The organism is Ensifer sp. ENS11 (genome assembly GCF_014851895.1).
Classification (GTDB): Bacteria; Pseudomonadota; Alphaproteobacteria; order Rhizobiales; family Rhizobiaceae; genus Ensifer; species Ensifer canadensis.
The window spans coordinates 287783-345453 of the sequence record NZ_JACVAN010000005.1 but is presented as its reverse complement, the minus strand read 5'-3'; the positions used below and the strand labels follow the sequence as shown (position 1 = coordinate 345453).

The window sequence follows — 57671 nt, the reverse complement described above, 5'->3', positions numbered from 1 at the left end:
TTCCGTGCTGCCATGCAGCCGATCCTGAACTGGTAAGTCGATATGACCGGGCGACAACCTCCCGGTCAACCCTGAAGCCTGGCTGGAAAGAGAGCGGCATGACCATTGTGGTTGTTGGCGCAGGTATCATCGGCACCACCATCGCCTACGAATTGCAAAAGCGTGGGCGACGGGTGGTTTTGCTCGACAAGGGAGATGTCGGGGGCGGTGCGTCCTTTGGCAATATGGCTTCCATTGCCGTGACGGAGTTCATGCCGGCTTCGCGTCCGTCGATCTGGCGGCAGATTCCCGGCTGGCTGCTCGACCCGGAAGGCCCGGTTCGTATCCGTCCGGGCTATATGCCAAAGCTGGTTCCCTGGTTCGCCCGATTTGTCGCCGCTTCGAGGCCCGGCAAGCTGCGGCAGCTTGAAGCGCAGGGAGCGGCCCTGTGCAAGCGCGTCTACGACGATCTGTTGCCGCTGCTGCGTGAGACCGGCCTGGAAGGTGAGTTGACGGAGGAAGGTTGCCTCTCGCTCTACAGCAACGAGGCGGAGTTTCGCGCCGACCGAGAGCATATCGATATCCTGGAACGCTTCGACTTCCCGCATCAGCGGCTGACGGGTGCGCAGGCCCGTGAACTCGAACCGGAGCTGTCGGACGGCATCGGTGTTGCGGTCCTCTTCCCCCAGAACCGAAGCCTGCGCGACCCCTTCCGTCTGGTGAACAGTCTGGCCCGGAAATTCACCTCGCTCGGGGGTGAAATCCGGCGCGGCGAGGTCGCGGGGTTTGAATGGTCCGACCGCATTACCGCCGTCCGGCTCGTCGGCGGTGGGCATATTGCCGCCAACGAGGTCATGATCTGCGCAGGGGCACATAGCGGCCTTCTGTCAAAAATGTTGGGAGAACCGATGCCGCTGGAGACCGAGCGCGGCTACCATACGCAGATCATGTCTCCCGGCATCTCGATGCGCCACTCCATCATCTGGCCCGCCCGAGCCTTCATGGTCACGCCGACGGCAGGCGGCATTCGTGTCGGCGGCACGGTCGAAATGGCCGGTCTCGACGCCGCTCCCGACTACCGTCGCGCCAAAGTGACGGTTCGGCGAGCGCAGACGGCCTTGCCGAACCTGCGTCGCGAGAACGTTTCCGAATGGATGGGCCATCGCCCGGCCTTTCCGGATACCGTGCCGGTGATGTCAGCCTCGGCGAAGGTGCCAGGGCTCTTCTATGCGACCGGGCATGGCCATCTGGGGGTAACCTATGCGGCGACGACAGCGCGCCTGATGGGCGATCTGATCACCGGCGTGACGCCCCCCGTGGACATGCGTCCCTATCGTATCGACCGGTTCTGAAGGGAGGATTGAATGGCAAAGGATCTCTCGGCAGCAGCTACAGCCGGCCACAGTTTTCAGGCCCGTGGCCGCCCAAAGCGTTACTTGTGAGGATATCATGCAGAACAAACTTTTTATCGACGGCCAATGGGTCGCTCCTGCGGACGGGGCCATGCTTCCGGTCATCGATCCGGCGACCGAAGAGGTCTTCCACCATATTGCCGCGGCTGGCGCTATGGAGGCCGAAGCAGCCGTGAAGGCGGCCCGAGAGGCCTTCGACAATGGTCCCTGGCCCCATCTTTCGAGCAAGGAGCGTGCGACCTATCTGCGCGCCATTGCGCAGTGCATCCGCGATCGCATGCCGGAGTTGGCCCGTTTGGAAACCCGCGATAACGGCAAACCGCTTCCGGAATCGGAGTGGGATCTTGCCGACGCGGCCGGTTGCTTCGATTTCTATGCGGACCTGGCCGAGGAACTGGACGGCGAGGTGGAAGAGGTGAAGCTTGCAGATGCGCGTTTTGTCTCGAAGGCCGTGCGCGAGCCGCTTGGCGTCGCCGTCGCCATCGTTCCCTGGAACTATCCGCTTCTCATGGCCTCCTGGAAAGTCGCGCCGGCCTTGGCGGCCGGCTGCACCATGATACTCAAGCCCGCCGAAACCACGTCGCTGACTGCGCTTGAGCTTGGGGCGATTGCCGAGGCGGTCGGCCTTCCCAAAGGCGTGCTGAATATCCTGTCCGGCAAGGGCTCGGTCGTCGGACAGGCGCTGGTCGAACATCCTGAGGTCGACAAGGTCGCCTTCACCGGTTCGGGACCGGTCGGCTCGCGTATCATGGCCGTCGGTGCAAAAGACATTAAACGCATCAGCCTCGAACTGGGCGGCAAATCTCCCTTCGTCGTTTTCGCCGACAGCGATATCGAAAAGGCCGTCGAATGGATCATGTTTGGCATCTTCTGGAACCAGGGTCAGGTGTGCTCGGCCACCTCACGGGTTCTCGTTGAGGCATCGCTTTATCCGCGACTGCTTGAGCGGCTGGTGGAGGAAGCGAGGAAAATCAAGATGGGCAATGGCCTCGAAGAGGGTGTTCTGCTCGGCCCGCTCGTCAACAAGGGCCAGTACGAGGATGTTTTGCGCCATATCGACCGTGCTGTCGAACAGGGCGCGACGGTGGCCTGCGGCGGCAGATGCGATATCTTCGACAAGGGCTTCTGGGTCGCGCCCACAATCCTGACAGATACGGCGCTCGACAGCGACGCCTGGGTCGAAGAAATTTTTGGTCCGGTGGTCTGCATTCGTCCCTTTGAGACCGAGGAGGAGGCGATACGCGTTTCCAACGACTCGCGTTTTGGCCTGGCTGCTGCGGTTATGTCGGCGGACGACGAACGCTGCGAACGCGTGGCTGCCGCCTTGCGCGCCGGCATCGTCTGGATCAACTGTTCGCAGCCGACCTTCACCGAAGCGCCATGGGGCGGCTACAAGCAGTCCGGTATCGGCCGCGAACTCGGCCGCTGGGGCCTGGACAATTATCTGGAGACCAAACAGATCACTCGCCTGGTCAGCGATGAACCCTGGGGATGGTATCTGAAATGACCTTCGACAAGGAGCTCGATATCCTGTTGGTCCATTGCCAGGGCGAAAGCGGCAATGTTCTCCTCAATGGCGCGCCCGAAATTCCGGGCGCGACTATCCTCGACAAGATGAAACATCTCAACGATGTGGACCCATCACTGCGTCTGTTCCTGACGCGCGAGCCGCGGGCGCAGGTTGTTCACACGACGAACCTGCTTTTGGCTCCGACCCGGCCCGATGCCGATGCCGCATTTATCGTGCTGCAGCCGGACCGTGCCCATCCGATGTCGGGCTCCAATTGCATTTGCGTTGTCACGGCCCTTCTGGAAACCGGCCGGGTCAAAATGGTTGAGCCGCAAACTATTGTCCGCCTGGACACGGCAACCGGTCTGATCGTTGCCCGGGCGCGTTGCGAAAACGGCCGGTGTTTGTCGGTCAGCCTCGACAACGTGCCAGCATTTGTCCAGCAACTCGATGCTGCGATCGACACGCCGAAATGGGGCTCAATCAAAGGCGACATTGCCTTTGGCGGCGTCTTCTACGCTCAGATCGACGTGGATCAGGTTGGGCTGCGCATCGTGCCGGAAGCGGCCCGCGCACTTGCCGAGACGGGAACGGAGATCAAATCGCTGCTGGCCGATCAGGTTGCGGTGGACCACCCTGAGATCCCCGGCCTGAACGAGATCGCCTATGTGATGTTCCGCGAGTATCAGGCGGACGGTTCTGTCGTCACATGCACGACGCTGAAGCCGGGCCGCGTTGACCGTTCGCCCTGCGGCACGGGATCCTCGGCCAACCTCGCAATCCTGCACGCGCGGGGGAGGGCGAAAACCGGTGACAGTTGCGTTTCGCGCAGCATCATCGGTGGCACCTTCACGTCGGAGATCCTGGGAGAGACCACGGTCGGAGGACGCCCAGCCGTCATGCCGCGCATCACCGGCCAGGGATATGTCTTCGGCCGCCAGCAATTGCGATTGGATCCGAAGGATCCGTTCGCGCAGGGTTTTGCCCTGTCGGACACCTGGGGTCCGCAAGTGGGTGAACTATGAAGCTTTCAGGACAATCCATCCTTGTGACCGGCGCCACGGGTGCGATCGGTCAGGCGATCTGCCGCGCGCTGGTGGCTGACGGTGCCAAGGTTGTCATCCATTATGGCCGGAACCGCGATACCGCACAGACGCTTCTGGCGTCGCTTGACGGCAAGGGCTGGTGCTTGCCTGCCGATCTGTCAGACCCCGCCGGTCCGCAGGCGTTGTGGGACCAGTCCACGGCACTCGCCGGCAGGCTGACGGGGCTGGTCAACAACGCCGGCATCCGGTCCGAAGTCTCGATCGAGGCCGCTATGGAAGAGTGGCAACGGGTCTGGGCGCGCGAAATGCGGGTCAACTTTCTGTCGGCGGTCGATCTGTCAAAGCTTGCCATTCAGCATTTCCGTCAGAATGGCGGCGGGCGGATCGTCAACATGGCAAGCCGCGCCGGCCAGCGTGGCTATACGTCCAGCGCCATGGCCTATGGCGCCTCGAAGGCCGCATTGCTCAACCTCACCAAATCCATCGCGCAAAGCCATGGGCATGAAGGTGTAACCTCAGTCGCGCTTGCGCCGGGCTGGGTGCGCACCGAAATGGCCGAAGCCTATATCGCCGAGCACGGCGAGGCTGCAGCCTTGGCCGGCATCCCTATCGCCCGGATGGCCGACCCGCAAGAAATCGGTGAGATCACCGCCTTTGCCTTCCGCCCCTCACAGGCCTCATTGAACGGTGCTGTGCTGGACGTGAATGGCGGCAGCTACATGAGGTAATTTCCATGCGTTTCAAAGAAAAAGTTATCATCGTCACAGGCGCCGCCGGTGGGATAGGAGGGGCGATCAGCGCCCGCTTTGCCGCCGAAGGCGCGCGGGTGATCGTCACCGACATGAACCTTGAAGGCGCCGAGGCGACCGTCGCGCAGATCGCAGCCGAGGGCGGCAACGCCCGTGCGCTGGCCAGCGACATCGCCACAGCCGAGGGCTGCCGCACCATCATCCAGAACGTCATCTCAACCGAAGGGCGCATCGATGTGCTCTGCAACAATGCAGGCATCAACCGCCGCGGCAATCTACTTTCGCTCACGCCGGACGACTGGCGCCTGAGCTTCGCGGTCAATGTCGATGCGATGTTCCACCTTTGCCAGGCGGCACTTCCCCACATGATCGAAGCGGGCGGTGGTGCGATCGTCAACACCGCATCCCAATGGGGTCTGTATCCAGCGCCGAACCACATCGCCTACAACGTGACGAAGGCGGCGGTTGCCAGCTTTACGCAGAACCTCGCCCGCGACTATGCGCCCGACAATATCCGCGTCAATGCCGTCTGCCCCGGCGAAATCCACACGCCGATGCTGGAGGCTGGCGTAAAGCGTTCAGGGCGCACCATCGCCGACCTCGACAAACTGGTGCCCTTCGGTCGCATTGGTAAACCCGAAGAAGTCGCTGCGCTGATCGCCTTCCTCGCATCTGACGAAGCGGCATTCATGTGCGGATCATTGGTGGAAATCACCGGTGCGCAGGCCGTTGGGTGAGGTCCAGTTTCTCAAGCTTTCGGCAACAAATACAAATCGGACGATGATCAGGTCAACAGTCCGCATTTACGAGATCTGCTGCTCCAGCCACCCAAGGCCGCGCCCACGCTATCACTGGCGCGCCCTGAAATTTTGACAAACTCCAATTCGGTCGAATCCACACCCAGATCAGCCATGCTTGGCGAAGTAGAGAGGCAATCATGCTAGGGACGGGAGCTGGGCGTGGCCGGCCGACGACGTTGCTCGGATACCCTCAACCTATTGCAATGAAGCCGCCGGAAGAGTTGGAGTAGATGCTAATCGCGGGAGGTTAGCCAGACGCCTGCGAGTGTCACAGCCAATCCCAAGAACATCGCCAAAGTGAGAGGCTCGGAAAACAGCGCCCACGCCCACAACATAGTCACGGGCGGGCTGAGGTAGATCGCAGCGCTGACCTTTGCCACCGGAAACAGGCGAAGACTGGTGTAGTAGACAGCGTAAGCGAGGAAGGTCGCGATCAGGACCAGCCAAGCCGTACCCATTGCGAAGTTTAGCGTCATCGGGGGGACGAGATCGCCCTGCATCATAGCGCACAAGCCGAAGAGCACCGAACCCGTCAGCGTCTGGATGCAAAGTCCCTGATGAAGGGGCACCTGATGGCTCTTCCGCCGCTTATACAGAACCGAGGCGATTGCAAAGACGAACATCGAGCCGACGGTCAACCCATAGGCCCAGAGCGGAGCGGTACCGAAGCTCAGGCTTTCGAAAGACACGATCAGCACACCGACCACCGCGACCACCGTTCCAAGCCATTGCCGCCGTGTCAGACGTTCGCCGAGGACGGGTTGCGAAAGGCCCGCGATCGCAAGCGGCAGGAGGTCCGCGATCAGTGCGACTAGCCCTGTCGGCACTCGCTGTTCGATCGCCAGCGCGAAACCACCCAGATAGAGAAACACGGCCATGACACCGAAGAGTGCTTGATCCAACACCGCGCGCAGGCTGATCCTTGGGCCGATCGCCAGTGCAAAGGGAAGCAGGATCAGGCCTGACAGAAGCGTGCGCCAGAATAGCACCAGCATCACACTCGCTTCCTCGGCGGCGTAGCGAATTCCGACGAACCCGGAACTCCATCCAACAACCAGGAGCGTTGCCAGGAGTGGCCATAAAAGACGGTTGTTGTTTGAGGCTGCGGCGGAGAGGGGCTGATCTGTCATCGATAACTCAGTGTGGGAACGGACACCGTTCGATACGCAAATCGCAGCCACGACGCACATGACAAATTTCGATCAATGCATGACACTTCGCAAGAAAATGTCATGCAGTTTGTTCTCGTGTGATATGAAGCGTCACAGAAATTTGGAAACGGATCTGGGTCTTGAACGAACTCACCAATCGCCGTCTGGAGATCGACGCTTTGCGGGCATTGTGGGCAATCCGACATCACGGTGGCGTCACCCGAGCAGCTCGGGCTTTGGGCCTTTCGCAATCTGCAGTCAGCCACAAGATCAAAAGACTTGAGACGAGCCTCGATTGCGAACTGCTCGGCCGCACGTCTGGGGGGCCGACGTTTACCGCGGCTGGCGAAGATCTGCTCGATTATGCCGGCAGAATTCTAGGAATCCACGACGAGGCGCTCCTAAGCCTTTCGAAGACACCATTGGCAGGGCGTCTCGCGCTTGGGCTCACCGAGGATACTGCGTGCAGCGACCTTGCTCGCATACTCGGACGATTTCGACATCTGCATCCGAATGTTTCCGTCCGTACGAAGGTACGGATGAGCCTCGTTCTTCGCGCCATGCTTGATCGGAAAGAACTCGACGCCGCCATCGTTCAGGTCTTTGCACACGAGGTCCGGCCTACCGATGTCGTCCTTCTCCGGGAGAACCTCCATTGGGTGAGACATCCGGATTTGGTTCTGCCCGAGTGCGGGCCTATGCCTTTTCTTTCGTTCGACGATGATTGTTTTTATCGCCAGTGGGCACTCGACATTGGTCAAGACGACGAAGTGGTTTTGGAAACCGTTTTCGAATGCTCAAGTGCCGCGGGAATCGTCTCGGCGGTCAACGCGGCTATGGGTGTGGCGCTCTTGAGCGATCGGCATATTCGCGGTGAGATGGTGGTAGTCAACAGCCGTCTGCCTTCCCCGCCATCATTGGCCTATGTTATCCGACGAGCCCGCGGGACGAGAAATCCGGCGCTCGACACATTGATCGTGCAGATGGAAAAAGAGATCAACCGCCATGGAGGTCTAACGTTGGCGAGTTAATTCCCCCGCATGCACGAAGCAACGAAGATCTGATAGTGGTCTCCAAGAGGGACGGCAGGGAAACGTCGGTCCCGTCGCGAGTTTAGGTTATTTCGGGACTGTCCGATCAGGATGGACGCCCCGAATTGAGGCCTACCGTCGCTCCTCGGCTGGCATTTGGTAGCGTGCGTCCGCGGTGCTCAGCATCAAATGCAAAAGCAGCGAACCGGTCGATGTGCTCGGGCGAAGGGGCTGTTTCCATACGGATTTTGCGCGTTTAGGATCGCATATTATATCGACGGGAACTCACGACCTAGCACCCGTGATGAGGTGCAAGGCAGAGTTGCCCTTTGTGACCGCTGCTACTGTTAGCTTGCGATCGAATGTCGCCAGTTGCCCGTCGTGCGCCATGGCGAGCGCAAGCAGATAAGTATCGGTTATCTGGCCCGAAGTCAGGATTTTCGCGGGAGCGATAGCATCGGACCCGACGAGGCTCACATCGTCTGGCCAAAAACGATGGCCAGGGAGCGATCGCAACTTGCTGACGATCTCCATCACGAGTACCGGCGAGCCGGGGGAATTGGGGTATTTGGGGTTGCCAACGATCCGGATCACACCGTTTTCAGTTATGGGACAGGTCGCCCAAGCGGTCTGGCCGGTCGACGCAAACCAATCGTGCGCATCATCATGGGCTACATGGCCCGGATCGATCAACGCGATCAGGACATTAACGTCGAGCAGGAAAGTCACGGCAGTTCGTCACGCAAGGCGTTGACGATTTCGAGGGTAACTGGCGGGGTATCCGGTCGTGATGTCAGAAGAGGAATTCCATTGCGCTCGTTACCGCTGCGGGGCCGGCGCAAAGAACGCCTTGCTAGTTCGGAAATGACCTCGCCAAGGCTCCGATGCTGCTGGGTTGCCATGGCCTTGGCTGCAATCAGGACATCGTCATCAATCGCAAGTGTCGTTCTCATATCTGCCTCATCGCGCATCAGTCATCACGCATCATATAGGGCAAGAGGTTGAATTTCTCAAGACTGATACAGAAGAGCGTCGCAGCCGTTCAGCCTGCGTGCCGCCGGAGGGCGGCCAGGAATGACGTCGACTTGCGCCCCAACCTTGCGGCCTCCGGCCCGCACACCGCCGCATAGATGAACGATAGGAGTCGCCGGGCCCAATCTTCACGACGCCCCAACTGATCTTCGCTGGCACGGTCTCCGTCGGCGTATCGACATCCAATTTTTGCACGCCTGAGCACAGTAGGAGCGCGCGTGCAAGTCCGAATATCTTTTGAATTCAAGACTTAGACGAGGCGCGCAGTGCCGAGGCGGGATAGCGCAAGGTCGGATCGAACGGGTTGAGCTTGTTGCTGATCGCCTGCGCTTCCGATTTCAGCAGATCGGTGATCGTGCCGCTGCGCATTTCGGTCAGTCGAGATGCCAGGGTCCCGATGCTTAAGGAGGCGACGGCAATGCCGTTTCGATCGAGAACCGGAACGCCCAAGCCGGCCATGCCTTCAATCATCTCGAAATTCATCTGCGCCGCGCCGATACGGCGCACCTCCTCGATCTTGATGCGCAGGTCAACTTCATCGATCGCCGCACGATCCATTATGCGGGGCATGTTGAACTTGATGATGGCCTCGCGCTCCTCCTCAGGCAGATAGGAGAGAATGGCGATGCTGCCCTGGCCGATGCCCAATGGCACCTTGCCGCCAATGTCGCCGGTGAATGAGCGGATGGGGAATGGTCCCTCGACGCGGTCGAGGCAAATTGCATCGAAGTTGCTGCGCACCAGCAGAAACACTGTGTCATTGAAGGTCGCCGAAAGTCGCAGCAGTGATGGGCGGGCGATATCGAGGATGCCCTCGCGCCGCCTTGCCTGCGAGGCGATGGAAAAGAACTCCAGCGACAGACGGTAGGATTTGCTGTCCGGCATCTGCTCGACCATGTCCTCGGCGATCAGGGTCTTCAGCAGACGATGTGCCGACGGTTGGCTCAGATTCAACCTGCGCGCAAGGTCGATCAACCGCACACCTTCCACCGACTGGGCCGCCAGATCTTTCAGGATGTGGATTGCCTTCGAGAGGCTGGAGTTGCCGACGGCTTCGGATTCCGAAATCTGCGTCATGAATTTATAGATCCTCTACCAATATTCCGAATTATGGACTTTTTTCATAAAAAATTTCAACATAGAAAATTCGGTTTGTGTTTTTTGTCAAACTCCGGAAATTAACCGGCAAGCCCTTCTCAAGGTGGCGGATGGAAAACGTGGACGGACTGCCGTTCGTCCCGACCGGGAAAACTGTGCGGTCCTGTCGTGACGGCCGCAGTTGCTGACTTCGGCATCTGTCTGAGCGGGCCCGATGGATTTTGACGACGTGTCGTTGCCGCATGGATCGCTGACAAAAAAATCAGGGCAGGCGATCTCTCAAGGCAATGAATGACGGGAGAGCGAGCATGAGTTTCCTCAGCCTAAAACAGGTTTCCAGATTCTACGGATCGGTTGCCGCTGTTCACAATTTCGACCTCGGTGTGGAGAAGGGCGAGTTCATCTCGCTTCTGGGACCATCCGGCTGCGGCAAGACGACAACGCTGCAAATGATCGCGGGTCTCGTGCGTCCGTCCTCGGGCACGATCATGATGGGCGGCCGCGACATCACCTACATGCCGCCGCCGCAACGGCAGCTCGGCGTGGTCTTTCAGAGCTACGCGCTCTTCCCGCACATGACGGTTGCGCAAAATGTCAGCTTCGGCCTCGAGATGCGCAAGGTTGCGAAGGCCGAGCGCGAAACGCGCATCAAGGACATTCTTGCTCTTGTCCACCTCTCGGCGCTCGCCGATCGATATCCGCGCGAGATGTCCGGCGGCCAGCGCCAGCGTGTGGCGATCGCCCGTGCGCTGGTCATCAATCCGCCGGTTCTGCTGCTGGATGAGCCGCTGTCCAACCTCGATGCCCAGCTTCGCGAAGAGATGCAGTTCGAGCTGCGTCGCATCCAACAGGCCGTCGGCATCACCACCATCATGGTTACTCACGACCAGGCCGAGGCGCTCTCCATCAGCGACCGCGTCGTGGTCATGGAGAAGGGCAAGATCACCCAGGTCGACACGCCCTACGAACTCTATGAACACCCGCGCAACGATTTCATTTCTTCCTTTGTCGGAAAGTCGAACTTCATGCCGGCGACTGCGGTCGCAAACGGTGCGGGCGCGACTGTCTGCATCGGCAACACCGACATCGTGTTCGAGACGGGCAGCAAGCCGGCGAGCAAGGATGTTTCCGTATTCATCCGCCCGGAAAAGCTGCGTCTGACGACACCATCCGACGGGCAGCTTCAGGGAACCGTGACCACCCGCTACTTCATGGGCAGCCAGTGGCTGGTCAGCGCTGCGACCCCGGCCGGCGTTCTGGCCGTCGCCGTTCCCAATCTTGGCGCACCGCCGCCGCTGGAAGGCGAAAATGTGGGCCTGTCCTGGCAGCATGGCGACTGTCGCGTTCTCGCTGCGGGAGCTGCCGAGTGATGGGCGCGGCGACCCCTGCGGCGGCGCCGCGCGCCTTCGCCCCGTTGTTCCTTTCGGCTCCGGCAACGCTGTTTTTCATTGGGCTTGTTCTGCTGCCGCTGGCGCTAACGATCATCCTGTCGTTCAACAGCTACGACTATACCGCCGGCATTCAGAATGACTTCTCGCTCGCAAACTATCTGACCGTTCTGCAGGACGAGTATTACCTCGCGACCTTCTGGCGTACGCTGCGCCTGGCGCTGCTGACCACTGTGATCGCCGTGCTGATCGGTGTTCCGGAAGCCTACATCCTCTCCAACATGCGCAAGCCCTGGCGGTCGATCTTCCTGCTCGTGATCATCGGCCCGTTGCTGGTCTCCGTGGTTGTGCGCACCTTTGGCTGGAGCATGCTGCTGGGCAAGAACGGGCTTGTGAACGGCGCGCTTGCCGCCGTCGGCCTCGAGCCGGTGCAACTGCTCTACACCGAAGCGGCGATCGTCATCGGCCTCGTCCACATCATGCTGCCGTTCATGGTCATCCCGGTTTGGACTGTGCTGCAGAAGCTGGATCCGACCGTCGAGGCGGCGGCGCTCACGCTCGGCGCATCCCGCTTTACCGCCCTGCGCCGGATCGTCTTTCCGCAAGCCGCCCTTGGCATTCTCTCCGGCAGCCTGATCGTTTTTGCGCTGTCGGCGAGTTCCTTCGCCATTCCCGGCCTTCTCGGTGGGAGGCGGCTGAAGATGGCAGCGACCCTCGTCTACGACGAGTTCCTGATCGAACTCAATTGGCCGCTCGGCGCCACCATCGCCATCATCGTCCTCGTCGCCAACCTCGTGATCATGCTCGCCTATAACAGGCTCATCGAGCAGCAGGCCAAACGGAAGCTGGGTTGAAATCATGCAGAGAAACGGTCCTGTCGCGCTGGTCTTTCACAGCGTCATCGTCGTCTTCATGCTGGCTCCCATGGTCGTGGTGTGCCTCGTGGCCTTCACCCCTGAAAACACTTTGGCCATGCCATGGAACGGCCTGTCGCTGCGATGGTTCGAGGCAGTCTTCCGCCACAACGACTTCATGTCGTCATTCGGCAACAGCATTCGACTGGCCCTCCTTGCAGCAACGATTTCGACACTGCTTGCTGTCCCGGCCGCCCTTGCCATCACGCGCTACGAGTTCCGCGGCCGTGATGTGCTGAACGCATTGTTCCTGTCGCCGCTGATCATCCCACATCTGGTTCTTGGCGTTGCCTTTCTCCGGTTGTTTTCGCTGATGGGCATGACCGGCTCCTTCACCTGGCTGGTGGCCACGCATGCAATCATCATCACGCCCTATACGCTGAGGCTCATCCTCGCGTCGTTGACGAGCATGGATCGCAATGCCGAGAACGCGGCCCGCACCCTTGGGGCGGCCGAGTGGACGGTGTTCAAGCGCATCACCTTGCCGTTGCTGCTGCCGGGGATCAGCGGTGGCTGGCTGCTTGCCTTCATCAACAGCTTCGATGAACTGACGATGTCTATCTTCGTCACATCGCCTTCGACCGTGACTTTGCCGGTTCGCATGTACATGTATGCCAGCGAGTCCATCGACCCGATGATGGCCGCGGTTTCCACGCTGATGATCGCGCTTGCGACCGTGACCATGATCGTCCTCGACCGGATGTTTGGGCTCGATCGTCTTCTTGTCGGCAAAGGCTGATAACGGCGATGTCGAGACAAGCCCTGTTCAAGCGCCGATATCGCCGGGACGAGGAAGCAATCCCGTTCCTGCTCAACGGCTTGCCCGAAATCGGACGACGTGGCGACACGGTCATGACGGCCATCCTTTCGCTCGGATCCAGCCTTCGCCGGGCGGAATTCACCGGCGAGAACCGCGCAGGCTTCTGCCTGATCGGTGCCTGCCAGGATTGCTTGGTGATGACGGCGGACGGTAGCCGCGTGCGTGCGTGCAGCACGGCACTGAAACCCGGCATGGCTTTTTTCACGACCACGATGGAGTGCGTCGAGCATGACTGATGCTCTACCGATCGTGATCGTCGGTGCCGGTCCGGCCGGCATCTGCGCCGCCGAACAACTGGTCGAAGCCGGTATCCGGCCGATCGTTCTCGATGAGGGGTTGCGCGCCGGCGGGCAGATCTACCGGCGCCCGATGATCGACGACGGCCGTTCCTACCGCAACCGGTACGGCTCCGAGGCGAGAAAGGCCGAGCAGTTGCACGCGGCCTTCGAGCGGCTCCGTCCGGCAATCGAGTATCGGCCGGAAACACTTGCCTGGAACGTCAGCGGCCAGGAGCGCGGCGGTCACCTCGATGTGATGACTGACGGCGTGCATAACCAGATTGCCTTTTCCAAGCTGCTTTTGTGCACCGGCGCCACGGACCGCGTGCTGCCATTTCCCGGTTGGACGAGGCCGGGCGTATTCACGCTCGGTGCCGCCCAGACGGCTTTGAAGGCGCAAGGCTGCACGGTTGGCGACCGACTGGTTTTCATGGGGTCCGGCCCGCTGCTTTACCTCGTCGCCTGGCAGTACATGAAGGCGGGTTCGACAGTGGCCGCCGTGCTCGATACGGCGCCGTTGCGATCGAAAATCCATCTGGTATCGCTGTTCGCCCGAGCGCCGCGCATCGTCGCGCTCGGCCTGTTCTATGGCGTTCAGCTCCAACTGTCGGGCGTCAAGATTCGATATGGTGTTCGGCCCGAAACGGTCATCGGCGCAGACCGGGTCGAGGGCATCCGCTTTCAGGCGAGTGGCTGCACACAAGAGCTCGAATGCGACGCGATTGCCTATGGGTTTTCGCTGCGCCCGGAAACGCAGCTGGCCGACCTTGCCGGATGTCGCTTCCGCTTCGAGGATCGTGACCGGGCATGGTTGCCGGAACGCGACGCCCTGGGCCGCACGAGCCGCAAGGATGTCTACGTCTCCGGCGACGGCAGCGGTATTGCTGGTGCCGATGCCGCCGAGATCGACGGCCAGCTAGCGGCATTGGCAATCCTCAATGATGTGGGCAAGACGGTCGAGGGCGATCGTCTCCGGCAATTGATGGCTGCCCGGGCACGGATCCTGCGCCAGCGCGAAATTCTCGAAAATGCGTTTCCCTTCCCGCGCGACTGGTTCGAGACGGTGCCGGCCGAGACGACGCTTTGCCGGTGCGAGGAAATCAGCATCGGCGAGATTCGCCGCGCGGTCGAGGCCGGGAACATCGGCGAGATCAACCGGATGAAGGCTTTGAGCCGCGTCGGCATGGGGCGTTGCCAGGGGCGGATGTGTTCGGCCGCCGCAACTGAGGTGCTTCGCAGCATCCGCAATGTCGAGCCGCAGGAAACCGGCCGTCTGCGGGCGCAGGCGCCGGTGAAGCCCATTCCGCTCGGCTTCGGCGGTCCGCTCGACAGGGAGGCAGGCCGATGATCCAGCGCATTTCGGCAGATGTGACCATCATCGGCGGCGGGCTCGTCGGCAGTTCAGCAGCGCTGGCGATGCGCCAGGCCGGCCTTGCCGTCGTGCTGATCGACAAGGGCTTTTGCGGCGCCCAGGCCAGCGGTGTCAACTATGGCGGCGTGCGCCGGCAAGGACGGCCTCCCGAGCAGTTGCCGCTGTCCCAGCGAGCACATGGCATCTGGCCACGACTGAAGGCGCTGATCGGCATCGACGGGGAATACGTGCCGTCCGGCCATCTGAAGCTAGCGCGCAGCGAGGCGGATTTTGCCAAGCTTGAAGCCTATGCCGAGACAGCCAAGCCCTACGGGCTCGATCTCGAATTGGTTTCGGCTGCCGCATTGAAGACGCGTTTCCCCTGGTTGTCGGCGACAGGCGCAGGCGCATCGCTTTGCCCAGGCGATGGCCATGCCAATCCCAGGCTGGTCTCGCCTGCTTTTGCGCGTGCGGCGGAACAGGCGGGCGTGAAAGTCTTCGAACAGACCCCTGTGCGCGATGTGCGCGCGACTGGCAGCGGATTTGCCGTGCTGGCGGGAGAGAATGTCGAAATTCGCAGCCGTCAGATCGTCAACAGCGCCGGCGCTTGGTCCGATACGTTTGCCGCGCAGTTCGGCGAAAGCGTTCCGCTGACCCGCATCTATCCCTCGATGGTCGTCACCGAGCCGCTGCCGTTGCGATTGCCGGTCAGCATGGGCGAGCAGGGCGGCAGTTTTTACGGACGGCAGGTTGCGCGCGGCAACTATGTGATGGGTGGCGGGCGCGGAGCAGCACTTGCCGATCCCGATTTTTCGCGGCCGTCGGTGACGGCGGCTTCATCGGTCATGCAGCGCGCCATAGCGCTCTTTCCGCATCTGGCCAATGCCCAGGTCATCCGGTTCTGGTCCGGCACGGAAGCGGAGATGCCTGACGGCAATCCGGTCATCGGCGCAAGCCAGACGACGCCCGGCCTCTTCCACGCCTTCGGGTTCTGCGGCGCCGGGTTCCAGATCGCACCTGCCGTCGGCGAAGTGCTCTCGGAGCTCGTCGCCACCGGGCAAAGCTCCACGCCTACAGATGCCTTTTCCATCGGCCGCTTCAGTCAAGCAGCGGCTCAAACTGCAGTCTCGTTGTAAACAGAAAGGGGAATACCATGATTGACCAACGCCTTATGAGAATTTCGGCCCTCGCGCTGCTCGCGTTCGCCGTTCAGCAGACCACCGCCCAGGCGGAAACCAAGACGCTTTACGTCGGCATGAATGGCGGCAATTTCGAGCGCGCCTACACCGAGCACGTGCTGCCTCCCTTCGAAAAAGCCAACGACGTCAAGGTCGTCATCGTTCCCGGCACCTCCGCCGACATTCTCGCTAAGGCAACGGCTGCCAAGGACAATCCGCAGATGCACGTCATGCTGCTCGACGACGGCGTCATGGTGCGCGCCATCGGCGCCGGGCTTTGCCAGAAGATCACCGACGATCCTGTGCTTGCTGATATCCAGCCGGCTGCGCGCCTAAAGGATGACATGGCAATCGGCGTTGACATGGGAATGACGGGTCTTGCCTACAACAAGAAGCTCTTTGATGAAAAGGGCTGGCCAGCACCGAGCTCCTGGATGGATATGGCAGATCCGAAGTTCGAAAATGCGGTGGTGTTCCAGTCCGCTTCCGCCTCCAGCTTCGGCCTGCATGCCTTCCTGATGTTCAACCGCATCCAGGGCGGCGACGAGACCAATGTCGAGCCCGGTTTCGAGAAGTTTTCCGATATGATCGGCAAGAACGTCATCGAGTTCATTCCAAGCTCTGCCAAGATATCGGAGATGGTCCAGACCGGCGAAGCGGCAATCTTCCCGCTTACGCCGACGGCGGTCAACAACCTGAAGGACAAGGGTATACCGGTCGAATACGCCCAACCGAAGGAAGGCTCAGTCGTTCTCGCCGTAACCGAATGCGTCATCGCCAACAACAGTGAGCCGGAGCTCAGCCAGAAGCTTGCCCATTACCTGCTGTCGGCAGAGGCTCAGAGCCTGGCGCTGGACAATGGTAACATCATTCCGTCCAACAGGACCGCCAAGGCCGGCACGGCTGAGGCCAATGAGAAACTGGCGACCTTCAAGACCAACATGGAAACCGCGAAGGTTCTCGATTGGGATGCTATCAACAGGAGCCGCCAGGACTGGAACAAGCGCTGGAACCGCATGATCGAGCGCTAATGCGCGGAAAGTCATTCCTAGCCGCCTCGGCCTGACATCAAGCGCCTTCCGCCTCCCGGCGGAGGGCGCAGCCGTATCCGGGGCTGCTAGCGCACCACGCCTGATATCAAGGCGCTTCATGCCTCGGCCTGACCAATTGTGTTTGCATGAGCATGCTTTAGAACACAGGGATGATCGCTCTCACGAAGATACGCGAGTTAGATATTTCACCGGCCGACGCCGGGATCGGGCCTTTGCATGTAAGTGCTGCAAGCGGGCTCGTGTGCCTGGATTCGATCATCTACGTCATTGCAGATGATGAGCTTCACCTAGGCGTGTTTTCCTTGATCAACGGGAAGCCCGGTCATCTGATCCGACTGTTTGATGGCGTGTTGCCCGAGGCCAAGGCTGCTCGCAAGCGGCAAAAACCCGATCTCGAAGCGCTCGCACTCCTTCCCGCTTTCCGGGAATTTCGTCATGGCGCGCTATTGGCATTTGGCTCAGGCTCCAGACCCAACCGCCGCAGGGGTGTTCTGCTTGGATTAGGTCCCGATGCCGACATGCTGATGCCGCCGCGAACCGTGGATCTTTCACCCATTCTTGTTCCGCTCAACGAGGAATTCTCCGAGGTCAATATTGAAGGCGCGGTCGTGGTTGGCGATGAACTGCGCTTGTTCCAGCGCGGCAACAAGAGCCAAGCCGACAACGCGATCATCCGGTTCCCGCTTTCGATAGTACTGGATGCATTGCAGGCCGGGTCTGTCGAAGCCATTAAGCCATCCTCTATCCGTCGGCTAGACTTGGGGGTGCTCCACGGTGTCCCATTCTCCTTCACGGACGCGGCAGTCTTGAGCAGCGGCGATATGGTTTTCAGCGCCGTTGCAGAAGATACCGAAGATGCATTCCGTGATGGACCCTGCATCGGCGCTGCTATTGGGATAGCTGACAATAGTGGTAACTTGCGTTCGTTGCGCCGCCTTGAACGACCACACAAGATAGAGGGTATCCACGCTCGATCGGATGGAGGCCGTCTGGATCTCCTGCTTGTCACTGACGCGGACAACCCAGAGATACCCTCAGTGCTTTTTTCCACCATGATGGAAATCTGAGATCCCGAAAATAGGAAGCGAGCCGGGCGATTCTCTGGGCTATCCGACACGCATGATTTGGGTTCGGGGAACACCTCTTCCCCAAGAGCTTTTGTAGCCAAGGCCCTCCCGATTTCGATCAACCCATCCGATCGATTGAAGCAAACTTCGGCTACTGCGCCTATGACACGGCCAAGCTCCCTTGCCAGGCTGACTGCCGTACCGATACGGACTACGATCGGCATAGAGAACGCGTCGCAGTTACAGGCGCAGCGTGGAAGTGCGCGAATGACGCCCTCGTCTCGGTGGAAACGCCGTTCTACCTTCTTTCTATAGTCCCCACCATCCCCAGATCAGGTAGGATAAGATGGTGATGGCCGATGATTGCGCGGCGTACGGGAATGTCGAACGGTGCCTATTTACCAGGATGAATAGAGGTGGTTATGAGCTCTGCAAACGATACCCCAAGCGGCGGTCGGCTGAAGATCGGGTTCATTCTCGCCCGCTCCTTTACGCTTTCGGCTTTCGCGTTGTTCGTCGACACTTTGAGATTAGCCAGCGACGAGGCCGACAAATCCGGCAGGGTCTTGGCCGATTGGCAAGTGTTGGGAAGCACGCGTCATCTCATTACATCCAGTTGCGGCGTGCAGCTCGCGCCGACATCAGATTTCATTGACCCAAGCGAGTTCAATTACATCGTGGTCGTCGGTGGGCTACTCAACAGCGAAACGCCTGTTGATCATCACACCGTGGAGTATCTGAAGAAAGCCGCCGCGCGCAAAGTTACGTTGATCGGGGTCTGTACGGGAACATTCATCCTGGCGGACGCGGGTTTGATGAAAAACCACCAAAGTTGCGTGAGCTGGCTTCATCATGACGTGTTCCGGGATCGGTTTCCCGGGCATGAGGTTCGGGCAGACCGGATTTTCAATCTCGATCGCAACCGCGGCTCTTGTGCGGGTGGCAGCAGTGCCGCAGACATGGCCGCTTTCATCGTAAGACGCCACATCAGCAAAGCCGCGGAGCGAAACGCACTCGAAGTGTTGCAGATCGACAAAGCCCGCACCGCCTTGCATATCCAGCCGCGTCGGCCGCTGTCCATAGAATCCAATGATCCCCGGCTCAAGGCGGCACTCATCATAATGGAAAGGAACATCGAGCAAACAGTCTCGATCGACAAGCTTGCTGCGTCCGTTGGACTATCGCGACGGCAGCTCGAGCGCCTATTCGTGGAGAAAGCAAACAGCTCTCCGGCCATTATCTATAGGCGCATGCGTCTGGAGCGGGCAAAGCATCTCGTAATGGAAACGACCGCCCCCTTGATCGAAATCGCGATGGAAGTTGGTTTTGAAAATGCCTCGCACTTCGCAAAAGCCTTCCGAAAAGCGTTTGGCCAATCACCAACCAAGCTGAGGGACGTACTCGCTGTCAATCCGGGAGGATTTCCCCCGGACCCATCGCCCTTCAACAGAACCGACGTGTTGTAAAAATCTACCTTGGCGGCCGAATTGCCGGTTTTAGCCCAACTGGACGCTGGATCTGCCGGGTTTTGCGTTCAGGGTCGCATAATGTATCCTCGGGAATTGCGTCGCGCGATCCATCTCCGCATCGTGCAGGTGCTGAAATGATCGTGAGCAATGCTAGCGGAGCAACGTGTCCTCAGGATCGGGATCGATCGCCTTGCAGACCGCAACGGGCGGTTTGGCGCAGGGCAACCCCGCCCTAACATGGAGGTTCCCAGTGCCTCTGTTCATTGTGCACCATCAGCATTCGCCCCAAACCTGCCCCGCACGCGATCCGGCCAAGGGCGCGATGCTGCTGAACCATTTGAGCCGGCCTAGCGCCGCTCGCCATGGCGTGGTCATCAAGGGCGAAGCCGTCGTTCGCGGTTCCCATTCACTGTTCTTCATTGCCGAAGCGGCGGATGAGACCGCCCTCCAAGCGTTCTTGACGCCGTTCCTTCAAGCCGGTGAGGTCGAAGTGATGGCGGCGTCGACCTGCGCCGGGGTCGTGGCGAGCGGCGGCTGCGATGCACGCCCGGCCGACGTTTCCGCCGCGGTTCTCGACCCGGCGGACGCTTGCCAGGACGCCGTTGAGGCGGGGCTCCTAATTCATAGCGTCTATCCGCTGAACGGCGAGACGTCGGTGCAGGACCTCGCGGGCGGGGCAGTCGTGCCCAATGGTCGGTTCTACTTGCGCAATCACTTCGATATTCCGAACCTCGATGGCGAGAGCTATCGGCTCTCCGTCAGCGGGCTGGTCGAGAAGTCTCTGAGTCTGAGCATGAGGGACCTTCACAATCTTCATGCAGAGAGCCTCGTGGTGACCCTCGAATGCGCTGGCAACGGCCGCAGCCTGTTCGATCCGGCCGTGCCCGGCGAAGCCTGGGGCCTGGGCGCCGTCAGCACCGCCGAATGGACCGGCGTTCCCTTGAGCAAGGTGATCGAACGGGCAGGCCCGCGGTCCGGTGCGACGGAACTTACGTTCCGCGGTGCGGACGGCGGGCTCGTCGAGGGTCACGATGCGCCGATTCGTTTCGAGCGTGGCCTCAGCTTCGACCAGATTCGCGAAACGGACGCGCTTCTCGCCTACGAGATGAACGGCGAGCCGCTGTCGTCAACTCATGGCTATCCGCTGCGGCTGATCGTGCCCGGTTGGTATGCGGTGGCGTCCGTCAAGTGGCTGACCGAGATCGTCGTTACCGACAAGCCCTGCGAGACCCACTATCAAACGGAGAAGTACTGGTACCAGTGGGTGCGGAACGGGCGCGACGAGCGCGCGCCGGTGACGCTCATGAGTGTGCGGGCGCTGATCTCTTCGCCCGATCAGGGGGAGAGCCTACCGCGCGGCGAGACCGCGATCCGTGGCGTCGCGTGGTCTGGCGCCGGGAGCATATCCAGGGTCGATGTCAGCCTAAACGACGGCCCGTGGCGCGAGGCGCGGCTCGTCGGCGAACGGCGGCGCTCTGCCTGGCAATGGTGGGAGCTGATCACGCGACTCGAGCAGACGGGGCCGCTCGCCGTGCGGGCGCGCGCCACCGATATGGCCGGCCGGACTCAGCCTGAGCGCGCCGAGTGGAACCGTCTGGGCTACGGTAACAACTCGATCCACTCTGTGACCGCACAGGTGATCTGAAGCTCAGAGCGAGCACTCGACGAGACGTCTGGTCAGCTAAACGTCGCCGCGGCGGATGCGGTCGAATGGCCAAGTGCATTTGCAGCGATCCTACAGCGCCGCGCTACTTCTGCGCCTGCCCCGCCGGCATCGGCTTGACTGGCGCGCCGGGGAAGATCTTCTGCAGATTTCCGGCGATCACCTGGTCGCCTTCCGAAACACCCGTGGCCAACCCAATGAGATCGCCGCTGGTCGGGCCGAGGGTGACGAGCCGCTGCTCGACCGTATCGTCCTTGCCGACGACATAGACATATTTGCCGAGCTGGCTCGATCCGAGTGCCGTCTCCGGCACCATCATCACGTTCGGTTCATCCCTGATCTTCAGGCGCACGCGGACATACTGGCCGGGAAGCAGGGTCAGATCGGCATTGTCAATCGTGGCGCGCGCTACCACCGTTCCGGTATTGCCCTCGACCGTGTTGTTTATGAAGCTGAGGTCGCCGCGGTAACGCGGTTCCTTGTCGCCGGGCAGAAGCACCTCTGCCTCCACTTTGCCCTTTGTCCGGGCCCTCCGGATGTCGGCGAGTTCGGTTTCGCTCGGGTTGAACGAGACATAGATCGGCGAAAGCTGCACAAGGTTGTTGAGCGGGGTTCCGGTCGTGCTGCTGACCAGTGTTCCCTCCGGCGCCAGGTTGCGCCCAAGTTGCCCGGCAAAGGGGGCACGGATTTCGGTGTAGTCGAGGTTGATCTCAGCGGTGCGCACCGCCGCCCGCGACATGGCAAGTGCAGCCTCCGCCTGACGCACTGCGCTCTGACGCTGGTCGAAACTGTCCTTGTCCAGATATCCTGTCGTGGCAAGCTCGTTGCCGCGCGTGAGATTGGATCGGAGATAGGCGAGTGACGCTTCGTCCCTTTCGACCTGGGCCTTTGCCTGATCCAGTTCCGCCCGATAGTCGCGTGCGTCGATCCGGTAGAGGAGATCGCCGCCCTGAACATCCGAACCGTCCGGAACCGCCTGTGACTCGATATAGCCGGTGATCTTGGCGCGAAGCGTCACGTTGCGGATCGCCTCGGTCCGTGCGGAATAGTCGAGATAGATGGGGATCGTTTTCTTGACGACAGCCGCGACGGGAACGGGCATGGCCTGTTGCGCCGGAGCCGGGGCGGCCCCGGCATCGCCGCCTTTGATCTCAAACCCGCCATTCCTGTAGTGGTAGGCCGCAGCGAGGGCGGCGATTATGACCACTGCGGCAAGGACCAGTCTCGAACCACGCATGTTAGGCTCCAATCCTTATTCCGCCGCCTCCGGCTCGTGGCTCTGGCCGACGGGCTTCGAGGAAAGTCCCTCCCGCCATTGTTCGATGACCGCGTAGAAGACCGGGACGAAAATGAGTGTGAGAACAGTCGCCGCGAGCATGCCGCCGAACACGGTGGTGCCGATCGACTGGCGGCTGGCAGCACCGGCGCCCTTGGCGTACATCAGCGGCAGCACGCCGAGGATGAAGGCGAAGGCTGTCATCAGGATCGGGCGCAAGCGCAGGCGCGCCGCTTCCGCTGCTGCTGCCACCACATCCAGCCCTTCTTCGCGCCGGCGGCGGGCGAACTCGACGATCAGGATGGCGTTCTTGGCGGCAAGTCCAACCAGCATTACGAAACCGATCTGCGAATAGACGTCGATCTGCATTCCGCGAAGCCACAGTGCCGACAGCGCGCCCAGAAGCGCAAGCGGTACCGAGAGCAGCACCATGAACGGCATCGACCAGCTTTCGTACTGGGCGGCCAGGATCAGGAAGCAGAAAACGAGCGCGAGCGCAAAGACGAGCGCGGCGATCGAACCTGCGCGGATCTCCTGATAGGTAATGCCGGTCCATTCGAATGTGTAGTCCCGCGGCAGCGTCGTACGGGCCACCCGCTCCATTGCCGCTGCCGCCTGGCTTGAACTGAAGCCGGGTGCTGCCGCGCCGTTGATCAGCGCAGAGGGATAGTTGTTGTAGTGGGTGATGGTCTCTGGGCCGACCGTCGACTTGAACGAGCCGAGCGTGTTGAGCGGCACCATTTCACCCTGGCTGTTGCGCACATAGAACCGTGAAAGATCGGTGGCCGAGGCCCGCGCAGCCTGATCGGCCTGCAGCGTCACGCGGAAGGTGCGACCGAACAGGTTGAAGTCGTTGACATAGAGCGAGCCGAAATAGATCTGCAGCGTGCTGAAGATATCCGGCAGGTTGAGGCCGAGCAGTTTCGCCTTGTCACGGTCGAGATCGTAATCGAATTGCGGGCTCGACGTGCTGAAGGTGGTGAAGAGCTGGTAGGGATTGATCTCCGGCTGTTTGCGCGCCTCGGCAATCAGCGCCTGAGTTGTGTCGCTGAGCGCCTGTGCACTGCGCCCTGCGAGATCTTCGATCTGAAACTCGAAGCCACCGGTCGCGCCGAGCCCCTGGATCGACGGGGGATCAAAGGCGAGCACCAGGGCGTCCGGGATCTGCAGCAATTGCGGCTGCACCGCCTCGCGCAGCGCCGAAGCGCCTTGCGCCGGGGGACGTTCATCCCATGGCTTCAGAACCGCGAATTGCACGGCGGAATTCGACTGGGCGGCGAAGGACAGGAAATTGAAGCCGACGACGGAGCCGACGAAATCGACACCTGACGTGCCGCGCAGGATCTCTTCGGACCGCCGCGCGACGGCCTGGGTGCGTTCGAGCGAGGCGCCGTCGGGAAGCTGGATGACGACGAAGAAGTAACCCTGGTCCTCGACCGGCAGGAAGGTCGACGGCGTGCGCTGCCAAAGCGCGTAGGTCGAGCCGATGGCGATGAGGAAGAGCGCAAACAGCGCCCAGCGCCAGCGCACGAGCCCGGCTATGCTGCGTGCATAACCATCCGACAGTGCGTGAAAGCCGGTGTTGAACCAACGGAAGAGCGCAAAGCGCGGCTCGCCGCGATAACGCAGGAAGGCGGCGCTGAGCGCCGGGCTGAGGGTCAGCGAGTTGAAGGCGGAAAAGGCGACCGAGATCGCGACCGTCAGGGCGAACTGGTTGTAAAGGCTGCCGGCAACGCCCGGGATGAAGGCGACCGGAATGAAGACCGCAAGCAAGACTGCGGTGGTCGCGATGATCGGGCCTGTCACTTCCTGCATCGCCTTGCGCGTAGCGGCAAGTGGCGGCAGGCCGGCCTCAAGCTGACGTTCGACGTTCTCGACGACGACGATCGCGTCGTCGACCACGAGGCCGATGGCGAGCACCATGCCGAGCAGGCTCAGCATGTTCAGCGAAAAGCCGAACAGATACATGACGACCAGCGTTGCGATCAGCGACACCGGGATGGCGATCGTCGGAATGATCGTAGTGCGCAGGTTCTGCAGGAAGATGAAGACGACGAAGACGACGAGGGCGAGCGCCTCGAGCAACGTAAACACCACATCCTCCATCGCCGCCGAGACGAAGCGGGTGGTGTCGTAAAACATGTGGTAGGCGATGCCTGCGGGGAAGCGCTGCGACAGTTCATCCATTTTGGCCTGGACGCGGCTTTGCAGGTCGAGCGCATTGGAACCGGGCGCCTGGAATACGGCGAGTACGACACTTTCCTTGCCGTTGAAGGTGACCGACGACGAATAGAGCAGTGCCCCGAGTTCGATGCGCGCCACATCGCGCAGCCGCGTCGTCGCCCCGGTCGTCTGGTCGGCCCGAAGCACGATATCGCCGAACTGCGCCGGATCGCTCAACCGGCCGAGCGCATTGATCTGCATCTCGAAGGGTGTCCCGGCTGGTGCCGGCGATTGCCCGATCTTGCCGCCTGCGACCTGGATGTTCTGTTCGGCGATGACGTTCTGCACGTCGACGGCGGTGATGCCGAGATTGGCCAGACGGTCGGGATCGAGCCAGACGCGCATCGAATAGCGACGCTCGCCGAAGAGCTGGACGTCGCCGACCCCAGGCAGGCGCTTCAATGGATCGAGGATCTGCAGGTAGGCGTAGTTGCTGACGGAGGCGAAATCGACCGAATTGTCGGGCGAATCCAGGCTCACCAGCACGGTGAAGTTCGGAATCTGCTTGGCAATGGTCACGCCGGTCTGGTTGACGAGCGCGGGAAGCGAGGAGGCTGCCTGCGAAACGCGGTTCTGGACGTCGAGTGCGGCGACGTCGATCGGATAGCCCACTTCGAAGGAAATGATGATCCGCGACGAGCCGTCATTCGAACTCGTCGAGGTCATATAGAGCATGCCCGGCACGCCGTTGATTTGCTGTTCGAGCGGCGTCGTCACCGTATCGGCGACGACCTGGGCGCTGGCACCCGGATAGTTGGCGGCGACGACGATCTGTGGCGGCGTCACGTCGGGAAACTGCGAGATCGGCAGCAGGAAATAGCAGATGCCGCCGGCAAGCGTCATGATGATCGCGATCGCCGATGCGAAGATCGGCCGGTGAATGAAGAAGTCGATCATGGCGGGATCGATCCTTGCAAGGCGCCGCCGTGAACGGTCCACGGGGCGCCGTTGTGGTAAAGTGCCCCGCGATTGGAGCGTTCGAAGGGCAGAATGTTTGCGGCAGCGATGCTGGCGGCATTTCGGGAGATCTCGAAAACGTGCAGGCAGACGTCTGCCACGCGGACCATGCGGTCAGCGGCGCGGTTCTTCGCCTTCGGCCCATCCAGCATGCGCATCGTAAGGCTCCAGCACGAGATCACGATGGGCCGGAGCGACCCAAATCTTGAACGTGATCGAAACTTATAAGTCTGTGCGGTGTGCACTCTGGCTAAAAGACGCCCGACGACCGCGCCCACCGACATTACGCTAGAAATTTTTCTGCAGTTACCGCCGTGTCCCGGAAGCCCTCGCGACAAACGGCATTCCTCGATGCGCCGCTGGCGAAAATGTTACTGGTCGGTAACATCGTCGCATGTTATCTGTCGCCAACGGGTCGTCAAGGGGCAAGTTTTTCCATGCCGACGACGTCGGGCCGAATGCGATGACCACGGATTCCCGCAAGCAACCACGTCTTTCGCCGCGCGATCGCCTCGTCGAGGCGGCCCGCCAGTTGTTCCGCAGGCACGGCATTCGCGGGATCGGTGTCGACGCCATCGCCGATGCCGCCAGCAGCAACAAGATGACACTCTATCGTCACTTCAATTCGAAGGATGAACTCATCGTCGAATGTCTTCAGCGCGCGGCAATGGAGATGGACGGCTACTGGCGGGAGCTGGAGGACGCCCACCCCGGCGACGGGCTGGCGCAGCTCAGGGCCTGGGTCCGGCGGATCGCCGAGCACCTCGGCAACGACGATTGCCACTGCGAAATGATGAGCGCCGCCGTCCAGCTGACGGACGCGGACCATCCCGGCAGGTCGGTGATCCGGAAGTTCAAGGATGCGCAACGCGATAGCCTCGTGGAGCTTTGCCGCAAGGCCGGTGTCGCCAATGCGGAACTGCTCTGCGACACCTTGCTGCTGTTGATCGAGGGCGCGCGTGTCGCCCAGCAAAGCAGCGGACAGCAGGGGCCGAGTGCCCGCTTTGCGGAAATCGCCGACGCGGCGATCCTATCGCTTTCCGTGAGCGGCGCCGTCCGCAGATAGCGGCGCGTTGCCTACCGCTCCACCGGCCATTCGGGATGGTGGCTGTCGATCACGAAGACGTGCTCGTTGTCGATGCGCGCAACTCCGGCGATGAGAGGGTGGTCGCTCCGAGCCAGCCTGCACGCGGATAGGTGATTAGCCAGCAGACATGCGGCAGTGCGAACTGCCACGGCAAAGAGCGCCGGCCTGTCTTCCGCATGTGAAGAGTGACGCAGTCATAACTTCCCGAACGCCACGCCTCTCCAACCCCAGCCGGTCCGATGAGCGGCTTCAATTAGGGGCGTCTTTATTTCGGTGGTATTGAAGCGATATTCGTAAACCTTGCCGTAGGACAAATCTTCCTTGAAGGCGAAGGCCATGTCGAAGCTTTTTTCCCACTTTCGACCGCGAAACGCATTAGCGCTCAAAGTAAGTGTGGGCACGCCGGCGCGCCATTCGACAGACCATTCCTGATCGACGGCGCGAACTTCGCAATTGGCAGCATCGAATTTCATCAACACCTTGAACACCCTTTGCAGCCCAGCTTTGGCAAATAGTTCGTACCAGCGGGCATCAACGATCTTCCATTCGGCGACGAGATCGACGCCTTCCGGCTTGCCGTCACGAATGATGAACGGTGCAGTCTTTCTATTGATGGCGAGAAGATCATTGCGAAGCGCTGCCGCGGATTGGCGGTCCACGCCATTCGGCGCCGGTTTATATCCTATCAGCCAGTCGAACAATTTCACGGCAGGTTCCTCAATCTGGGCACTGTGGACAATCTCTACAGTGAGACACATTAAAAATTGAGATCATGTCCGATCAGGTTCAACTGTTTGCCAAGCTCGCTACGAGAACAGATAAGAATAAAATGCACGGCTTTTGCACGCCCCTCTAACTAGAACGGATGACGCAGAGATTCGACCAGCGCGCACCAGCAAGGTCGCAAATGGGGTGGGAGCCTGTCATGCAGCATGGCTGCGGGCACGACGTGACCACGCCCAAAAGCCGTCTTTCATCCGATCTCGCTGGCGAAAAACATCTGTGAATGTGGGAAAATGCGCGCATATTAGCCCAACGATAACGATATCGTGCGCCGCAGGAGCGTTCACCGCTGTGGATCGAAAGCTTGCAGCCATCCTTTCAGCCGATGTTGCCGGCTTCAGCCGCCTCACGGCGCTGGACGAGGAGGGTACGGTTCGCGCACTCGATCTATGCCGCGGTCGGATTGACGAATTGGTTAGCGAGCATGGTGGCCGTATCTTCGGTAGCGCAGGCGACGGCCTTGTCGCCGAGTTCCCAAGCGCTGTTCAGGCCGTCCGGTGCTCAGTAGAAATCCAGCGCCGTCTCTTCAGTCTCTCACAAGCCCTCCCACCCGATCGCCGCTTGGAATTCCGCATCGGCGTCAATCTGGGTGACGTCGTTGTGTCGGGAGACGATCTGCTCGGCGACGGCGTCAATATCGCGGCACGTGTGCAGGAGATCGCCGCTCCGTCAGGCATCTGCATTTCCGCATCGGTGCGCGAACATCTTGACGGCAAGGTGCCGTTCGCGCTGACCAGCCTCGGCGAACGGAGCTTGAAGAATATCCCCCGGCCAATCTTCGTCTTCCGGGTCGATTGGCAGCAAGAGATGCCTGTCGGAGGCAGCATCGCGTCCGCGCCATTACTTGCGGCCCGCCGTGGCAAGGACCAGCCGTCAATCGTCGTCATGCCCTTCGACAACCTCAGCGGCCAGGGCGACGAATACTTCGTAGACGGCGTTGTAGAGGAGATTACCGCCGCGCTCTCGCGCGTTCGGGATTTCTTTGTAATCGCGCGACAGTCCGCATTCACCTACAAGGGACGCTTCGTCGACGTGCGTGAAGTCGGCAGGGAACTCGGCGTCAATTATGTGGTCGAAGGCACCGTTCGCCGGGGCGGCGACCGACTGCGCATTTCCGTGCAACTGGTCGATGCGGAGACAAGGACCCAGTTCTGGTCCGATCGTTACGAGGGCGCAATCGAAGATATTTTCGAGTTCCAGGATCGGATCGCGGCGCAGGTGGCAGGCGCCATTCATCCGGTCATCCGCAATGCAGAGATCGAGCTGGCCAAGCGCAAGCCGCCGACCAGCCTGCGGGCCTATGATCTCGTTATGCGCGCCTACCCGTACCTTTGGGGCCGCCGCAAGGATACCAACAACCAGGCGATCGAACTGCTTCAGCAAGCGATCGCCGTCGATCGGAGCTATGGTCGCGCGCATGCACTTTTGGCGTGGTGCCACGCCTCAAACGCATCCTACCTATGGACAGAACAACCGAAACCTGAGCTGGAAAAGGCGCGCGCAGCGGTCGAAGCTGCAGGCTCGATCAGCGATGATCCAACCGCGCTGACTGCCGCCGGCGCGGCAATGAGCATCTGCGGCGACCAGCAGCGCGCCACCATCTTTATCGAAAAGGCCCTTGCGCTTGATCCAAACAATGCCTGGGCATGGGCGCGCCTGGGCTGGATCGCGATCTACAAGGGCGAAGCCACTCGCGCGCCGGAACGCTTCCAGCGTGGGATGACCCTGAGCCCAAGAGATCCGCTCACATTCAACATGAGATTAGGGATGGCCTTTTCTTTGGCCATGGAAGGTTCTCTTTCACAGGCCATCGCGATAGCCCAGGAGGTCATCAACAGCTATCCTGACGTGACCTGGTCCTATCGCCATCTCGCCGCCTGGTCGGCGATGAGCGGAGACCTAGAGACCGCCCGATGGGCCGCGCAGAAGCTATTGGCGGCCGAGCCAGGCTTTACAATCGAGTGGTATCGAGCGCTGCCCTGGTTTCAAAACATACCGCATTGGGAAGAGCAGATGGCCGAGGGTTTGCGGCAAGCAGGTTTGCCCGAACGCTGATTGCCGTTCGAGGACATGCGCGGTCCGCTCTCGGCCGAGGATTTGCTCTTTTGGCGGAGCCGGCCAATGTCTTGGAAGGGGCGAGAGCAGCTAAGGTCTGGTTCTGGCGCGTTTGAGGCCACGAGCGCATCAGCCGCTCAGCATAAATCCTATTCGATTTAAGGATAAAAACATGCAGCCATTCAAAGTGCTACAGCGACCTTTGTGCGTCTAATAAGACGCGCGGCGCTGTAGCTTCATTATTTCAGCATCTCGTTCCGCGCGTTGACAGGCGTGTGCAGTGAAGCCCCCGTCTTTTCGGCCGCTGCCCGCAGACGCTTGTCTCTGGTCCATAGGGCCGCACGCTGATCAAGGAGAACCGAGGCCAGCAAATGGGCATCAGTGTAGCCAATGCCCATGCTGAAAATGCCGTGGCGATCGATCATCGTCATGACTTCGTCGTGTGTTGCGACGAACGCTTCGCGCTGAGCGGCCAAGAAGGCTATCACGCTCCCGCGATCCCGAAGGCTGCCAAGCGCCAGTTCGCCAATCACAGCCGGATGGCAGAGTAGGCGATCGTCCTCAATAATCCTACGCAGCTCTGCATCGACATGGCGGAAATGATCAATCCAGATAGAAGTGTCTGCAAGTATCACTTGGCCGCTGCGCTCCGGCGGCGTGGGGCTGCCTCCGCATCGGGCATAGTTCCTCCGAGCGCGATGAGGCGTTTTCCCGACTCCACACGAACAAGCGTCTCCAAAGCTTGGCGGACTAAAGCGGCGGTTTCTTTTGTACCGGTTAGGGATCTGGCTCTTTCCATGAGAGCGTCGTCGAGATTGATAGTCGATCGCATCATCTGGTTTCCTAATTCCGGCATTATAAATAGCACCATTTGGTGCTGAAATCTACGCCTGGTTCCCCCTCGTTGCGACAGCGAGCATCAAGGAAGTTGCAGATGTCTTCCGCATGGCAGCACCTTTGTCTTACTGTGAAAGTGTCAGCGAGGCGGTGGTTGCTCTACCGCCTTTAAGGCCACCCCCGCGCCAAAGGTGATTGCGGTCGCGGTCGGCAGGATGTGGATCGATGCGTCCGTGTCCATTGCACTGCCTTCCATCTGATGCGGATGGTCGGCACTATGTCCAACTTGGGAACCAGCTCATATGTCGGAAGAGTGACGGATCCGGCCAGAAAAGGAACGTATTTTGCTGTAGCATCCGGCGTTCACGGGCGGTGCGCGGCGTCGGAAACCCTGAATTCAGCTTCGACATCTCTCGCACTTGGCACTGGCAGTCCGACCCGTCGAAGCGCTGCGATGATGCGAATGCTGTCCTTCTGCGGCAGGTTTCTCTTCCGGTTCTCGGCCACGATGTTGGGCAGATAGTCGGGGCGCATCTTCATGAACACCTCGCCCTCACGCTTTGCGTCTGCCAACAGCCCGGCCTCAGAGTAGATGACCGCCGCAACGCCATGGAAGAGCGGAAATTTCTTCAGGTCGGCCTTGCGGATCAGCCGCACCGCCTTCTCATGATCCTGGAGCATGCAGGCGATCAGAGCGCGCGTCCCGAAGTAATATCCGGCTCCGCCTGGATTGAGCTTGATCGCACGATCCAGCAGTTCCGCACCACGCTCCCATTGCCCCGAGAACGCGACGCGCGTTCCGAGCTCTCCGAGGAACTCCGTGTCGTTCGGGTTGGCGGCGAGCGCCTCCTCGCCGACCTCGAACGCCTCCTTCGGCTCGTTGTTGAAGAAGAGGGCCGTCATGAGCGCCTGCAGGGCGCGCGTGTTGTCAGGTTCGAGCGAGACCGCCCGCCGCGCCGAACCGAGCGCGCGCTCCATCGCGGGAACCTTGTCACTCTGCGGGTTGAACTGGAATCTGCCCTCGTCGAGATGGACAATCGAGAGCATCGACCAAGCTGTGGCGTAGGCCGGGAAACGCGCCACAGCTCTCTCCAGGCAGTCGCGGGCGGCCAGGTGTTCTTCCGGGGCCAGCTTCTCGCGGTAGGCGTAGAAACGCAGCATACAGTCATGGACGCCCACATCGTCCGGCGGCGGGTTAGCCGCCAATGATTTCGCGATGATGCCGTAAGGCTGGGCTATGGCCGTAGCCACTTTGCTGGCGACATCGGATTGGATGGCGAAGAGGTCGTGGGTGTCCAGATCCTCGTCGTAGTCCTGCGACCACAGGATCGATCCGTTGGAGGTTTCGACCAGGCGCACTGTCACGCGAACCTTGTCCCCCGCAACGCGGACCCCACCTGCGAGAAGGTAGTGCGCGCCCAGTCCATCGCGAACCTTCGATGTCTCGATATCGGGAGGCAGTGACTTCGATGTCTCGCGGCCGAAGACCATAATCTCCTTGAAGCGGGGAAGGGCGGTGAGAAGCTCCTCGGTCAGCCCGACGGCATAGCGTGCAGCCTGCGGGCCATCGCCCAGGTCCGCGAAGGGTGCGATCACGAGTGTCGGCTCGTCCGGAATCTGTCCGACGGAACGACTGGAGGCTGCCCCCGTCAGACCGCCTGCGTAATAGCCAAGTCCCGCGCAAACGAATGCTACAAGCACGGCCAGCACGGGCCAGCCGAGATGCCGCCATGTGAAGGCCCGGCGTCCGCCGCCGTCTTCGCTCAGTTCATCGTCGGCCGCCTCTGCCGGCGCCGGCGCGTCATTCCATGTAAAGGTTGGCACGTAGCCACCCTTGGGGATGTCAATGCGGATCGGATCGTGTTGGCCTGCAGTAAGATAGTAGCGTTCGATGACCCGGCGCAAACGTCCGGCCTCGATCCGCACGATGGGATCGTCCTGAGAGAAGTCCGCGCTGCGGTTGAACACCTCGATGGCAACCGAATACGCCTTGAGACGGTGCGCCCGGCCTGCAAGCGCTTCCTCGGTAACATACTTCAGGAAGGCAGCGCCGCGTCCACCACTAGGAAATTCGCGGCTGGAGAGAATCCGCGCAAGTTGCGCCCTGACCTCCTCATGGGTCGGACAGGGGCGCTCTGCCCGATCAACCGGCGACGACACCGAGGTCTGCATGCATTCTCCTCACCGGTCACAGAACGCGAGCAGTTTTTGCTTGTATTGGAATCCCCTTATGCAACCTACCTCCCGAAGGGCATCTCGTCCACACTTGAAAGAGGTTTCGCAGCCGTAAAGTGTGGCGCTGTCGAGACAGAACCACCGGGAGAAATATAGGGTGGTGAACAGTGTACGATATTGCACATCCTCTCGCTCCGCAGCCAACCACCGCACGGCGGGCTTCGGCCGGAGTCGGCATTGGTGCGGTCGCCATCATCGGTAGGGCCGCAGCCGTGGCGGTGTTCTGAACGCGCTTAACGAGCTTCATGAGTTCCGTCCTGATTGAGGGCGTAGGCGAAACTTCGCCTGGCCGACTCCTGACAGGGCGCATCACGCGACATCGTCGCGATTTCCTCGGTATGTTGCTGTAGGTTACGGTGTGGCAGCGGCGGCCGGGGAGGGCACTCCGACGCGGATTGCCTTCGAGAAGTCGGGCGACAATCCATCCGCCCGCGCCCGCTCGTCGATTTTGGAAATCTCTCGCAACTGGGCAAGCGGCATCGACGTGTCGATGGCTCCCCGGTCATAGGCGTAGTCGGGAAGATAACCGTTGACGATCAGCCGCCAGTCGAACGGGACCTTGTCTCCGGCGACTCGCATCAGCTTGGCGACGGTCGTCGTGCAGTTCGTCGTGATCGAATTGTAGAACTGCGGAGTCCGGGCGAGAGCGTTGGCCTCGGCGACGTATTCGAGTAGCAGATTTCGTGCCTGCTCTGGACTGGCCCTCAGCCGATAGACTTGGACGTCCTCGCCACGCACGTTGGAGCGGACGCCGACAACGTCGCGTTCTTCCGCGGCAAGGATCACCAGAGGGTCGTTCTTGAAGAGATCGGCAAGAGGAGAAAACGCGCCACCGACCTTGTGGCGTACCTCGATCGACCAGGCGAGTTGCTCTCCGTCTTCGAAGCCGAAGCTGAAGATGACATGTGCGATCTTCGGCCCTGCCCAGTATGACATGAACAGGTCGACGGTCTTCACTTTGCTCACATCGTAGGTCCGTGTCGTCCAGCGCTCCGTGAAGTCGGAATTGCTTCGCCACCCGAAGTCCCGGACATCTGTCAAGGTCAGCGAATTTCCGTCGATCCTACCCGTGACCTGCCGGGCGACATCCGGTGCCCATGCAGCGTTCGCTTCCGGCTTGATCGAGCTCCACCAGAAGAGAACAAGGGCGAAGACGACAGCGAACGAAAGGATGGCCCTCACGCGCAGCCGGCTGGCAAGCGCCGCTATAGTGAAGAGACCGAAGACGAGGAAGACGCCAGCGCCAATTGCCCGTCCGGCATCAGGCAGGGAAAGGCGAAACCAGAGGGCCAGGGAACCCCAGACTGTCAAAGCCGCCACGATCAGCGCGACCGCGAAGATGAGGATGATCGCCATCAACCGAGGCATGTTGTTCCTTTTCTGTAGCCGCCGCAGTGCCGCGACGATGCGGAGATCGCGTGTTCAACGGGGGGCAGGGAATGGCACGACCTTGTCAAGATCCAGCATGGTGTGGATTTCCTTGCCAAGGCCATCTATGAGTTCGAGCGCCTCGGCGTACCGTTCATCTCGCTCCGGAGCTGTAGACGACTCCCAGTCCCGCACGAGTTGGTCCGCGATGGAAAAGTCGTTGCACAGTTCTCGGAAGCTTTCATTGCGGGAGGCAAGCGCATCGATCTCCTGCGTCTGCCCGGGAAACCTGCGCTTGGCGAACGCCGTATCGTATTTCATTCCATCGCCCCCCGGACCGGCGACGTGAGGGGTTCCCGCACATCCGCGCAGTCATCATGAAGATGGCACAGAATCCGGACGACGCCATGTAGGTTACAGTAACATACGGCGTGTTTCTTGCGGTCGGCAGCGGATGTGTGGTCCAAATCGGACATCGGTTCGTTGGCGGGCCAGCCATGCGAGGACGATGCCGTGAAACCCATCCTGATCTCCGTCACAGCGCTGCTAATGTCGACCGGACTGGCGAGCGCAGCCGACCCGATCGTCGGAAACTGGAAGACGACGCTCGGCGACACCGCCGCGATCGAGCCGTGCGGCGGCGGCTTCTGCATCACGCTGAAGAGCGGCAAACATGCAGGCGAGAAGATCGGCGCGTTTGAAGGCGGCAGCGGCAGCTATTCTGGCAAGATCACCGATCCCGACGCGAAGAAGACCTACAACGGAACCATCAGCGTCTCCGGCGACACGGTCACCCTCAAGGGCTGCGTGATGAAGATAGTCTGCGAGTCGCAGAGATGGTCACGCCTTTAGTCCGCGGGACCAGATGATACGGTAACATACCGGCGTTTCTGTCGGGACCTGCGGTTCTCGCACCGGGATTAAATTCCGGTGATCGGCCGGGCAAGTGGATCGGGCACAGCGGCATGACAGGGCCTCGAAAGAGATATCTCGCGCTATTGCGCCGCGGGCCTTATTAGACCCGCAAAGGTCGCTGTAGCACTTTGACTTGCTGCATGCAGCTCTCGCAGCGGCAGCCCCTCGGCTGCGGCCGACATCTCGGGGCCTGGACCGACCGTCATTGACAACGTCTGGAATAGGTCACGTTTGACGTGGCCGGCGTGCACGGCGACATCGGCGTGCGCGGCCTCCGCGTCAGGCGCGGTTGAGATCTCGCCTCTGGACGTGCTTGAGGATCAGGACGGTGCGATTGCGGGATCCTTTCAAGCGGTCGGTCGAATTTAATCTGATGCTGAGCGTAGCGCCGCAAGTCCGGCGGGTCCAAGAACGTCTTCACTGCGTGTGGAGCGGCGAAAGTTGTCGAAGTAGAGCGTCCATTCCCCTTGGGCCGCCGAGCGGTACGGGCCGAACTTGAAATACTGCCGAGAGCCAAGCCCATGTTCTTCATGCCCGATATGGCCTCGGACCGTCACGATCCAGCGGTCGTTGGCGAAGAGTTCGATATGCCCTGTGCCATCCGGTCCCGGCCGGGTCATCACCGCAAAGTCAATCCATCCACTATGCGGCGTCGGCAGCTCATTACCCCGGTGGATGACGGTGATGCGATCACTGTAGGCCGTGAACAGGCGCCCGTCCTGTGGCTTCCAGCCAGGGTCGGTGGCAACCAGCGCACGCATCTGCCGCTTTTCCGGCCGCAGAAAAACCGGGGTGAGGGCCGATGCGCCGGTCGACAAAGAAGGGCGCCGCGAGATCACCGGAAAAGTGGTCTCAACGGTCGCAAACAGTCGGCCGCGAACGAGACGAAGCGCCAGGAACGGACTGAAGTCACCCCTCGCCTCCGGACCGATCTCGCGCTTCCATTGGGCGATCACATGGCGGTGGTCCCCTTGCGGGATGGGATCGGCAAACCTGACGGAAAAGCCGTACCAGACCGCCTTGTCATATGGTACGCGCAGTGTCGTGCGTTCCCACACCTCCGCCCGCTCGCTTCGATCGTCTTCGCCCTCCCAGAGGGGTCGGACGCTTAGCTTCAACGCGCCGGCACTACCAAAGGTGACGTCGCGCTGAAACTCGACTGAGCCTGCACGTTGCTCGACATTGTCGCGGTAATAGAGCCCACCCATAGGCGAGAAGCTGTCGCCTTCGAAGCCGTCAACAAGGTTGGTTTCCCAGGACAACGGCGTCGCTGCGTCGCCAATCCCGTCAGGTGCGTTGCCAGCGGTATCCAATTCGATCTCCTCCATATCATCCGTACTCGCAACGTATTTTGTGCTTAGAGCTCCGTTCCTATCTTGCGACAGTCTATTGCGAGCCTCCGGTCAGCGATGTGGTCGTTGCACCGGGTTAGGTAGCAGCCGTTGTTTGACTTCAATCGACCGGCCCCACCGCAGACGTCACACGTGTGGTAGGATCGCTCCGCAATCTCGTGGTAGATCACACCAAGCGCGGCGGCTACTTCTGCCGACGGCCGATAGCCATTCGTCGGACTGAGATAGCAGCGAAGGCCACCCCATTTTTCCTCTATTTGCCGAATGTAGAGCTTGGAAAGCAGCCCGCGTTTGGCGAGGAAGACTTCGACGCGCCGCACATACTCTTCGATTAATTCGTTCCAGCCCGTGTTCGCAGTTAGGAAAAGGGACCAAGCCTCCTCGCTCGTGTCTGGATCGAAGAGGCCAGCATAAGTTTGCCGAAGGTGCACGACGAACTCCGCATGTGTCATGCAGCGGCTCCTTTCGTATGAACCCGGGTTGGGAGGGACGGTCAGTTGCTGAGACTTCCCGACAACCTCACGTCGCGTAATATTCATGACGATCCCTCCAAAAAGATCCAATTTTGTCACGAAATGAAACTGGCTCAGTCGATGTTGCCCACGAGGTGACGGCCGCCAAAAGTTTGGTCGTAAACGCCCACAGCATCGCCACGCGATGGCGCGGCGATGCTGGTTCTGACGCAGCCGGCAGGGACAGCGAGACCCCTGACTACAAGATGAAAAACCAATCACTCATGTTACTTCACAAGACCGAGGTTCACGAGCTGAACGCGCCGATTGTCGGCAGCCTTCGGGTTCGCCGGATCTACTGGCCATTCCTCGCCGACGCCGATCGCGAACAGACGGTCCGGCGCGACAGCGAATGTCGTCGACAGGGCCTCCGTAATCGCATTCGCCCGCTTCTGGCTGAGATCCAGATTGTGCTTGGCATCGCCCGTTGAGCTCGTGTGTCCGACGACAAGGAACTTGTAGCGCCGCAGGTTCGGATGATGCAGGGCGTCGGCGATCAGGCCGACTGTACGATAGGATTTCGGTTCGATGGCGACGGAATCGTTCTCGAAGTCGATCTCGACGATGAGCTGCGACAGCTGCGAAAGTTTCTGCCAGTTAGGAAGCGCGGCGACGCCCTTGCCTGCACTCGCAGCCGCTTCTTCCACAAGCAACGCGATGTCGACGGCGGGAGCGGCTCCCTCCAGTCTGTCGAGCGTGCGCACGACCTGCGGGCCGCTCAGGTCCTGCGAGAATGGGTGGCCGGGTGCCAGCAGCAGTCCGGCGGCAAACATCGTTGCAAGTCGAAAGCTCTTCATGATCCTGTGTCCCTTCAACATTGTTCACCGCCATCCGGCATCGGTGATAGCCTGGCCGCATTGGCCTTCATTCACGCGTGTCGCCTTGTTCAGGCAGGCAAGAATGTTGCCCTCGCCTTTCACGTCGCCGCAGTACTGAGCGACGTAATGCTTGCAGATCGTCGTGAACGACGACTGGGCGGCAAGGCGCTGCTCGATCGAGGCAGTGACGCCCACCAGTGTCGCCGTGCAGGTGGGCGAAACCTTCGCGGCATGTGCCTCCAGGCAGTCCTGGATGCGGCCGTTTCCGAGGTTCAGGCCCTTGCAGAACTTCTTGATGTCGGATCCGCAGTCGCTGGCGAGCGTGCTCACCGCATCGGCGAAGCTGATGGTGTCGGCACGGGCCGCGCCCGTCAGCGCGAGGAACGCGACCAGCGCCCCTCCTAACAGTCTGGTTCTCATCGACATGCTACCCCCATAGTGAACGGTTGATCGCCGGAGAAACTCCCCGCACACATCTGTTGCGCTACCGGGGGCTCCAGGGGAAGTATGTTACGGTTACATTGGCCGTAGGATACGGCTTCAACGAGCCGCAACCGAGCTCCGGCTAGAACGTCACGGCCAGTCGCGTGAATGTCCCTAGCTTTGCCAACCGCTACGGTCGAACGCCCGGGAACAACGCTGGAATGCGCACGAAATCGGATTGCGTGGGCTGCCGAAGAATTGGTCAGCGGAACCGACCGCCGGGGCGTCACCGGAACACAAGTGGTCGTGACACTTGGCGCGGCTTTCAAAGCGGTCTCGGGTGGTCGTTGAGCCGTGCTCAGACGGAGCTGAGTTCGCCCATGACGTCATCAACGTCATTCGCCGCACTCCGGATCTGGAGCTGCTCGCTGGACAGCCCATCGACATACCCGGTCGCGACATGCCCGCGATCTTAATTTTGCTGCAATGCAACACAAACATTAGCGCTTACTGTTTGGCCGGGACTGTGGGGTCAAGAACAAGGTTTTGTCACCAAAACCTCGTCGCCATTTAAGGATATCAGATGTTCGACACACCCAAATCCAAATCGAACGACCTGGAAACCATAGCCCGCAGCGGCGGGGCGTTCCGCCGCATGGCTGCACGCGTACCAACCTATCTAACGGACGTGCGGGAGAATCCCGCCTGGCTGCCGATGTTCCTGCTGGCGCGGACAATGCCGTTCCGCAAGGCCCACTGGCTGACCGCCAAACCCGTGCGCTCCACTGACGACGCTACGCCTTCGATGTTCGGCAACCTTCAGGCGGAGGCAATCGCGACCGAACTCAGGCGAACCGGCATCTTTGCCGGTCTGACGCTGCCTGCGCCGATCCGCGAGGAAATCGCCCGGTTCGGCCGCGAAACGCCGTGTTTTGGCAACTTCGAGCGCAAGGTGGAGTTTCTCGCCGATGAGCACGCGGACGCCGAGCGGCGTTTTGGCCGCACGATACTGAGCGGCCATCATTTCGAGCGGGTTCTGCAGTGCGATGCCGCTTTGGCCGTGCAGCGGGACCCATTGCTCCTCAACGTGGCAAGGCACTATCTCGGCGGCCAAGCCAAACTCATCACGACGCGAACTTGGTGGAGCTTTCCGACGAAGTCTGCTTCAGAGGCCGATCTCAGCCGCGCCTCGTTCAAGTTCCATTTTGATCTCGACGATTGGCGGATGTTGAAGTTCTTCTTCTACCTCACCGACGTCGATGCGGACGCCGGGCCGCATGTTTATGTGCGGGGCAGCCACAACCGCCGACGTGTCAAGCATCAACTGACGCTACTTGTCGGGCATCCGGCAGATGAGGTGCTGGGCTTCTACGGTGAGGACAGTGCCATTACCATGATCGGAAACGCGGGTACGGGTTTTGTGGAGGATCCTTTTGGCTTTCATATGGGAACATTGGCAAAACAGTCGCCGCGCCTGATGATGGAAGTTGGGTTCGGCGTGTCAAAGCCGTCAAACCGCCGCTATCATGGTGAACCCGTCGTGCGGTGAACCGAAGACGCCAGATTGGCTACGGTTGGCGCACTCCTGCCGGACCTTCGTCTCGTTCTGGCCCCTAAGAGAAAAGACTGTCCAAGCTGGATTGGGAAGCTGTCAGGCAACCTCGAGGTGAGAGCCTGTCGCCCCATGCGAGATCGCGGGCGCCTGCTTTTGCAGGTGGGATGCGTTAAGTCGGCGCGCCACTATGTCGTGGTTGAGCCACTGGACGGGACCGGAGGGATCCGAGGTTTCGCCAAAAATCAGCTGCCCGGTCGCCTCCACCACGAGGGCACTCAGGTGGTCGCTGATCATCGCCTTGCCGTCCCGATGCATCTGCGTGATCTCGTTGGACGTGCCGATGGTCAGATCGGATTGTGCCTGGCTGTTTGCCATGGGCCACGCCGAGAAATCATAGAACGGACGCATGACCTCGTTGGCCTGCATATCGGTAATTTTCTGGATGACATCCGTCATCGTGAAGCCGTCTGCCAGAAGCCGCTCACATGCCTGCCACTGTTCTTCGGCCCATTGACCGCCGTTTTCCTTCTTCAAGGCGAGCAGCAGCGGTATCAGGGGAAGCTCGATACCCGTGAAGACGTCGGAGGAATTGGTCCGGATTTCAGGGCAGTTATAAACGGTTGCCTTGATACCCGCCGCCCAGGCTTCCTGCGCGATGCCTTCGAGCCGCATCTTGGCGTAGCCTTGGGTGTAGTTGGTGTAAGTCTGCCAGCGATAGCTGCCGTCGATCAGGACCGCCGTTCCATGGTAGCCGTAGGCCGTGTACCGGACCTGACCGCCCGATGCCTCCACACGTGCGCGGATCGCCGAACTGGACTCGATGAGGTGCCGAAAGGTGATTGCGGAGACTTCGTCGAAATTCTGCAGGATGAGCTTGCCCATATCGCTGTCAAGCAGGGCTTGCGACGACATGTGGCGGGGACCACGCCCCTTGTATATCCGATTGGCAACGACCAGGAATACCTTCGCTTTCGGGATGCCTCCGGCCATCGTATGGGCGAATATGACATTGCGGCCGTCGGCAATCATTCCGTCGAGAACGGCCATGACCTGTGAAAGCGAATTCGTGAAGCGCGAAGTGGCAATGTCCCGGCACTGCTGGATGTAGTCCCAGTCGAGCCCGTCCTGTTCCCAGCTCTCCAGCGTCATATTGGCCAGGAGATCAGTCGGAGTGGGGCCACCTGCCGGAGCGTCGAGATCGAAGCCGGCCATAAGGGGGATGTTGATGATCCTGCCGCCCAGTCGCTCTTCGGCGGCAGAGAGTTCCTCGGCGTCCAGAGGCCGCAGCGCGTTGTTCTCGTCGCGACGACCGACCGTGATCCCCACGATCTCCATGCCAGCCTGCCGCGCCTGGTCGAGCAGGCCAGTTGCGTATCCGCGGCCGAACAGTTCGCCGAAGAGGACGAAAACATCACCTTTGCGAAAGACGTTGTTCTCGGCAAGGCGATTCAATGCGATCGGGTTTTCCATACTGTCAGCTCTTTGGTCCGTTCGTCGTCGAGCGGTGACTCGGACGACCTTCAATCGTTACATGACCGGACTGACCCGTAATGGGAAGTCATATTAAGTGACCGTTCATTTCAAAACGTGATGTGCCGCCGGGATCGCTGGGCGTGGAGCTTCGGCATCCAAGGAGGTCCCACAACGGTTTGGGAACCTGCGATTGCCTGTTGTCGCCAGCCGGTGACCGGCCTAGCAGCTTCCTTTCACGCGGCGGCATCCATTTGCCTCTGCCTGCTCAGTCCGGCTTCGCGCACGATGTCGGCGATCCGAGTGAACTGCGTCGACAGTGGATTGGTCTTTCGCCAGACCATCCCGATCGTTCGGGTCGGACGGGGGCCGGCAAGCCGGGACACGCAGACCGAAGAGGACCGCGTTTCGGTCTCGATGGCCATCTGCGGGATAAGCGTCACACCTATGCCCGCACCCACCATCTGAACGAGCGTCGAAAGCGAGCTCCCCTCCATGACATCGCGCGTCGATGCTGTCGTGATGTTGCAGACGGACAGGGCCTGATCCCGGAAGCAATGCCCCTCCTCCAGCAGAAGCAGGCGCATCTCGTGAAGTCTCTCCGAAGACGGCACCGGCTTGCCCGCATCCTCCAGGGGCCGTACCAGCACGAATTCCTCGTCAAAGAGCGGGATTTCCTCCAGGGCAGGCTCCGAAATCGGCAGCGCGACGATGGCGATATCCAGTTTCGCGTCCGCCAAGTCCTCGATCAGTCTTTGTGTGATCGCCTCACGCGGCCGCGGATCGAGTCCCGGATACAGTCGTGTCAGCGACTTTATTATGGTTGGCAGCAGATAAGGCGCTACCGTTGGAATGATGCCGAGGCGAAGGCGGCCCGCGAGCGGCCCGTGCGCAGCCCGTCCGAGATCTGCCAGTTCGTCGACAGCGCGCAGGATCGCGCGGGTACGGCCAACGAACTCCTCGCCGAGACCCGTCAGCCGTATGCGGCGCCCGCCTCTTTCCACGAGCGGCGCGCCAAGCAGTTCCTCCAGTTCCCTTATCTGCACGGATAGCGCGGGCTGCGAGATGGCGCAGCTCTCTGCGGCGCGGCCGAAATGGCCGATCCGGGCAAGGGCGTCAAAATAGCGGAGATGTTTCATCGTCAGGCCATTCATAACCTCAGCATATCGCTGCCTTTAGAATATACAATTGGAATTTATGAGGTGGGCTTGTTACTCATTGGCCACTCGGAAGGCACCTGCCGGTGGCGCTGACCCAAGAGGTGTGCCCGCGAAGCCCTTCCAGTGTCCGTAGATTGAAGAAAAACCCGTTGGAGGACCAAATGGATACGAAGACAACCACGGCCGGCAAGTGTCCGGTCATGCACGGCGGCGCCACGGCTCTCGGCAACTCCGTCATGGAATGGTGGCCCAACGCACTCAACCTCGACATCCTGCACCAGCACGACAGCAAGACCAATCCGCTGGGCAAGGGGTTTAACTATCGCGAAGAGCTCAAGAAGCTGGACGTGGAAGCGCTGAAGGCGGACCTGCGCGCCCTGATGACGGACAGCCAGGAATGGTGGCCGGCTGACTGGGGTAGCTATGTCGGCATGATGGCGCGCGTCACGTGGCACGCGGCCGGCTCCTACCGCGCCGCCGACGGCCGCGGCGGTGCCAACACCGGCAACCAGCGCTTCGCCCCGCTCAATTCCTGGCCGGACAATGTCAACACCGACAAGGGTCGCCGCCTGCTTTGGCCGATCAAGAAGAAATACGGCAACAAGATTTCCTGGGCCGACCTGATCGCGCTTGCCGGCACCATCGCCTATGACGTTGCCGGCCTGAAGACCTTCGGCTTCGCCTTCGGTCGCGAGGACATCTGGGCGCCGGAAAAGGACGTCTACTGGGGTGACGAGAAGCAGTGGCTCGCCCCGAGCGACGGCCGCTACGGCGACGTCTCCAAGCCAGAGACGCTGGAAAACCCTCTTGCTGCCGTGCAGATGGGCCTCATCTACGTCAACCCGGAAGGCGTGAACGGCAAATCCGATCCACTGGCGACCGCCGCGCAGATGCGCGAGACCTTCGCGCGCATGGGCATGGACGATGAGGAAACTGTGGCCCTCACCGCCGGCGGCCACACCATCGGCAAGTCCCACGGCAACGGCAACCCGGGTGACCTCAGCCCCGATCCGGAAGCCGCAGGCCCGGAATTCCAAGGCCTCGGCTGGATGAATACCAAGGGTCGCGGCATCGGCCGTAACACCGTCGTCTCGGGCATCGAGGGTGCCTGGACCGCCGAGCCGACGAAGTGGGACAATGGCTTCTTCGAGATGCTGTTCAACCATGAATGGACGCTGACGCACAGCCCTGCGGGCGCCTCTCAATGGGCGCCGATCACCATCGCAGAGGAAGACAAGCCAGTCGACGTCGAGGATCCCTCGATCCGCACCATTCCGATGATGACCGATGCGGATATGGCGCTGAAGGTGGACCCGATCTATCGCGAAATCTCGCTTCGCTTCAGGAATGACTTCACGGCCTTTTCGGATGCCTTCGCCCGCGCCTGGTTCAAGCTGACGCACCGCGACATGGGTCCGAAGTCCCGCTATCTCGGCCCTGATGTGCCGGCCGAAGACCTCGTCTGGCAGGATCCGATCCCGGCCGGCCGCAAGGACTACGATATCGGGGGCGTCAAGGCGAAGATCGCGGCATCAGGTCTTTCCATCGCGGATCTGGTTGCCACGGCATGGGACAGCGCCCGCACCTTCCGCGGTTCGGATTTCCGCGGCGGTGCAAACGGCGCCCGCATCCGCCTTGCCCCGCAGAAGGACTGGGAGGGCAATGAGCCGGCACGTCTGGCCCGTGTTCTTTCCGTTCTCGAACCGATTGCCGCGGCATCGGGTGCCAGCCTTGCCGACGTGATCGTGCTCGCCGGCAACTACGGCGTCGAGCAGGCGGCAAAAGCCGCAGGCTTCGATATCGAAGTGCCCTTCGCGGCCGGCCGCGGCGATGCGACCGCCGAGCAGACGGACGCCGACGGCTTCGCTCCGCTCGAGCCGCTCGCCGACGGCTTCCGCAACTGGCAGAAGAAGGACTATGTGGTGAGCCCGGAAGAGCTGCTGCTCGATCGCGCCCAGCTCATGGGCCTGACCGCGCCCGAGATGACAGCGCTCGTCGGCGGTCTCCGCGTCATCGGCACGAACCATGCCGGCACCGCACACGGCGTCTTCACGAGCCACGTCGGCGCGTTGACGACGGACTTCTTCGCCACGCTGACCGACATGGGCTATTCCTGGATTCCGACCGGCAACAACCTGTATGAAATCCGCGACCGCAAGACCGGCGCGACCAAGTACACGGCGACCCGCGCCGACCTCGTCTTCGGTTCGAACTCCGTTCTTCGCGCCTATGCGGAGGTCTATGCCCAGGATGACAACAGGGAGAAGTTCGTCAAGGACTTCGTTGCAGCCTGGACCAAGGTCATGAACGCCGATCGTTTCGATCTGGCTGCGTGACCCCTGGGATCACCCAGTCAACGCCTTCCCCCGTCGAACGGGGGGAGGCCCTCGGATCCGCCGTCTCTGGAGATCGGCTCATCCGCACTCATGCTCGAAGGCTACAGCGCCGCGCGTCTTATTGGACGCGCAAAGGTCGCTGTAGCACTTTGAATTGCTGAATGTTTTTATCCTCAAATCGAATAGGATTTAAGGAAACATGCGGTCGGAACGGCTTGCCGGCTTCTTCGCAGGCTTCTCGGATTTGGCACTTCGGCCTGACGGCATCTTTCCAGCCGCCTCCCGCGCGTGGGCTTCCGGGCCGGCGACGATCGTGCCAGGTTTGGAACTATCCCGGCGATCGTTTTCTTTCGATTTGTGCGCTTCAGCCTCTTTTTCCATTGTTGCCGTTCCTCCGTTGCAAGACGCAACCTTAACGGCGCCGCCGCAGTCTGGTTCCGTGCCATCGCAGAAAACGCGGATATTCCTTTAGAGTGTCGATGCAGGAGCTGTCAGCCACATGGCGGTTGGTGCGCCCTTTTGCTAGAGCGCAGGCCGTCTCTTGTTGCTGGGGCCCGCAGCAACAGAGCACCAATAATGGCCGACGAGACCGAACCGAGCAACACACCAAGTTTCAACTCGTTTTGAAGCGCAATCGCATCAGGGAATGCGAGCAGTCCAACGAACAGAGACATCGTGAACCCGATCCCGCAAAGCATCGCTACCCCATAGACCTGTTTCCAGCTCGCGCCGCTAGGCAGTCGCGCCCAGCCCAGACGAATGACAGCAGCTGACGTCAGAAAAACGCCGAGCTGTTTTCCCGCAAACAAGCCAAGCGCGATGCCAAGCGGAACGGGTTCGGCGAGTGATGAAACCGTCATTCCATCGAAGGACACCCCGGCGTTTGCGAAACCGAAGAGAGGAACGATCAGGAAGGTGACCCACGGAGCCAACCCATGCTCGGCTTTGTGAAGTGGTGACATGTCGCCGGGCTTTGCAGCATTTGAACGCAATGGGATAGTCAAGGCAAGGATTACACCAGCCAGCGTTGCGTGGACACCGGATTGCAGAACGAGGAACCAGAGAACCGCACCCAGAGCGAAATAGGGAAACAGGTGCTTCACGTTTGTCCTGTTCAATGCCACGAGTGCGATCGTGACCGCCGCTGCGCCTGCGAGCGCTAGGCCGCTCAACGAGCTTGTATAGAACAAGGCGATGATCACAACGGCTCCAAGATCATCGATAATGGCGAGTGCTGTGAGAAAGACCCGGAGAGATATTGGCACCCGCGGACCAAGAAGCGACAGCACCCCAAGGGCGAACGCGATATCCGTCGCAGCAGGGATTGCCCATCCGTTCGGATGTCCGCCCTCACCTAGGTTGAAGGCAAGATAAATCAATGCCGGACCGACCATGCCGCCGACTGCAGCACTTCCGGGGAGGACGCGGCGCGACCATGTCGATAGTTGTCCGTCAAGTACCTCCCGTTTGATCTCAAGACCGACCATCAGAAAGAAAAACGCCATCAGTCCGTCGTTGATCCAGTGCAGGACAGACAAGCCGCCCACGTAGACGTGCAGTACCTGTTCATAGGACGAGCCGAACGGTGAATTGGCGACGACCAGCGCAGCTGCAGCGGCGAGCATTAGGATGATGCCGCCGGAGGCGTTGTTGTCGAGAAAGGCACGGAGGAGTGATGCGGGGCGCTTGGCCGCGAGCGCTGAATTAATCATGGATTAAGCAATTCTCAGTTTGAAGGACGGATGTCCTTCACCTGATCACGTTCTATCGATCGAAGGAAATCGATAGCCATGTTGCCTCTTATAGAGCCAATCTATAAGAGAGGGTATGCCCAGTATCCAACAGCTTCGTTATCTGGTTGCCATTGCCGACACTCTCAACTTTAGTCGGGCTGCCGAGATATGCCATGTCACTCAACCCACCTTGAGCATGCAGCTTCGAGAGCTTGAACTTCGACTCGATGCACATCTGGTCGAGCGTACACGCTCACGCGTCGGCCTTACGCCAACAGGCGAGGAGGTGGTGTGCCGGGCCAGAGAGGTGCTGGCCAAACTCGGGGATATCCGTGAAGTCGCCAGACACGACCAGACTTCCGGCCTCCAGGGCACATTACAGATGGGCGTTGTTCAAACCGTTGGAGCCTACGTTCTGTCTGTTGCCATGCCGTCAATCAAACAGGATTACCCAGGCCTGCGGATTGTGGTGCGGGAGGACCGCCTTGAGAACCTGCCGAAAAAACTATCTGACGGTGCACATGACGTGCTGCTTCTTCCATGCGGCGTCGATGATTCCGAGTTTTGTTCCGTTCGACTGATTCGAGAACCCCTTCACCTCGTGCTTCCATCCGATCATCCCCTTGCGCAGCAGGAAACGATCGAGCCGGGACAGCTTGCGGGAGAAACTATCCTTTCGATGGAGCACGGCCATAGAATCCACGACCAGATCGCATCGCTTTGTAGCGATGTGGGCGCGATACATGCGAAAGACTATGCTGGGAACACGCTGGACACGCTGCGCTTGATGGTTGCATGCGGAATGGGGTTGACCCTGCTACCGGCGCTTTATGTTAGGTCCGATGTCATGCGGGAGACGCTGGTGACAGCGCGACCGCTATCGTCTAGGGCACCCTCACGCGACATTCATATGGTTTGGCGCAACTCATCTCCACGACAGGCCAGCTACAACGCGCTAGCGGAATTGATAGCAAAGTGCGTGGCTCCATGGGCAGCATCAACGCAGTGAGTTCTAATCGATCCCAAACTTGGTTTGGAATATTGTCGCGACCGACGCGACCAGCTCTATTGGCAGGCTCCGCGCAGATTGAAGGAGATCGGGTCGCTTGATCGGAGCGACGGGCTCTTGCACGTCACTCCGCCTTTTCCCGACAGGTTTCGAACCACTATCCTTTTAGCAGGGCGGGTAGGGGTAATATCCACACTGGTTGTAGTTGTTGTAGTAGGGGTTGGCATAACCGTAGCGGTAGGGCGCGGTGGCGGCTGCGCCAATGGCGGCCCCCGTCGCAAGCCCGGCGCCGGCATACCAAGCGCCATGATAATCTGGAGCGTGCCAATAGTTGGCGTGGACATCGTTCACATGAACGTCGGCCCCCATTCGATCGCCGCCGCCAAAGCCGCCGCCACCAAAGTCACGGCCGCCACCGCCGCCAAAGTCACGGCCACCACCGCCGCCAAAGCCGCCCCCGCCGCCAAAGCCCCCGCCACCAAAGCCGCCACGGTCGATGAACAGTGCTGCAGGGCCGCTTCCGCCCGAAAGACTACCTTCAAGGACCGCCACTTCGAACGTCAGGTTCCCACCCTCGAGCTTTGGCTTCATAATCGTCACGACAGCATCTTCGACCTTCGACCCGTTCCCGCCAAGGACCGAGATCGTGGCATTGGGCGGATCTGTGGAAAAACTGCCTTTGCCTTCGTCCCATTGCATGACGAACTGCTCGGTCGTGAGATGACCGGCCGCACGAACTGGCCGATCGGCGAAGACGATTGAATTCATCGAAACGCCCGTCATTGTGAGCGTGGTTCCCTCCAATTTTGCGCCCGCGGAGTTGAGGACGAAAAGCGATGGAACCGGCCCTGTCGGTGATACCTGGCCGATCGTTTTGGCAAGCGGGACGTGCGGCTTGACATCGGCGTCCTGCGCCAAAACCGAGCCGGGGATGAGAAATTGGCTTGTGGCAAGGAATACGGAAAGAAAGACAGCAGTTCTGGGTTTCATAACTACCTCCTGCGTTTCAGGGCATTTGAAATGCGTATGAGCAGGCGAAGCCGCTCGGTCAGTCCGCGAACACTCGTCTCCAGTCGTTTTTCATGCTGATGACGATCCAGCCGTCCTTGATGGCTTCGTCGTAAAGTTCCTGCGTGAAAGTGCCGACCTTGGTCTCAGGCAAACCATTTGCCGGGCCATAGGCATATTCTCGTTCTGCGTCGTCATGCAGCACGAGAACGGAAAGCCGGGGGCCGTCCCCCGCTTCGGTATATTCGAGCATCTCCTTGTCGCCCGTTGAATTGCCGAAAGCGATGATCGGTTGTTTCCCAATCATCAGATGGATTCCCTCCGGTTTTCCGGCATTGTTGTCATTGAGGAGAAGCTTGGGATCCTTGGTCAGGAAGGGCTTTCCGTCCTTTCCATATCCATAGGTAGTTCCTCCGGCTGTACCCACCACCTGTTCAGGAGGGATCCCGTATGTGCTCTCGGAGTAGACACGCACGAAGTCCTGGCCGCCGCCTGTGACGATGTAGGTCTTGAAGCCATTGTCGCGCAGATAACCGAGTACCTCCTTCATGGGCTGGTAGGTGAGTTCGGTATAGGGGCGCTTCCATCGCGGATCCTTTGCCGATGCGATCCACTTGCTGACCTCGGCTTCGAACTGGTCGACCGTCATGCCGGAGAGCGTGGCAGCGAGGATCTTTTCGAGATCCGCCATAGGGAGCTTGGCGATCGCTTCCCGGTCGCCGGTCAGCACGGTCTTGAAAGGCTCGACGTCCTTGAGTTCGGGCTTCTCGGCAACCACGGCCGGCACCCGCTCCAGGCAATAGATGAGCTGGCTGTACATCGGGTGTTCCACCCACAGCGTTCCATCCTGATCAAAGGTCGCAATTCTTTCCTCGGGCGGCACGAAAGTCGGCTTCGTATTGTCCGTTGTCGCCCGCACGAACTCGACAATCGCCTGTTTCGTGACGGTGTCATTCCAGGATGGCAGGGGGTCGGTCTGAGCCTGCGCCGTGGCAACCGCGAACAACGTCCACAATCCGAGGGACAAACCAGCCGAATGCTTGCGGAATGCAAGTTTCGCGTACATTTCGGACCCTCCGTCGGGATCATAGAGATGACGGACGCCCCGAAGGGCGCCCGTTGCGCTGTCGTTATTCGCCCGCACGTCAGTCGTGCCCTGTCTTCATTTCCTTAACTTGCTGCATGACCTGCTCAAGATTATAACTTGCAGGGTCCTGCAGCGGCGGAAAGTTGATGTAGGTCTCGAGATGCTTCAGCCACAGCTGCTGCCCGATGGGCAGGATGTTCCAGTCATAGACATAGGCCGTCGAAGGCGAGGCGATCGCGCCCCCCATGCCGAAGAGTGTCTTGATCTGCTGACCGACCGAAGTTTCGAACGGATCACGCTTGATGTTGACGACCTGTGTCCAGGAATAGGGCTGCACGCCGGAAATGAAGCCCGCAGGGTCATCGGACACCATCGCGAAATACATCTTCCAGTTTTTGAAGCGGACCGCCGACGGCTCTTTGCCGGAATAGTACAAGAAAGAGTCGCGTGCGGATGGTGCCTTACCTTCCAGGAAGTCGCGCTGATCGATCCCGTCGAGAGTGGTTTTGACAACTCTCGCATATTTGCCCGCCTCGATCTCCTTCTTGAGCCCATCACCCTTCGGGCCGCCAGCAATGTTCACCAATGTCGGCAGCCAATCGAGCGATGCGAAGATCTCGTTCTTGACCGTTCCCGGTTCGATATGGCCCGGCCAGCGCACGACCAGCGGAGCGCGCATGCCACCTTCCCAGGTGCTGAGCTTTCCGCCCTTGAACGGAGTGGTGCCGCCGTCGGGAAAGGTAATCGTCTCGGCACCGTTGTCGGTGGTAAAGACGACGATGGTGTTGTCGAGTTCTCCCATCTCCTCGAGCTTCTTCAGCACGTAGCCGATGTTGTCGTCCATTTGCTTCATACCGGCTTCGTTGACGCCCCAGTCCTTGCCGCCCGGCTCGCCAACCATGTTCAGGTACTTGTCCGGCAGCACGGTGGTGATGTGCATGCGTGCCGGATTGTACCAGACGAAGAACGGCTTCTTGGTTTTCTCGGGGTCGTTCCTGTCGAGGAAGTCGATGACCTTGCCGGAGATTTCTTCGTCAATCGTCTTGGAGCGCTCGAGTGTCAGCGGCCCTTCGTCCTTGCAAGATTGATTTTCAGGGGTTCCGTCGGAGGATGCGCACGCTAGCATGGGACGCGGTGGTGTCAGGCACGTTGTTGTCTTCGGATCGACCGCCGCAGGATTCTCGGTCAGCCCGGGGATTGGCGTATTCCTGCAAGGAGGTGCGATCCCCTGCTCTGTCGGCGTCTTGTTGATGTCGGGGAAGCTCACGCCCTGCATGGCGTCGAGGTGATACAGATAGCCCCAGAACTCCTGAAAACCATGGGCAGTCGGCAGGGACTCGGTGGTATCCCCGAGATGGTTCTTGCCGAACTCGCCTGTCGAATAGCCGAGATCGTTCAGGAACCGGGCAAGGTGAGGCGTGCCTGCCCGCAGGTACGACGGGCTTCCGGGAATTTCCGGCAGGACCATGCCGACACGCACCGGCTGCATGCCGGTTATGAACGCGGTACGACCAGCCGTACAGCTTTGTTCAGCGTAGTAGGTCATGAATTTCGCACCCTCATTGCCGATGCGATCGATGTTGGGCGTTTCACCTACCATCAGGCCCTGGTGATAGATGCTTGGCTGCATCCAGCCGATATCATCGCCCATGATAAACAGGATGTTGGGCTTGGTTTCCTGCGCCTGCACGATTGCTGTGCCGGCCCAAAGGCTACTCACCGCCGTCAATGCTGCTGCGATGCACGTTGCTTTTATGCGAGGCATTTCACGTCCCTCCCTCAGAGAACCTTGCAAGGTTCATTCACTAGATTTGATGCGCGAGAAGAGTTGAATGCGAAGGCGTGGGTGCTGCCATTGCGACGCAGTCGAGAGTGTGCAGCGCCACGATGCAAAGCTGCTACCCAATTCTTAAAACGAACACGGCTCAGAACAAATGGCCCAGTTTGGCCGGATCTGCATAGCATCAGGTCGAACAGCTTCCACCTAAACAGTTTCGGTGGATCTGGTCGTAGCGCATAAGATATGCCCATCAATGCGACGAGAGATCGCTCACGCTCGCGTATAATCATGGTGCAGGAGGAGGGCATTTCAAGACGTGCATTCTCTTTAAAAAGCACGCTGCAGTCGACAATCTGCATTTTCGATACTTGGACGTTCAAAGAGTAATGCCAATGGCTTACTCACGTAGGCCTCGACCGAGACGGCCTTTTAATGCGCACCTGCCCCTCTAGAAGCTGAAGTCCAGGGTTGCATGATGCCGGTTACGCCACAGCGATGAATGGAATGGCACCTCGGCAGCCCAATTTATAGCCAGCCGCAGAACCAGGGTTTTGACGAGTTTTATGGAATTCTTCCCAACGACACCTGGGACGCATTTGGGATGATCCGCCAGGGCCACCTTGCGTTCCTGAGCCGCCCGCAGTTTGCGTAAACCTCGTTGAGCGAGGGTCGTCGGAGGCGCGCATGATCCACCTAGTTGCCAAAAAGCCATAATTGCTTCACCTAGATCGCGTATCGACACTCGGCATCAAGAATTGGATCAACGCTGAATGCGCATATCATACATTTTCCTTGGTGCATTTCTTGCAATCGTACAGTCCGCATATGCTGAAGTCGCCGCACCGCCTGTTTTGGCGCCGCTTAAGCAACAGGCACAAGCCGCTCAGTTGAGTGCGGAATTTCTCACGCGTTTCAGCTACAAGCCCGTTCCACTCGACGACGCCCTGTCGGCCAGGATCATGGATCGGTTCATCAAATCACTTGATCCGGACCACACGCTCTTCCTGCAAGCGGATATCGACAGGTTCATGTCGGACCGCAACGAGATCGACGACGCAATCGAACGGAAAAACTTGAAGATCCCGTTTGCGATCTTCAACGTGTATGGGAAGCGCGTTGTCGACCGCATGAACTACGCGCGCAACTTGCTTAAACAGGACTTCGATTTCGGTGCGCAGGAGAACTTTTCCGTGCTGCGCGATAAGGCCCCTTGGCCGCAGTCGGAGGCCGAGAGCAACGAGCTTTGGCGCAAACGTGTAAAAAGCGACTGGTTGCGGTTGAAACTGGGCGGCAAGACCGACGCGGCCATTCGCGAAACACTCGACAAGCGATATGCAAACGCTCTGCAGCGCGCTTACAAGTATAAAAGCGATGATGTTTTCCAGTCGTTCATGGACGCCTACACAACGTCGGTCGACCCGCACACGGACTACTTCGGCACGGCTGCTTCGGCCGATTTCAATATCGCGATGAAGCTTTCGCTGGTTGGCATCGGTGCGGTACTGCAGGAGCGCGACGACTACACGACGATCCGTGAGCTCGTGCCTGGCGGGCCGGCGCAGTTGTCTGGCAAGCTCTCGGTCGGAGACCGCATTACCGGCGTTGGTCAAGGCAAGGATGGGGCGATAAAGGAAGTGGTTGGCACGCGCCTTGATGAAGTCGTGCAACTGATACGAGGGAAAAAAGGGTCCATAGTACGCTTGGACATCCTGCCGGCGGATGCTGGAGCGGATGCCACCCATCGGGTTGTCAATCTGGTGCGCGATAAGATCAGCCTTGAAAAGCAGGCAGCCCAGAAGGCCGTCCTGTCTGTGAAAGTGGGCGAAGCCACGCGTAAAATCGGAGTGATTACTCTGCCGGCATTCTACGAGGATTTTGAAGCCCGACGCAAAGGAGACAAGGACTATAGAAGCGCGAGCCGCGATGTCCGAAAGCTTCTCGATGAACTGAAGCAGGAACAAGTCGACAGCGTTCTCATTGACGTGCGCAACAATGGCGGCGGTTCACTGAACGAGGCGATTGATTTGACCGGCCTGTTCATCGGCGGCGGCCCGGTCGTTCAGCAACGCGGTAGCGACGGTAAGGTCGCGGTAACAAGCGCTGATTTTCCAGCACCTGTCTGGACAGGCCCTGTGGGTGTCCTGATCAATCGAGGGTCGGCGTCGGCTTCGGAGATTTTTGCCGCGGCAATCCAAGATTACGGTCGAGGCGTGATTGTTGGCGAACCCAGTTTCGGTAAGGGCACCGTCCAAACTGTCGTCAATCTTGACGAGGTGGTTCGCAACAGCAAACCCGAATTCGGTGAGCTGAAAGTCACGATTGCGCAGTTTTTCCGGATCAACGGCGGTACGACCCAGCTGCACGGCGTGACGCCTGATATCAGCTTGCCGGGATTTTCTGATCCGACACGCTTTGGCGAGACCAGTTATGACAATGCCTTGCCGTGGGCTCAGATCAAGCCCGCGACCTATACGCCCGCCGGCACCGTAACGGCGTTGCTGCCGACCCTTCAAAGCCGCCATGATGCGCGGGTTGAAAGCAATCCGGATTTCCAACGCCTGTTAGAAGACATTGCGGACTTGAAAGCGCAGCGCGACAAAGGGGTTGTCACCCTCAATGAAGCCGAACGTCGTAGAGAATTGACTGCTCGCGAAAATCGACTGAAGTCCCGGGCGCAAGCAGGCGATGGCGAAAATACTGGCGAAGATGATGGCCTGCGTGCAAACGAGCGTAGCCTGAGTGCTGATATTGCCATTGAGAATGCTCGCAAGAACGCAAAAGACGTGTTGCTGGACGAGGCCGTCGCCATTCTTGCCGATGAGGCGGACTTGCGGGAAGTCGCGCCGAAGGCGGCCACAAAACAATCGGAAAACACGGACGGAAAATAATCATACCCGGCCGGTGCAACACCATCAGATTTTTGAGGCATAGCCTCAACAGTTACGGGAGGCTTTAAGGCGCATCCGCCCAATGACCGCCCGTCCAGCGCGACGCTCGGCGTCGATAGTGCTTACAGTCGTCTCGTAGGTATGCCCTATTGAGCTGGCGCAGTCGTTGAAGGCTGGGTCGTCGAGGGCTGGGAGGTCGTCGGCTCAGTCGTAGTCGTCGGCTCAGTCGTAGTCGCCGGCGGTGTCGCTGTTTCCGTTGTGGTCGTCTTGCCAGGAAGTAGGAAGACAACGGCAAGGATGACTACGACGACGGCGACAATGACGCCAATAACGGTGTTTCTGCTCATAACTGCTCCTCCTGAGCGTGTTTACCCGTACTTTATAAACTGGAGCAGCTGGGTTCGTTTTCAATTCTGAAGTCGGCGTACAGCAGCCCGGTAGCTCGTCTGCCTCTAACCAGAAGGTCGCAGGTTCGAATGCTGCCATTTCAGCCGGATGAGCATGGGATGAAAGCCGCTGCGCCGAGCTCGCCTTTTCGTTGTCGAATTTCATCAGAGTTTACCCTCCGCCCGGGGCATGCGGCCGCATTTGTACGTCCGGTGGGCGTTGTCGGAAGCGGACGTCGTTGCCAATTTTTGCCAAAGCGGCTATGCTCGTTCCTATGAGCACAATGAACATTTCCCTGCCGGACTATCTGAAGAGCTTCGTAGATGAGCAAGTCGCTGGGCGGGGCTATGGGACGAGCAGTGAGTATATCCGAGAATTGATCCGTCGAGATCAGGACCGGCTCACGTTACGCAGGCTGTTGCTTGACGGAGCCTCCTCTGCGCAGACTGAACCGGCCGACGCCGCTTATTTCACCGGGTTGCGCGATCGAGTTCGTGGTCCGCGGAGCAATTGAAGAACAAACCGATTATTCCACGCGAATTGGCGCGCAGTGATGTCGAAGCAGCCGTCGATTATTACGCACGCGAGGCCGCAATTGATGTCGCGCTGGGCTTCATCGACGCTCTTCAAGCGGCTTACGATTTGATCGCAAGCCATCCGGAGTCCGGATCGTTGCGGTACTCGTACGAACTGGGGTTACCTGACTTACGGAGCGTCTCTCTGAAGCGATACCCGTATCTTGTTTTCTATCATGAGCAGGCCGGCTGCATCGACGTGTGGCGTGTGCTTCATGCCAAGCGCGATATCCCGCAGTGGATGTAGGGGTCGGATAGTCACTGACTGCGCGGAGATTTGCACGGCTGTATCCGCTGTGCCCCACCACCCAATGCACGACCTCTGGCCAAGGTCACTTGCGCTGGCGTCGGGGGACTGACGAAGCAGATAGCTGGGAAGACTTTAGGGACGTCATGCGCAACTTCGAAGATCCTGGTCGGTCGCTGGCCGTCGCCCGTCACGGGATGGCGGCAACCTCACATCCGGCCTCAACCCTGACGGCCATCGAGATCCTGAAGGCAGGAGGGAACGCCATCGATGCGGCGGTGGCGGCCGTCGCGGTTCAGTCAGTAGTCGAGGCAGGTTCGACTGGTGTTGGCGGGGATTGTTTCGCAATGATCGCGGTGGAAGGATCCACCGACATTCGCGCGTATAACGGCTCGGGCCTGACGCCAGTAGCACTGAGCCGCGATGCGCTGCGTGCCGACGGTGTGACAGCAATCGAGCGCTCTTCTCCTCACGCGGTCACGGTTCCTGGAGCGGTCGATGCCTGGTGGCGCCTCTTAAGCGACTTCGGCCGGATGTCGATGGCCGAAGTGCTTCAGCCTGCAATCGCGATGTCCCGCGACGGCTATGCGCTGACGCCCCGTGTCGCCGCCGACCTGGGCATGCAGCGCGATCTCCTGGCTGCCGACCCAACCACCCGTGCCACTTTCCTGGTCGCGGGAGAGGCGCCGGCGATCGGCAGCGTCCAGCGCCAGCCCTTGCTTGCGGATACACTCGACGCGATCGCACGCGGTGGCAGGGACGCCTTCTATCGCGGCGCCATCGCCGAAGACATGGTGGACTATCTGCGCGGCCTCGGCGGCTGTCACTCCCTGGACGATTTCGCCAGCGCTGCAGGAGACTACGTTACACCCATCTCCACGACCTATCGCGGCCGCACGATCTACGAATGCCCGCCGAACGGCCAAGGCGTCGTCGCCCTGCTGATCCTGAACATCCTCTCGCGTTTCTCGCTGTCCAACGACCCGTTCGACCCCGATGATCTGCATCTCCTCCTCGAGGCAACACGGCTCGCCTACGCCGCGCGTGACGCGATGGTCGCCGATCCGTCTGTGTCGGATGGGGCTGTCGAGCGCATGCTGTCGAGTACACTTGCTGATCGCCTTGCCCGTAGCATCTCCCTCGATCGGGTCACCGAACCGCTGCCCTCGTTCGACACCGTCGAGCACAGGGATACCGTCTATGTTTGCGTGGTGGATCGCGACCGCAACGCGGTCAGCTTCATCAATTCGATATTCAGTTCCTATGGCAGCGGGCTGATGGCGCCACGCTCAGGCGTATTGTTCCACAATCGCGGTCAGAGCTTTTCGCTTGCGGCAGGTCACCCCAACGAAATCGCGGCCCGCAAGCGTCCGATGCATACGATCATCCCGGGAATGGTCGCCGAGGGCGGACGTGTCGTGATGCCGTTCGGTGTGATGGGCGGCCACTACCAGGCTATGGGCCATGCTCATCTGTTATCCCGGCTCTACGATTGCGGTGTCGATCTTCAAACCGCCATTGACCTGCCGCGCCTCTTTCCTCTGCCCGCTACAGCGACGGTCGAAGCAGAGGAAGCCATCCGCACCAGCGTCGGCGCCGAACTGGAACGGCGTGGCTTCAAGGTTCAGCCGTCTCTCCGCGCCATCGGCGGAGCGCAGGCCATCCGGATTGACTGGGAGCGTGGCATTCTGATCGGAGGGTCGGACGCCCGTAAGGACGGGATGGCGTTGGGCTACTAACTTTGCCTCACAGGTAGAGTGATGAGATGGACGGCTCTCCCAAATGTCTGACAGCCACCCTATGCTACAGCGATGCCGGATGCGGAGGCCGTCCATCATCACCCCAGTAGGCGTGTCATGTCTCTTGCCCTAGAAATGGACAAGCAGCATTGAAATCTACGTTGACCGAAATCAATCAACAATTTGCAGACTAGATACTTGGGCCAGAGCAGCCGCGACCAAGCTGATTTAGTCTGGCTGGGAAGAGCATCCTGCGGGCTCAGGTATCAGCTGGCGTTGTGCGCAAGAAGGCGGGCAAGCACCGTAACTTCTCGTTCCAGCAATTCAGGCGTTATGCCCACGAAGCGACCTTCCAGGCTAACTGCGATCACGCCATGCACGGCTGAAAAAAACGTGCGGGCGCGGATTGCCACGTCCTCGGCGGAGGCATCCTGAAGATGCGGTGCAAGCGGTTCAGCGATCAGGCCGATCAGGAAGGCGTGTTCAGCAAGATGCCAATCGGGAACGGGGACACCCTCGGGCATCCGATGCTCGAAAAGTGCAGACCACAGGTTCCGCTCGGTGAGCGCGAACTTCAGGTAGGCAAGGGAGAGATTGAGGAAGGTTTCCTCGATTTCGGCTGAAGGTGTCACGGCAGAATTCAACGCCGTTTCCAGGCGCTTGAGCGTGTCGGAGTTGACGCGAAGGATGAGCGCATCAAGGTCATCGAAAACGGTGTAGAGCCCTCCCAAGGCAGCCCCTGCGCGCTCGGCAATGTCGCGCGCGCGCAACCCCTTTAGGCCCTGCTCGCGGATGAGATCTGTACCCGCGGCGATGAGCCTTGCCTTCAGGTCCGCCTTCTTCGCCTGCCGCTTGTCGGTCATGTCCT

The 57671-nt window shown here is 60.1% G+C and carries 51 protein-coding genes and 1 pseudogene (1 of these 52 cut by a window edge); 27 read left to right on the top strand and 25 right to left on the bottom strand.

Annotated features, from left to right (window positions below):
• The 6 genes from IB264_RS12885 to IB264_RS12860 form a co-directional block, all read left to right on the top strand.
• Positions 1-36 carry the 3' end of a dihydrodipicolinate synthase family protein gene (locus tag IB264_RS12885; protein WP_192433591.1) on the top strand. It extends 843 nt beyond the left edge of the window, so the window shows 36 of its 879 coding nt (coding positions 844-879); its start codon lies beyond the left edge, outside the window; it ends in the stop codon at positions 34-36.
• 62 nt (positions 37-98) lie between these two features.
• On the top strand, positions 99-1331 hold the full coding sequence (locus tag IB264_RS12880; protein WP_192433589.1) for an FAD-binding oxidoreductase: 1233 nt from the start codon (positions 99-101) through the stop codon (positions 1329-1331).
• A 97-nt stretch (positions 1332-1428) separates the two neighbouring features.
• The gene (locus tag IB264_RS12875) at positions 1429-2898 is read left to right on the top strand and encodes an aldehyde dehydrogenase family protein (protein ID WP_192433587.1); all 1470 of its coding nucleotides are present in this window, start codon (positions 1429-1431) and stop codon (positions 2896-2898) included.
• The gene (locus IB264_RS12870; RefSeq protein WP_192433585.1) at positions 2895-3926 is read left to right on the top strand and encodes a proline racemase family protein; all 1032 of its coding nucleotides are present in this window, start codon (positions 2895-2897) and stop codon (positions 3924-3926) included. The genes IB264_RS12875 and IB264_RS12870 overlap by 4 nt, the downstream gene beginning before the upstream one ends.
• The gene (locus tag IB264_RS12865) at positions 3923-4675 is read left to right on the top strand and encodes an SDR family NAD(P)-dependent oxidoreductase (RefSeq protein WP_192433583.1); all 753 of its coding nucleotides are present in this window, start codon (positions 3923-3925) and stop codon (positions 4673-4675) included. Before IB264_RS12870 ends, IB264_RS12865 begins: the two co-directional genes overlap by 4 nt.
• Before the next feature lie 5 nt (positions 4676-4680).
• Positions 4681-5433: an SDR family NAD(P)-dependent oxidoreductase gene (locus IB264_RS12860; RefSeq protein ID WP_192433582.1), complete on the top strand. Its 753-nt coding sequence runs from the start codon at positions 4681-4683 to the stop codon at positions 5431-5433.
• Positions 5434-5729: 296 nt separating this feature from the next.
• Here IB264_RS12860 and IB264_RS12855 read toward each other — a convergent pair whose 3' ends face one another.
• Entirely contained in the window at positions 5730-6626 is an 897-nt protein-coding gene (locus IB264_RS12855) for a DMT family transporter (protein ID WP_192433580.1), read from the bottom strand.
• A 161-nt stretch (positions 6627-6787) separates the two neighbouring features.
• Here IB264_RS12855 and IB264_RS12850 point away from each other — a divergent pair, with 161 nt between their 5' ends.
• Complete coding sequence (locus IB264_RS12850) at positions 6788-7678, top strand: LysR family transcriptional regulator (protein WP_025430614.1); 891 nt, start codon at positions 6788-6790, stop codon at positions 7676-7678.
• Between the two features lie 285 nt (positions 7679-7963).
• Here IB264_RS12850 and IB264_RS12845 read toward each other — a convergent pair whose 3' ends face one another.
• From IB264_RS12845 to IB264_RS12835, 3 genes are all read right to left on the bottom strand, one after another.
• Complete coding sequence (locus IB264_RS12845; protein ID WP_192433578.1) at positions 7964-8407, bottom strand: TA system VapC family ribonuclease toxin; 444 nt, start codon at positions 8405-8407, stop codon at positions 7964-7966.
• The gene (locus IB264_RS12840) at positions 8404-8631 is read right to left on the bottom strand and encodes a CopG family transcriptional regulator (protein WP_128090363.1); all 228 of its coding nucleotides are present in this window, start codon (positions 8629-8631) and stop codon (positions 8404-8406) included. Before IB264_RS12840 ends, IB264_RS12845 begins: the two co-directional genes overlap by 4 nt.
• A gap of 322 nt (positions 8632-8953) precedes the next feature.
• Positions 8954-9787: an IclR family transcriptional regulator gene (locus IB264_RS12835; RefSeq protein WP_025430617.1), complete on the bottom strand. Its 834-nt coding sequence runs from the start codon at positions 9785-9787 to the stop codon at positions 8954-8956.
• A 329-nt stretch (positions 9788-10116) separates the two neighbouring features.
• On the opposite strand from IB264_RS12835, the gene IB264_RS12830 reads away from it, so the two are divergent.
• From IB264_RS12830 to IB264_RS12785, 10 genes are all read left to right on the top strand, one after another.
• Entirely contained in the window at positions 10117-11178 is a 1062-nt protein-coding gene (locus IB264_RS12830) for an ABC transporter ATP-binding protein (protein ID WP_025430618.1), read from the top strand.
• Positions 11178-12050: an ABC transporter permease gene (locus tag IB264_RS12825; RefSeq protein WP_192433576.1), complete on the top strand. Its 873-nt coding sequence runs from the start codon at positions 11178-11180 to the stop codon at positions 12048-12050. The genes IB264_RS12830 and IB264_RS12825 overlap by 1 nt, the downstream gene beginning before the upstream one ends.
• A 4-nt stretch (positions 12051-12054) precedes the next feature.
• On the top strand, positions 12055-12849 hold the full coding sequence (locus IB264_RS12820; RefSeq protein WP_192433574.1) for an ABC transporter permease: 795 nt from the start codon (positions 12055-12057) through the stop codon (positions 12847-12849).
• A gap of 8 nt (positions 12850-12857) precedes the next feature.
• On the top strand, positions 12858-13166 hold the full coding sequence (locus IB264_RS12815; RefSeq protein WP_041692934.1) for a (2Fe-2S)-binding protein: 309 nt from the start codon (positions 12858-12860) through the stop codon (positions 13164-13166).
• A complete protein-coding gene (locus IB264_RS12810) occupies positions 13159-14556 on the top strand; it encodes an NAD(P)/FAD-dependent oxidoreductase (protein ID WP_192433572.1) in 1398 nt (465 codons plus the stop codon). Before IB264_RS12815 ends, IB264_RS12810 begins: the two co-directional genes overlap by 8 nt.
• On the top strand, positions 14553-15695 hold the full coding sequence (locus IB264_RS12805) for an FAD-binding oxidoreductase (RefSeq protein ID WP_192433570.1): 1143 nt from the start codon (positions 14553-14555) through the stop codon (positions 15693-15695). Before IB264_RS12810 ends, IB264_RS12805 begins: the two co-directional genes overlap by 4 nt.
• A gap of 17 nt (positions 15696-15712) precedes the next feature.
• Positions 15713-16768: an ABC transporter substrate-binding protein gene (locus IB264_RS12800; RefSeq protein ID WP_192433569.1), complete on the top strand. Its 1056-nt coding sequence runs from the start codon at positions 15713-15715 to the stop codon at positions 16766-16768.
• Positions 16769-16938: 170 nt separating this feature from the next.
• A complete protein-coding gene (locus IB264_RS12795) occupies positions 16939-17856 on the top strand; it encodes a DUF6929 family protein (RefSeq protein WP_192433567.1) in 918 nt (305 codons plus the stop codon).
• Positions 17857-18278: 422 nt separating this feature from the next.
• Positions 18279-19322 (top strand): GlxA family transcriptional regulator, encoded by a 1044-nt coding sequence (locus IB264_RS12790; protein WP_192433565.1) that lies wholly within the window; start codon positions 18279-18281, stop codon positions 19320-19322.
• 253 nt (positions 19323-19575) lie between these two features.
• Complete coding sequence (locus tag IB264_RS12785; RefSeq protein ID WP_192433563.1) at positions 19576-20970, top strand: sulfite oxidase; 1395 nt, start codon at positions 19576-19578, stop codon at positions 20968-20970.
• Positions 20971-21073: 103 nt separating this feature from the next.
• On the opposite strand, the gene IB264_RS12780 is transcribed toward IB264_RS12785, so the two are convergent.
• From IB264_RS12780 to IB264_RS12770, 3 genes are read right to left on the bottom strand one after another with little or no spacing between them, the layout of a single operon-like run.
• Positions 21074-22225 carry an efflux RND transporter periplasmic adaptor subunit gene (locus IB264_RS12780; protein ID WP_192433561.1) on the bottom strand — a complete coding sequence of 384 codons (1152 nt, stop codon included), beginning with the start codon at positions 22223-22225 and terminating at the stop codon, positions 21074-21076.
• Positions 22226-22240: 15 nt separating this feature from the next.
• Complete coding sequence (locus tag IB264_RS12775; protein ID WP_192433559.1) at positions 22241-25384, bottom strand: efflux RND transporter permease subunit; 3144 nt, start codon at positions 25382-25384, stop codon at positions 22241-22243.
• The gene (locus tag IB264_RS12770) at positions 25381-25602 is read right to left on the bottom strand and encodes a hypothetical protein (protein ID WP_192433557.1); all 222 of its coding nucleotides are present in this window, start codon (positions 25600-25602) and stop codon (positions 25381-25383) included. Before IB264_RS12770 ends, IB264_RS12775 begins: the two co-directional genes overlap by 4 nt.
• Before the next feature lie 305 nt (positions 25603-25907).
• On the opposite strand from IB264_RS12770, the gene IB264_RS12760 reads away from it, so the two are divergent.
• The gene (locus IB264_RS12760; protein ID WP_192433553.1) at positions 25908-26510 is read left to right on the top strand and encodes a TetR/AcrR family transcriptional regulator; all 603 of its coding nucleotides are present in this window, start codon (positions 25908-25910) and stop codon (positions 26508-26510) included.
• Between the two features lie 215 nt (positions 26511-26725).
• On the opposite strand, the gene IB264_RS12755 is transcribed toward IB264_RS12760, so the two are convergent.
• A complete protein-coding gene (locus IB264_RS12755; protein WP_084814222.1) occupies positions 26726-27238 on the bottom strand; it encodes a hypothetical protein in 513 nt (170 codons plus the stop codon).
• A 367-nt stretch (positions 27239-27605) separates the two neighbouring features.
• On the opposite strand from IB264_RS12755, the gene IB264_RS12750 reads away from it, so the two are divergent.
• Entirely contained in the window at positions 27606-29369 is a 1764-nt protein-coding gene (locus IB264_RS12750; protein ID WP_192433551.1) for an adenylate/guanylate cyclase domain-containing protein, read from the top strand.
• A gap of 239 nt (positions 29370-29608) precedes the next feature.
• Here the strand turns inward: IB264_RS12750 and IB264_RS12745 are convergent, their stop codons facing one another.
• From IB264_RS12745 to IB264_RS12725, 5 genes and pseudogenes are all read right to left on the bottom strand, one after another.
• The gene (locus IB264_RS12745) at positions 29609-30004 is read right to left on the bottom strand and encodes a type II toxin-antitoxin system VapC family toxin (RefSeq protein ID WP_025430589.1); all 396 of its coding nucleotides are present in this window, start codon (positions 30002-30004) and stop codon (positions 29609-29611) included.
• On the bottom strand, positions 30001-30201 hold the full coding sequence (locus tag IB264_RS12740; RefSeq protein WP_025430588.1) for a type II toxin-antitoxin system VapB family antitoxin: 201 nt from the start codon (positions 30199-30201) through the stop codon (positions 30001-30003). The genes IB264_RS12745 and IB264_RS12740 overlap by 4 nt, the downstream gene beginning before the upstream one ends.
• Positions 30202-31226: 1025 nt before the next feature.
• A pseudogene (locus IB264_RS35595) lies at positions 31227-31367 on the bottom strand (hypothetical protein); the annotation flags it as partial.
• Positions 31368-32792: 1425 nt separating this feature from the next.
• Positions 32793-33809, bottom strand: coding sequence for a DUF4105 domain-containing protein (locus IB264_RS12730; RefSeq protein ID WP_192433547.1), 1017 nt, complete (start codon positions 33807-33809; stop codon positions 32793-32795).
• 54 nt (positions 33810-33863) lie between these two features.
• The gene (locus IB264_RS12725; protein WP_084814215.1) at positions 33864-34130 is read right to left on the bottom strand and encodes a hypothetical protein; all 267 of its coding nucleotides are present in this window, start codon (positions 34128-34130) and stop codon (positions 33864-33866) included.
• A gap of 228 nt (positions 34131-34358) precedes the next feature.
• On the opposite strand from IB264_RS12725, the gene IB264_RS12720 reads away from it, so the two are divergent.
• Entirely contained in the window at positions 34359-34661 is a 303-nt protein-coding gene (locus tag IB264_RS12720; RefSeq protein WP_051509375.1) for a DUF2147 domain-containing protein, read from the top strand.
• Positions 34662-35089: 428 nt separating this feature from the next.
• Here IB264_RS12720 and IB264_RS12715 read toward each other — a convergent pair whose 3' ends face one another.
• From IB264_RS12715 to IB264_RS12700, 4 genes are all read right to left on the bottom strand, one after another.
• Positions 35090-35932, bottom strand: a complete 843-nt coding sequence (locus tag IB264_RS12715) for a polysaccharide lyase (protein ID WP_246811762.1) — start codon at positions 35930-35932, stop codon at positions 35090-35092.
• 149 nt (positions 35933-36081) lie between these two features.
• Positions 36082-36528, bottom strand: coding sequence for a hypothetical protein (locus tag IB264_RS12710; protein ID WP_025430582.1), 447 nt, complete (start codon positions 36526-36528; stop codon positions 36082-36084).
• A 287-nt stretch (positions 36529-36815) separates the two neighbouring features.
• Positions 36816-37385: an OmpA family protein gene (locus IB264_RS12705; RefSeq protein WP_025430581.1), complete on the bottom strand. Its 570-nt coding sequence runs from the start codon at positions 37383-37385 to the stop codon at positions 36816-36818.
• 24 nt (positions 37386-37409) lie between these two features.
• Positions 37410-37832 carry a cysteine rich repeat-containing protein gene (locus IB264_RS12700; RefSeq protein WP_192433542.1) on the bottom strand — a complete coding sequence of 141 codons (423 nt, stop codon included), beginning with the start codon at positions 37830-37832 and terminating at the stop codon, positions 37410-37412.
• Between the two features lie 580 nt (positions 37833-38412).
• Between IB264_RS12700 and IB264_RS12695 the strand changes: the two genes are divergently transcribed.
• On the top strand, positions 38413-39378 hold the full coding sequence (locus IB264_RS12695; RefSeq protein WP_025430579.1) for a hypothetical protein: 966 nt from the start codon (positions 38413-38415) through the stop codon (positions 39376-39378).
• A 102-nt stretch (positions 39379-39480) separates the two neighbouring features.
• Here the strand turns inward: IB264_RS12695 and IB264_RS12690 are convergent, their stop codons facing one another.
• Entirely contained in the window at positions 39481-40854 is a 1374-nt protein-coding gene (locus IB264_RS12690; RefSeq protein ID WP_192433540.1) for an enoyl-acyl carrier protein reductase FabMG, read from the bottom strand.
• A 236-nt stretch (positions 40855-41090) separates the two neighbouring features.
• Positions 41091-42008: a hydrogen peroxide-inducible genes activator gene (locus IB264_RS12685; protein ID WP_192433538.1), complete on the bottom strand. Its 918-nt coding sequence runs from the start codon at positions 42006-42008 to the stop codon at positions 41091-41093.
• 167 nt (positions 42009-42175) lie between these two features.
• On the opposite strand from IB264_RS12685, the gene katG reads away from it, so the two are divergent.
• Entirely contained in the window at positions 42176-44350 is a 2175-nt protein-coding gene (gene katG, locus IB264_RS12680; protein ID WP_192433536.1) for a catalase/peroxidase HPI, read from the top strand.
• A 491-nt stretch (positions 44351-44841) separates the two neighbouring features.
• Here katG and nhaA read toward each other — a convergent pair whose 3' ends face one another.
• A complete protein-coding gene (nhaA, locus tag IB264_RS12675) occupies positions 44842-46062 on the bottom strand; it encodes a Na+/H+ antiporter NhaA (RefSeq protein WP_192433533.1) in 1221 nt (406 codons plus the stop codon).
• Between the two features lie 115 nt (positions 46063-46177).
• Between nhaA and IB264_RS12670 the strand changes: the two genes are divergently transcribed.
• Positions 46178-47092 (top strand): hydrogen peroxide-inducible genes activator, encoded by a 915-nt coding sequence (locus tag IB264_RS12670; RefSeq protein ID WP_192433531.1) that lies wholly within the window; start codon positions 46178-46180, stop codon positions 47090-47092.
• A 165-nt stretch (positions 47093-47257) separates the two neighbouring features.
• Here IB264_RS12670 and IB264_RS12665 read toward each other — a convergent pair whose 3' ends face one another.
• From IB264_RS12665 to IB264_RS12655, 3 genes are all read right to left on the bottom strand, one after another.
• Positions 47258-48082: a hypothetical protein gene (locus tag IB264_RS12665; RefSeq protein ID WP_246811750.1), complete on the bottom strand. Its 825-nt coding sequence runs from the start codon at positions 48080-48082 to the stop codon at positions 47258-47260.
• Between the two features lie 58 nt (positions 48083-48140).
• On the bottom strand, positions 48141-49166 hold the full coding sequence (locus IB264_RS12660; protein WP_192433529.1) for an HAD family phosphatase: 1026 nt from the start codon (positions 49164-49166) through the stop codon (positions 48141-48143).
• 79 nt (positions 49167-49245) lie between these two features.
• On the bottom strand, positions 49246-50952 hold the full coding sequence (locus IB264_RS12655; RefSeq protein WP_051509335.1) for an arylsulfatase: 1707 nt from the start codon (positions 50950-50952) through the stop codon (positions 49246-49248).
• A gap of 785 nt (positions 50953-51737) precedes the next feature.
• On the opposite strand from IB264_RS12655, the gene IB264_RS12650 reads away from it, so the two are divergent.
• The gene (locus IB264_RS12650; protein WP_192433527.1) at positions 51738-53855 is read left to right on the top strand and encodes a carboxy terminal-processing peptidase; all 2118 of its coding nucleotides are present in this window, start codon (positions 51738-51740) and stop codon (positions 53853-53855) included.
• Between the two features lie 222 nt (positions 53856-54077).
• On the opposite strand, the gene IB264_RS12645 is transcribed toward IB264_RS12650, so the two are convergent.
• Positions 54078-54407, bottom strand: a complete 330-nt coding sequence (locus IB264_RS12645; RefSeq protein WP_192433525.1) for a hypothetical protein — start codon at positions 54405-54407, stop codon at positions 54078-54080.
• Positions 54408-54480: 73 nt separating this feature from the next.
• Between IB264_RS12645 and IB264_RS12640 the strand changes: the two genes are divergently transcribed.
• From IB264_RS12640 to IB264_RS12630, 3 genes are all read left to right on the top strand, one after another.
• On the top strand, positions 54481-54756 hold the full coding sequence (locus IB264_RS12640) for a type II toxin-antitoxin system ParD family antitoxin (RefSeq protein WP_192433523.1): 276 nt from the start codon (positions 54481-54483) through the stop codon (positions 54754-54756).
• Complete coding sequence (locus IB264_RS12635) at positions 54753-55064, top strand: type II toxin-antitoxin system RelE/ParE family toxin (RefSeq protein ID WP_192433521.1); 312 nt, start codon at positions 54753-54755, stop codon at positions 55062-55064. Before IB264_RS12640 ends, IB264_RS12635 begins: the two co-directional genes overlap by 4 nt.
• Before the next feature lie 146 nt (positions 55065-55210).
• Complete coding sequence (locus IB264_RS12630; RefSeq protein ID WP_192433519.1) at positions 55211-56803, top strand: gamma-glutamyltransferase family protein; 1593 nt, start codon at positions 55211-55213, stop codon at positions 56801-56803.
• A 266-nt stretch (positions 56804-57069) separates the two neighbouring features.
• On the opposite strand, the gene IB264_RS12625 is transcribed toward IB264_RS12630, so the two are convergent.
• A complete protein-coding gene (locus tag IB264_RS12625) occupies positions 57070-57666 on the bottom strand; it encodes a TetR/AcrR family transcriptional regulator (RefSeq protein ID WP_192433517.1) in 597 nt (198 codons plus the stop codon).
• Positions 57667-57671 lie beyond the last annotated feature (5 nt).

What these genes read in the sequence shown, in the direction of transcription:
- IB264_RS12880 (WP_192433589.1), top strand. Translation starts at nt 99, where the DNA reads ATGACCATTGTGGTTGTTGGCGCAGGTATCATCGGCACCACCATCGCC.
- IB264_RS12875 (WP_192433587.1), top strand. Translation starts at nt 1,429, where the DNA reads ATGCAGAACAAACTTTTTATCGACGGCCAATGGGTCGCTCCTGCGGAC.
- IB264_RS12870 (WP_192433585.1), top strand. Translation starts at nt 2,895, where the DNA reads ATGACCTTCGACAAGGAGCTCGATATCCTGTTGGTCCATTGCCAGGGC.
- IB264_RS12865 (WP_192433583.1), top strand. Translation starts at nt 3,923, where the DNA reads ATGAAGCTTTCAGGACAATCCATCCTTGTGACCGGCGCCACGGGTGCG.
- IB264_RS12860 (WP_192433582.1), top strand. Translation starts at nt 4,681, where the DNA reads ATGCGTTTCAAAGAAAAAGTTATCATCGTCACAGGCGCCGCCGGTGGG.
- IB264_RS12855 (WP_192433580.1), bottom strand. Translation starts at nt 6,626, where the DNA reads ATGACAGATCAGCCCCTCTCCGCCGCAGCCTCAAACAACAACCGTCTT.
- IB264_RS12840 (WP_128090363.1), bottom strand. Translation starts at nt 8,631, where the DNA reads ATGAGAACGACACTTGCGATTGATGACGATGTCCTGATTGCAGCCAAG.
- IB264_RS12835 (WP_025430617.1), bottom strand. Translation starts at nt 9,787, where the DNA reads ATGACGCAGATTTCGGAATCCGAAGCCGTCGGCAACTCCAGCCTCTCG.
- IB264_RS12830 (WP_025430618.1), top strand. Translation starts at nt 10,117, where the DNA reads ATGAGTTTCCTCAGCCTAAAACAGGTTTCCAGATTCTACGGATCGGTT.
- IB264_RS12825 (WP_192433576.1), top strand. Translation starts at nt 11,178, where the DNA reads ATGGGCGCGGCGACCCCTGCGGCGGCGCCGCGCGCCTTCGCCCCGTTG.
- IB264_RS12820 (WP_192433574.1), top strand. Translation starts at nt 12,055, where the DNA reads ATGCAGAGAAACGGTCCTGTCGCGCTGGTCTTTCACAGCGTCATCGTC.
- IB264_RS12815 (WP_041692934.1), top strand. Translation starts at nt 12,858, where the DNA reads ATGTCGAGACAAGCCCTGTTCAAGCGCCGATATCGCCGGGACGAGGAA.
- IB264_RS12810 (WP_192433572.1), top strand. Translation starts at nt 13,159, where the DNA reads ATGACTGATGCTCTACCGATCGTGATCGTCGGTGCCGGTCCGGCCGGC.
- IB264_RS12805 (WP_192433570.1), top strand. Translation starts at nt 14,553, where the DNA reads ATGATCCAGCGCATTTCGGCAGATGTGACCATCATCGGCGGCGGGCTC.
- IB264_RS12800 (WP_192433569.1), top strand. Translation starts at nt 15,713, where the DNA reads ATGATTGACCAACGCCTTATGAGAATTTCGGCCCTCGCGCTGCTCGCG.
- IB264_RS12795 (WP_192433567.1), top strand. Translation starts at nt 16,939, where the DNA reads ATGATCGCTCTCACGAAGATACGCGAGTTAGATATTTCACCGGCCGAC.
- IB264_RS12790 (WP_192433565.1), top strand. Translation starts at nt 18,279, where the DNA reads ATGAGCTCTGCAAACGATACCCCAAGCGGCGGTCGGCTGAAGATCGGG.
- IB264_RS12780 (WP_192433561.1), bottom strand. Translation starts at nt 22,225, where the DNA reads ATGCGTGGTTCGAGACTGGTCCTTGCCGCAGTGGTCATAATCGCCGCC.
- IB264_RS12775 (WP_192433559.1), bottom strand. Translation starts at nt 25,384, where the DNA reads ATGATCGACTTCTTCATTCACCGGCCGATCTTCGCATCGGCGATCGCG.
- IB264_RS12770 (WP_192433557.1), bottom strand. Translation starts at nt 25,602, where the DNA reads ATGCGCATGCTGGATGGGCCGAAGGCGAAGAACCGCGCCGCTGACCGC.
- IB264_RS12760 (WP_192433553.1), top strand. Translation starts at nt 25,908, where the DNA reads ATGACCACGGATTCCCGCAAGCAACCACGTCTTTCGCCGCGCGATCGC.
- IB264_RS12740 (WP_025430588.1), bottom strand. Translation starts at nt 30,201, where the DNA reads ATGCGATCGACTATCAATCTCGACGACGCTCTCATGGAAAGAGCCAGA.
- IB264_RS12730 (WP_192433547.1), bottom strand. Translation starts at nt 33,809, where the DNA reads ATGCCTCGGTTGATGGCGATCATCCTCATCTTCGCGGTCGCGCTGATC.
- IB264_RS12725 (WP_084814215.1), bottom strand. Translation starts at nt 34,130, where the DNA reads ATGAAATACGATACGGCGTTCGCCAAGCGCAGGTTTCCCGGGCAGACG.
- IB264_RS12720 (WP_051509375.1), top strand. Translation starts at nt 34,359, where the DNA reads ATGTCGACCGGACTGGCGAGCGCAGCCGACCCGATCGTCGGAAACTGG.
- IB264_RS12715 (WP_246811762.1), bottom strand. Translation starts at nt 35,932, where the DNA reads ATGGGTGGGCTCTATTACCGCGACAATGTCGAGCAACGTGCAGGCTCA.
- IB264_RS12710 (WP_025430582.1), bottom strand. Translation starts at nt 36,528, where the DNA reads ATGACACATGCGGAGTTCGTCGTGCACCTTCGGCAAACTTATGCTGGC.
- IB264_RS12705 (WP_025430581.1), bottom strand. Translation starts at nt 37,385, where the DNA reads ATGAAGAGCTTTCGACTTGCAACGATGTTTGCCGCCGGACTGCTGCTG.
- IB264_RS12700 (WP_192433542.1), bottom strand. Translation starts at nt 37,832, where the DNA reads ATGTCGATGAGAACCAGACTGTTAGGAGGGGCGCTGGTCGCGTTCCTC.
- IB264_RS12695 (WP_025430579.1), top strand. Translation starts at nt 38,413, where the DNA reads ATGTTCGACACACCCAAATCCAAATCGAACGACCTGGAAACCATAGCC.
- IB264_RS12690 (WP_192433540.1), bottom strand. Translation starts at nt 40,854, where the DNA reads ATGGAAAACCCGATCGCATTGAATCGCCTTGCCGAGAACAACGTCTTT.
- IB264_RS12685 (WP_192433538.1), bottom strand. Translation starts at nt 42,008, where the DNA reads ATGAATGGCCTGACGATGAAACATCTCCGCTATTTTGACGCCCTTGCC.
- katG (WP_192433536.1), top strand. Translation starts at nt 42,176, where the DNA reads ATGGATACGAAGACAACCACGGCCGGCAAGTGTCCGGTCATGCACGGC.
- nhaA (WP_192433533.1), bottom strand. Translation starts at nt 46,062, where the DNA reads ATGATTAATTCAGCGCTCGCGGCCAAGCGCCCCGCATCACTCCTCCGT.
- IB264_RS12670 (WP_192433531.1), top strand. Translation starts at nt 46,178, where the DNA reads ATGCCCAGTATCCAACAGCTTCGTTATCTGGTTGCCATTGCCGACACT.
- IB264_RS12665 (WP_246811750.1), bottom strand. Translation starts at nt 48,082, where the DNA reads ATGAAACCCAGAACTGCTGTCTTTCTTTCCGTATTCCTTGCCACAAGC.
- IB264_RS12660 (WP_192433529.1), bottom strand. Translation starts at nt 49,166, where the DNA reads ATGTACGCGAAACTTGCATTCCGCAAGCATTCGGCTGGTTTGTCCCTC.
- IB264_RS12655 (WP_051509335.1), bottom strand. Translation starts at nt 50,952, where the DNA reads ATGCCTCGCATAAAAGCAACGTGCATCGCAGCAGCATTGACGGCGGTG.
- IB264_RS12650 (WP_192433527.1), top strand. Translation starts at nt 51,738, where the DNA reads ATGCGCATATCATACATTTTCCTTGGTGCATTTCTTGCAATCGTACAG.
- IB264_RS12645 (WP_192433525.1), bottom strand. Translation starts at nt 54,407, where the DNA reads ATGAAATTCGACAACGAAAAGGCGAGCTCGGCGCAGCGGCTTTCATCC.
- IB264_RS12630 (WP_192433519.1), top strand. Translation starts at nt 55,211, where the DNA reads ATGCGCAACTTCGAAGATCCTGGTCGGTCGCTGGCCGTCGCCCGTCAC.
- IB264_RS12625 (WP_192433517.1), bottom strand. Translation starts at nt 57,666, where the DNA reads ATGACCGACAAGCGGCAGGCGAAGAAGGCGGACCTGAAGGCAAGGCTC.